This window comes from Nocardiopsis sp. CNS-639 (assembly GCF_000381685.1).
In the GTDB taxonomy this organism is placed as follows: Bacteria; Actinomycetota; Actinomycetes; order Streptosporangiales; family Streptosporangiaceae; genus Nocardiopsis; species Nocardiopsis dassonvillei.
The window spans coordinates 57,672-115,342 of sequence record NZ_KB906871.1 but is presented as its reverse complement, the minus strand read 5'-3'; the positions used below and the strand labels follow the sequence as shown (position 1 = coordinate 115,342).

The 57,671-nt window shown below is 73.4% G+C and carries 49 protein-coding genes and 1 tRNA gene (1 of these 50 only partly in view); 21 read left to right on the top strand and 29 right to left on the bottom strand.

The window, feature by feature from the left end:
* Positions 1-98: 98 nt before the first annotated feature.
* Complete coding sequence (locus tag G011_RS0123190; protein WP_019610557.1) at positions 99-617, bottom strand: 3'-5' exoribonuclease; 519 nt, start codon at positions 615-617, stop codon at positions 99-101.
* A 229-nt stretch (positions 618-846) separates the two neighbouring features.
* Entirely contained in the window at positions 847-2,325 is a 1,479-nt protein-coding gene (locus G011_RS0123185; RefSeq protein WP_196808536.1) for a polysaccharide lyase family 1 protein, read from the bottom strand.
* A gap of 838 nt (positions 2,326-3,163) precedes the next feature.
* On the opposite strand from G011_RS0123185, the gene G011_RS0123180 reads away from it, so the two are divergent.
* Positions 3,164-4,588, top strand: a complete 1,425-nt coding sequence (locus tag G011_RS0123180) for a non-reducing end alpha-L-arabinofuranosidase family hydrolase (protein WP_019610555.1) — start codon at positions 3,164-3,166, stop codon at positions 4,586-4,588.
* A 318-nt stretch (positions 4,589-4,906) separates the two neighbouring features.
* Here the strand turns inward: G011_RS0123180 and G011_RS0123175 are convergent.
* From G011_RS0123175 to G011_RS0123160, 4 genes are all read right to left on the bottom strand, one after another.
* Positions 4,907-4,980 (bottom strand) — tRNA-Val (locus G011_RS0123175).
* Positions 4,981-5,030: 50 nt separating this feature from the next.
* Entirely contained in the window at positions 5,031-5,483 is a 453-nt protein-coding gene (locus G011_RS0123170) for a peroxiredoxin (RefSeq protein WP_019610554.1), read from the bottom strand.
* 93 nt (positions 5,484-5,576) lie between these two features.
* Positions 5,577-6,002, bottom strand: coding sequence for a DUF3052 domain-containing protein (locus G011_RS0123165; RefSeq protein ID WP_013153961.1), 426 nt, complete (start codon positions 6,000-6,002; stop codon positions 5,577-5,579).
* A 169-nt stretch (positions 6,003-6,171) separates the two neighbouring features.
* Positions 6,172-6,579 (bottom strand): secondary thiamine-phosphate synthase enzyme YjbQ, encoded by a 408-nt coding sequence (locus G011_RS0123160; RefSeq protein WP_019610553.1) that lies wholly within the window; start codon positions 6,577-6,579, stop codon positions 6,172-6,174.
* Between the two features lie 128 nt (positions 6,580-6,707).
* Between G011_RS0123160 and G011_RS0123155 the strand changes: the two genes are divergently transcribed.
* Positions 6,708-8,360, top strand: coding sequence for an alkaline phosphatase D family protein (locus G011_RS0123155; RefSeq protein ID WP_026338573.1), 1,653 nt, complete (start codon positions 6,708-6,710; stop codon positions 8,358-8,360).
* Between the two features lie 116 nt (positions 8,361-8,476).
* Here the strand turns inward: G011_RS0123155 and G011_RS0123150 are convergent, their stop codons facing one another.
* The gene (locus G011_RS0123150) at positions 8,477-9,520 is read right to left on the bottom strand and encodes a hypothetical protein (protein ID WP_019610551.1); all 1,044 of its coding nucleotides are present in this window, start codon (positions 9,518-9,520) and stop codon (positions 8,477-8,479) included.
* Between the two features lie 330 nt (positions 9,521-9,850).
* Positions 9,851-11,113 carry a CdaR family transcriptional regulator gene (locus G011_RS0123145; protein ID WP_019610550.1) on the bottom strand — a complete coding sequence of 421 codons (1,263 nt, stop codon included), beginning with the start codon at positions 11,111-11,113 and terminating at the stop codon, positions 9,851-9,853.
* 242 nt (positions 11,114-11,355) lie between these two features.
* Here G011_RS0123145 and G011_RS0123140 point away from each other — a divergent pair, with 242 nt between their 5' ends.
* The 5 genes from G011_RS0123140 to G011_RS0123120 all read left to right on the top strand — a co-directional run bounded on the left by G011_RS0123140 (position 11,356) and on the right by G011_RS0123120 (position 16,430).
* Positions 11,356-12,333 carry an ACP S-malonyltransferase gene (locus G011_RS0123140; RefSeq protein ID WP_026338572.1) on the top strand — a complete coding sequence of 326 codons (978 nt, stop codon included), beginning with the start codon at positions 11,356-11,358 and terminating at the stop codon, positions 12,331-12,333.
* Between the two features lie 2 nt (positions 12,334-12,335).
* Complete coding sequence (locus tag G011_RS0123135; protein WP_013153967.1) at positions 12,336-13,292, top strand: beta-ketoacyl-ACP synthase III; 957 nt, start codon at positions 12,336-12,338, stop codon at positions 13,290-13,292.
* Positions 13,293-13,399: 107 nt separating this feature from the next.
* A complete protein-coding gene (locus G011_RS0123130; protein WP_013153968.1) occupies positions 13,400-13,642 on the top strand; it encodes an acyl carrier protein in 243 nt (80 codons plus the stop codon).
* A 128-nt stretch (positions 13,643-13,770) separates the two neighbouring features.
* Positions 13,771-15,009, top strand: a complete 1,239-nt coding sequence (fabF, locus tag G011_RS0123125; RefSeq protein ID WP_013153969.1) for a beta-ketoacyl-ACP synthase II — start codon at positions 13,771-13,773, stop codon at positions 15,007-15,009.
* Positions 15,010-15,248: 239 nt separating this feature from the next.
* A complete protein-coding gene (locus tag G011_RS0123120) occupies positions 15,249-16,430 on the top strand; it encodes an EAL domain-containing protein (RefSeq protein WP_369757420.1) in 1,182 nt (393 codons plus the stop codon).
* A gap of 64 nt (positions 16,431-16,494) precedes the next feature.
* Here the strand turns inward: G011_RS0123120 and G011_RS0123115 are convergent, their stop codons facing one another.
* A complete protein-coding gene (locus G011_RS0123115) occupies positions 16,495-17,385 on the bottom strand; it encodes an SGNH/GDSL hydrolase family protein (protein WP_019610547.1) in 891 nt (296 codons plus the stop codon).
* A gap of 747 nt (positions 17,386-18,132) precedes the next feature.
* Between G011_RS0123115 and G011_RS0123110 the strand changes: the two genes are divergently transcribed.
* Together G011_RS0123110 and G011_RS0123105 are read left to right on the top strand one after the other, a co-directional pair.
* Positions 18,133-20,457: a hypothetical protein gene (locus tag G011_RS0123110; protein WP_019610546.1), complete on the top strand. Its 2,325-nt coding sequence runs from the start codon at positions 18,133-18,135 to the stop codon at positions 20,455-20,457.
* A 258-nt stretch (positions 20,458-20,715) separates the two neighbouring features.
* Positions 20,716-21,090, top strand: coding sequence for a hypothetical protein (locus G011_RS0123105; RefSeq protein WP_019610545.1), 375 nt, complete (start codon positions 20,716-20,718; stop codon positions 21,088-21,090).
* A 210-nt stretch (positions 21,091-21,300) separates the two neighbouring features.
* On the opposite strand, the gene G011_RS0123100 is transcribed toward G011_RS0123105, so the two are convergent.
* From G011_RS0123100 to G011_RS0123065, 8 genes are read right to left on the bottom strand one after another with little or no spacing between them, the layout of a single operon-like run.
* On the bottom strand, positions 21,301-21,669 hold the full coding sequence (locus G011_RS0123100) for a metal-sulfur cluster assembly factor (protein ID WP_013153974.1): 369 nt from the start codon (positions 21,667-21,669) through the stop codon (positions 21,301-21,303).
* Positions 21,669-22,145: a Fe-S cluster assembly sulfur transfer protein SufU gene (gene sufU / locus G011_RS0123095; protein WP_019610544.1), complete on the bottom strand. Its 477-nt coding sequence runs from the start codon at positions 22,143-22,145 to the stop codon at positions 21,669-21,671. Before sufU ends, G011_RS0123100 begins: the two co-directional genes overlap by 1 nt.
* A gap of 19 nt (positions 22,146-22,164) precedes the next feature.
* The gene (locus tag G011_RS0123090; protein WP_019610543.1) at positions 22,165-23,466 is read right to left on the bottom strand and encodes a cysteine desulfurase; all 1,302 of its coding nucleotides are present in this window, start codon (positions 23,464-23,466) and stop codon (positions 22,165-22,167) included.
* Between the two features lie 3 nt (positions 23,467-23,469).
* Complete coding sequence (gene sufC / locus G011_RS0123085) at positions 23,470-24,231, bottom strand: Fe-S cluster assembly ATPase SufC (protein ID WP_013153977.1); 762 nt, start codon at positions 24,229-24,231, stop codon at positions 23,470-23,472.
* 8 nt (positions 24,232-24,239) lie between these two features.
* The gene (locus G011_RS0123080; protein ID WP_013153978.1) at positions 24,240-24,575 is read right to left on the bottom strand and encodes a non-heme iron oxygenase ferredoxin subunit; all 336 of its coding nucleotides are present in this window, start codon (positions 24,573-24,575) and stop codon (positions 24,240-24,242) included.
* Positions 24,568-25,728, bottom strand: coding sequence for a Fe-S cluster assembly protein SufD (gene sufD, locus G011_RS0123075; RefSeq protein ID WP_019610542.1), 1,161 nt, complete (start codon positions 25,726-25,728; stop codon positions 24,568-24,570). The genes G011_RS0123080 and sufD overlap by 8 nt, the downstream gene beginning before the upstream one ends.
* Position 25,729: 1 nt before the next feature.
* Positions 25,730-27,142 (bottom strand): Fe-S cluster assembly protein SufB, encoded by a 1,413-nt coding sequence (gene sufB / locus G011_RS0123070; RefSeq protein WP_013153980.1) that lies wholly within the window; start codon positions 27,140-27,142, stop codon positions 25,730-25,732.
* Positions 27,143-27,161: 19 nt separating this feature from the next.
* Positions 27,162-27,938: a metalloregulator ArsR/SmtB family transcription factor gene (locus G011_RS0123065; RefSeq protein ID WP_019610541.1), complete on the bottom strand. Its 777-nt coding sequence runs from the start codon at positions 27,936-27,938 to the stop codon at positions 27,162-27,164.
* A gap of 307 nt (positions 27,939-28,245) precedes the next feature.
* On the opposite strand from G011_RS0123065, the gene G011_RS0123060 reads away from it, so the two are divergent.
* Entirely contained in the window at positions 28,246-29,187 is a 942-nt protein-coding gene (locus G011_RS0123060; RefSeq protein ID WP_019610540.1) for an ABC transporter ATP-binding protein, read from the top strand.
* Positions 29,187-30,026, top strand: coding sequence for an ABC transporter permease (locus tag G011_RS0123055; RefSeq protein ID WP_019610539.1), 840 nt, complete (start codon positions 29,187-29,189; stop codon positions 30,024-30,026). Before G011_RS0123060 ends, G011_RS0123055 begins: the two co-directional genes overlap by 1 nt.
* A 12-nt stretch (positions 30,027-30,038) precedes the next feature.
* Here G011_RS0123055 and G011_RS0123050 read toward each other — a convergent pair whose 3' ends face one another.
* Positions 30,039-30,731 (bottom strand): RICIN domain-containing protein, encoded by a 693-nt coding sequence (locus tag G011_RS0123050; RefSeq protein WP_019610538.1) that lies wholly within the window; start codon positions 30,729-30,731, stop codon positions 30,039-30,041.
* A 124-nt stretch (positions 30,732-30,855) separates the two neighbouring features.
* On the opposite strand from G011_RS0123050, the gene G011_RS0123045 reads away from it, so the two are divergent.
* The 4 genes from G011_RS0123045 to G011_RS0123030 all read left to right on the top strand — a co-directional run bounded on the left by G011_RS0123045 (position 30,856) and on the right by G011_RS0123030 (position 33,913).
* Entirely contained in the window at positions 30,856-31,272 is a 417-nt protein-coding gene (locus tag G011_RS0123045) for a hypothetical protein (RefSeq protein ID WP_019610537.1), read from the top strand.
* A gap of 6 nt (positions 31,273-31,278) precedes the next feature.
* Positions 31,279-32,226 (top strand): DMT family transporter, encoded by a 948-nt coding sequence (locus G011_RS0123040; RefSeq protein ID WP_026338571.1) that lies wholly within the window; start codon positions 31,279-31,281, stop codon positions 32,224-32,226.
* Positions 32,227-32,395: 169 nt separating this feature from the next.
* The gene (locus G011_RS0123035) at positions 32,396-32,590 is read left to right on the top strand and encodes a hypothetical protein (RefSeq protein WP_019610535.1); all 195 of its coding nucleotides are present in this window, start codon (positions 32,396-32,398) and stop codon (positions 32,588-32,590) included.
* A 210-nt stretch (positions 32,591-32,800) separates the two neighbouring features.
* Entirely contained in the window at positions 32,801-33,913 is a 1,113-nt protein-coding gene (locus G011_RS0123030) for a heme A synthase (protein ID WP_019610534.1), read from the top strand.
* Here G011_RS0123030 and G011_RS0123025 read toward each other — a convergent pair.
* Entirely contained in the window at positions 33,849-35,135 is a 1,287-nt protein-coding gene (locus G011_RS0123025; RefSeq protein ID WP_019610533.1) for a PrsW family intramembrane metalloprotease, read from the bottom strand. The genes G011_RS0123030 and G011_RS0123025 overlap by 65 nt on opposite strands.
* Positions 35,136-35,281: 146 nt before the next feature.
* Positions 35,282-36,247, bottom strand: a complete 966-nt coding sequence (locus G011_RS0123020; protein ID WP_013153990.1) for a heme o synthase — start codon at positions 36,245-36,247, stop codon at positions 35,282-35,284.
* Positions 36,248-36,927: 680 nt separating this feature from the next.
* On the opposite strand from G011_RS0123020, the gene tkt reads away from it, so the two are divergent.
* The 5 genes from tkt to pgl all read left to right on the top strand — a co-directional run bounded on the left by tkt (position 36,928) and on the right by pgl (position 43,614).
* On the top strand, positions 36,928-39,021 hold the full coding sequence (tkt, locus tag G011_RS0123015; RefSeq protein WP_019610532.1) for a transketolase: 2,094 nt from the start codon (positions 36,928-36,930) through the stop codon (positions 39,019-39,021).
* Positions 39,022-39,119: 98 nt separating this feature from the next.
* Positions 39,120-40,226: a transaldolase gene (gene tal / locus G011_RS0123010; protein WP_013153992.1), complete on the top strand. Its 1,107-nt coding sequence runs from the start codon at positions 39,120-39,122 to the stop codon at positions 40,224-40,226.
* A gap of 136 nt (positions 40,227-40,362) precedes the next feature.
* A complete protein-coding gene (zwf, locus tag G011_RS0123005; protein WP_013153993.1) occupies positions 40,363-41,916 on the top strand; it encodes a glucose-6-phosphate dehydrogenase in 1,554 nt (517 codons plus the stop codon).
* Between the two features lie 28 nt (positions 41,917-41,944).
* Positions 41,945-42,871: a glucose-6-phosphate dehydrogenase assembly protein OpcA gene (locus tag G011_RS0123000; RefSeq protein ID WP_019610531.1), complete on the top strand. Its 927-nt coding sequence runs from the start codon at positions 41,945-41,947 to the stop codon at positions 42,869-42,871.
* Complete coding sequence (pgl, locus tag G011_RS0122995; RefSeq protein ID WP_013153995.1) at positions 42,868-43,614, top strand: 6-phosphogluconolactonase; 747 nt, start codon at positions 42,868-42,870, stop codon at positions 43,612-43,614. The genes G011_RS0123000 and pgl overlap by 4 nt, the downstream gene beginning before the upstream one ends.
* 221 nt (positions 43,615-43,835) lie before the next feature.
* Here the strand turns inward: pgl and G011_RS0122990 are convergent, their stop codons facing one another.
* From G011_RS0122990 to G011_RS0122980, 3 genes are all read right to left on the bottom strand, one after another.
* On the bottom strand, positions 43,836-45,470 hold the full coding sequence (locus tag G011_RS0122990; RefSeq protein ID WP_019610530.1) for an alpha/beta hydrolase: 1,635 nt from the start codon (positions 45,468-45,470) through the stop codon (positions 43,836-43,838).
* Between the two features lie 176 nt (positions 45,471-45,646).
* The gene (locus tag G011_RS0122985; protein ID WP_026338569.1) at positions 45,647-47,893 is read right to left on the bottom strand and encodes a CRISPR-associated protein; all 2,247 of its coding nucleotides are present in this window, start codon (positions 47,891-47,893) and stop codon (positions 45,647-45,649) included.
* 181 nt (positions 47,894-48,074) lie between these two features.
* A complete protein-coding gene (locus tag G011_RS0122980) occupies positions 48,075-48,449 on the bottom strand; it encodes a hypothetical protein (protein WP_019610529.1) in 375 nt (124 codons plus the stop codon).
* 357 nt (positions 48,450-48,806) lie between these two features.
* On the opposite strand from G011_RS0122980, the gene G011_RS0122975 reads away from it, so the two are divergent.
* Entirely contained in the window at positions 48,807-49,955 is a 1,149-nt protein-coding gene (locus G011_RS0122975) for a hypothetical protein (RefSeq protein WP_019610528.1), read from the top strand.
* Between the two features lie 62 nt (positions 49,956-50,017).
* On the opposite strand, the gene G011_RS0122970 is transcribed toward G011_RS0122975, so the two are convergent.
* The 6 genes from G011_RS0122970 to G011_RS30175 all read right to left on the bottom strand — a co-directional run.
* On the bottom strand, positions 50,018-52,246 hold the full coding sequence (locus tag G011_RS0122970; RefSeq protein WP_019610527.1) for a TIGR03986 family CRISPR-associated RAMP protein: 2,229 nt from the start codon (positions 52,244-52,246) through the stop codon (positions 50,018-50,020).
* Positions 52,240-52,995, bottom strand: coding sequence for a hypothetical protein (locus tag G011_RS0122965; protein ID WP_019610526.1), 756 nt, complete (start codon positions 52,993-52,995; stop codon positions 52,240-52,242). The genes G011_RS0122970 and G011_RS0122965 overlap by 7 nt, the downstream gene beginning before the upstream one ends.
* Complete coding sequence (locus G011_RS0122960) at positions 52,992-54,617, bottom strand: RAMP superfamily CRISPR-associated protein (RefSeq protein ID WP_019610525.1); 1,626 nt, start codon at positions 54,615-54,617, stop codon at positions 52,992-52,994. The genes G011_RS0122965 and G011_RS0122960 overlap by 4 nt, the downstream gene beginning before the upstream one ends.
* Entirely contained in the window at positions 54,614-56,392 is a 1,779-nt protein-coding gene (locus G011_RS0122955) for a hypothetical protein (protein WP_019610524.1), read from the bottom strand. The genes G011_RS0122960 and G011_RS0122955 overlap by 4 nt, the downstream gene beginning before the upstream one ends.
* A gap of 136 nt (positions 56,393-56,528) precedes the next feature.
* On the bottom strand, positions 56,529-57,212 hold the full coding sequence (locus G011_RS0122950; protein WP_019610523.1) for a hypothetical protein: 684 nt from the start codon (positions 57,210-57,212) through the stop codon (positions 56,529-56,531).
* Positions 57,209-57,671, bottom strand: the 3' portion of a protein-coding gene (locus G011_RS30175) for a hypothetical protein (protein ID WP_155979825.1). 1,484 nt of this gene lie beyond the right edge of the window; only the last 463 of its 1,947 coding nucleotides appear in the window; its start codon lies off the right edge, out of view; the stop codon is at positions 57,209-57,211. Before G011_RS30175 ends, G011_RS0122950 begins: the two co-directional genes overlap by 4 nt.

Genomic DNA, 57,671 nt, shown 5'->3' with positions numbered 1-57,671 from the left:
GGGCACGGGCGCGGACCGCCCCGGGGCTCGGACGGCCATCGGGGGTCGGCCTGCCGCTGGCCCGGCCCCGGGAGGGCCCTCGGCGGGAGAGGCACGGGTCAGGAGTGCTCCCGCAGCCACCGCGCGCGCCGCATCAGGTGCCGGGCGTCGGCGAGGGCGTGGTGCAGCCCCGACGTCTGGGACGGAAGCCTCGGGTCCCCGAGCCGGACCGCCTCCTGTTTGAGGTCGTGGGTGAGGAAGGGCACCTCGCGCGGCATCTCCCGGGGCGTTCCCCACAGCTGGCACAGCAGTACGTGGTCGTAGGAGCCGTACCACGCCCACAGCTGCGGTTCGGGGGTGTCGCGCAGGAACTCGTGCACCATGCGCGCGATCTCCCCGCGCGTGCGCACGTGCGGATGGCCGGTGTCCAGTACGGCGTCCTCCGGTCCGCCGCGCAGGGGCAGCTGCGGCCAGACGTGCTCGGACAGCCACGGGTCCGAGCGCACGAGGTCCTGGTCGAACTCGGAGCTGACCGCGTACAACTCGCGGCCGTCCTCGGCCACCATGCCGATGCTGACCAGGACCAGGGGGTGCTCCGGCCCCCGGTCGACGAACTCGGTGTCGTAGTACACGCGCATGTGCGCTCCCCTCCGGGCGACCGGACGGGCCGGTGCGCCCGTGCCGCGTGGAGTCCGGCCCATCGGCCACGGTCGCACACGCGCGGGCTCCGCGTCAGCCGGTTCGCCGCCTCCGCCCGGCGGCACACGCCCTGGCATGCGACGGCCGGTCCGCCCGAACGAATCGGGCGGACCGGCCGGTGTCCGGTCGGCTCAGGGGCTCCCGGCCGGATCGGTCACGGGTGGGCCGCTATCCGGCGTAGGTCTCGAACTCGGCGACGCGCGGCGTGCCGTTCGAGCCGGTGATCTCGAAGTTGATCTTGCGCAGCGTCGTCGGTTCGAAGTCGATGACGCCCGCTCCGCTCCCGGTGGCCAGGACGTCACCGGTGTTGTGGTCGACGACCCGCCAGGAGCCGATGTTGCCCTCGGCTCCGGCCGCCTCGCGGATGTTGATCGTGGACACCGTGGTGTTGGAGTCCCACTTGACCGAGATGCGGCCGGTCGAGCCGCTCGGCGACCAGTAGGTGCCCATGTCGCCGTCGACGACGTTGCCGTAGCTGGTCCCGCTGGCCTTGCCGGAGCCGTCGGCTCCGGCCCCGGCGCTGAGGTTGGTGCCCTCGGGCGGGTCGGTCGGGTCCGGGTCCGGGGGGTCGGTCGGGTCGGGGTCCGGGGGGTCGGTCGGGTCCGGGTCCGGCGGGTTCTCCGCCTCGCAGTTGCCGTCCGAGACCTGGTTGCCCTTGTTCGCGCCCGCGATCTGGCCCAGCATCCCCGGCACGCACCCGGCGTCGTCGAGTTCGTAGGAGTAGGGGATGCTCACCGACGTGGTGGACTGGGGGTTGGGTCCGGCGGGGTAGTTGTCGCCGCCCGGGCTGGACCAGGTGACGTTGTCGAAGATGTTGCCGCCGACCTCCCAGGTGCCCCTCTCGTCGGTGTAGAAGGTGCCCAGGACGTCCTTGGAGTCCTCGAAGTAGTTGTTCTCCACCTTCGCTCTGGCGCCGGCACGGGAGTTGATGCCGGACTCGTGGATCTGGGTGTAGTGGTTGCTGTACATGTGGCCTATGCCACCGCGCAGCAGGGGCGCGCGCGAGTCCAGGTTCTCGAACCGGTTGTGGTGGTAGGTGACGTAGCCGTTCGAGCGGTCGCTCTCGCTGGACCCCACCAGGCCGCCGCGGCCGGAGTTGCGCAGGATGCTGTAGGAGAGGGTGACGTACTGGGTGTTGTTCTTCATGTCGAAGAGGCCGTCGTAGCCCTCCGACTCCCCACCCGACGCCTCCAGGGTGACGTGGTCCACCCAGACGTTGCGGACGCCGTTCTCCATGCCGATGGCGTCGCCGCCGTTGGACGTGGGCGAACCGGACTTCTTGACGTTCCGGACGGTGACGTTCTGGATGATGATGTTGCTGGACTCACGGATGTGGATGCCCAGCTGGTCGAACACGGCTCCGCTGCCGGTGCCGACGATCGTGACGTTGCTGATGTTCTTGAGCTCGATCACGTCGTCGGCGGTGTCACAGCTGTCGCCCGACACCTTGGAGGTGTTGCCGTGGTTGATGGTCCCCTGGACCTCGATGATGATCGGGGTGCTGGCGCTGGCCCGGTTGCACAGGGCCTCGTGGATCTGGGTTCCGGTCGTGGCCCGTACCGTCTGTCCGCCCGCGCCGCCGGTGGTCCCGCCGTTCTGGGTCGCGTAACCCGTGGCGCTACCGGTCTGCGCGGCCGCCGAGGACATCGGTAGGGCCAGACCGGCCGCCACCACCGCCGAGGCGGCCAACGTCGACAGGAGTCGACGGGTGGTTGTTCTTCTCACCGCTTGCCTTTCCAGTAGGGATGAGCACTGGGGTGTCCCAACTCACATTAGAGAAAGCGCTTTCCATGTCAAGGGGGTTAATGCAAACGCTTGCAAGAGGGACAAGTGTTGCTACAGCATTACAGGCTCGTGAACTGCGGACTTACTGGCAGCGGCGAAAAAAATGGGATCGAGTCCCTCGAAGTATGCAACCGGTTGGTGCGTCTCACCGGCGACGCCACCGGGGCGGGAAGGCCATGTCCAGCCGACGCCGGACCACCGCCCGGTGCTCGGAGACGACGAGCCGAAGAAACAGACACCTTCAGGCAATTCAGACACAGGCGAGCAGGTTGAGTCCCGGGCGAATGGAGCCCCCGCGGACCCGTACGCGGTCCCACCGCACCAGCGGCCCGGCCGGGCCTCACCAGGGGCTTCGGCATGCCCCGATCGGTGAACTCCCGGATTCCGGAAATTTTATGAAAACCACGGCTTGACTTCCGGAGCACTCTCGCTCAGATTCAACGGCAAGGCCAACGACGCCCTCCGGCTTTCCGGGCAGGTCTGCACACCGGATCCTGGTTCAAGCGTGCGCCAGGACACTCGAAAAAATGTTAGCGCTAACATCCCAGATGAAGGCCCAGGACTCGTGGTGTACCCCCTCGTGCGGATAGTGCGACTCCAGGTCCTTGGAGGAAGAACGATGTCTACGTTGAGCAGGTCTTCGATCTCACCGCCCCCACGACCGCGAGGGTGGTTACTGCGGGTCTTCGTCATCGGCGTGATGGCCATGGTGGTCGGTGGTGCCGGTGCCGTGACGGTGCCGACGCCCGCCGCGGCGGCGACGGTGGACACCAACGCGTGGTACGTACTGGTGAACCGCGACAGCGGCAAGGCGTTGGACGTGTACAACCTGGCCACCGGTGACGGCGCGCGGATCACCCAGTGGACACGGAACGACCAGTACCAGCAGCAGTGGCGGTTCGTCGACTCCGGTAACGGCTACTACCGGTTGCGGTCACGGCATTCGGGCAGGGTGCTGGACGTCCACAACTGGTCGACCGCCAACGGCGGCGGTATCGTCCAGTGGACCGACCACGACCAGGCCAACCAGCAGTTCCGGCTGGAGGACTCACCCGGCGGCCACATCCGTCTGGTCAACCGGCACAGCGGCAAGGCCGTGGAGGTCCAGGGCGCCTCGACCGCGGACGGTGCCAACGTCGTGCAGTACGACGACTGGGGCGGCGGCAACCAGCAGTGGCGTCTCGTCCGCGTCGACGGTTCGGGGCCCGGTGAAACGTGCGCCCTTCCGTCGAGTTACACCTGGACGTCGACCGGGCCGCTGGCGCAGCCGCGGCCGGGGTGGGCCTCGCTCAAGGACTTCACCCACGTCCCCTACAACGGCCAGCACCTCGTCTACGCGACGACCCACGACACCGGGACGTCATGGGGCTCGATGAACTTCGGCCTCTTCTCGGACTGGTCCCAGATGGGCTCGGCCAGCCAGAACCCGATGCCCTTCTCAGCCGTCGCGCCGACGCTCTTCTACTTCGCCCCCAGGGACGTCTGGGTGCTCGCCTACCAGTGGGCCGGTCCCGCGTTCTCCTACCGGACATCGACCAACCCCGCCGACGTGAACAGCTGGTCGGCTCCGCAGACGCTCTTCTCCGGGAGTATCGGTGACTCCTCCACGGGGCCCATCGACCAGGCGCTCATCGGCGACAGCACGGACATGTACCTGTTCTTCGCCGGGGACAACGGCCGCATCTACCGGGCGGACATGCCCATCGGCGACTTCCCGGGCAGCTTCGGCTCGACCTCGACGGTCGTCATGTCCGACAGCACCAACAACCTGTTCGAAGCGGTTCAGGTCTACAGGGTCGAGGGCCAGAACCGGTACCTCATGATCGTCGAGGCCATCGGCGCGCAGGGGCACCGCTACTTCCGCTCGTTCACGGCCACCAGTCTGGACGGCACGTGGACACCGCAGGCCGCGACCGAGGGCAACCCCTTCGCGGGCCGGGCCAACAGCGGCGCCACCTGGACCAACGACATCAGTCACGGCGAGCTGATCCGTACCAACGCCGACCAGACCATGACCGTCGACGCCTGCGACATGCGGTTCCTCTACCAGGGGCGCTCCCCCGGCTCCGGCGGTGACTACGGCCTCCTGCCCTACCGGCCCGCAGTGCTGACGCTGCAGCGCTGACCCCCCGAGCAGGGTCGTCCCGAAGTCGAGTGGACGCCGGGCAAAGGGGGTCTCTCCCCGGAAAGCACCGCGGGCCGCGGCGAGCCGGTCGAAGACCGGCGAGCAGCGGCCCGCGCCACGTGGGCCCTGGGCGAACCAACTACAACCCACGAGGCACAACCTCGCATTGTCGGAGATCGCTCCGCCCGCCCCGCCGATCCGCGCGGCCCCGGCCGCAGGGGGTACCTCGGGGGGTTCGGGGGGTCTCCCCCCGGTAAAAGCGACGGACGACCCTGCGAGGCGGCCTCGAACCCCCCGAGCAGGGTCGTCCTGAGTCCGTGGGCGCGAAGGGACTCGAACCCCTGACCTATTGCTTGTAAGGCAATTGCTCTAACCAACTGAGCTACGCGCCCGTGCGTCGGACGAGATCATACCGCTTCGCCGGAATCACCGCGCCCGGGTTTCAGACCAGCTCGCGCAGCTGCCGCAGGTACTCGTCCACGTCACGCGGCTCGGAGAACCCGGTGAGGGTGGACCAGCGCACGACTCCCCCGGCGTCGATCAGGAAGGTCCCCCGCCGCGCGGTGCCCCGCTCGGGGTCGAACACCCCGTAGGCCCGGGCCACGCCGCCGTGCGGCCAGAAGTCCGACAGCAGGGGGAACGGGAAGCCCTCCCGGTCGGACCACGTGCGCAGGGCGAAGACGGAGTCCACCGACACCGCCATGACCTCGGCGCCGAGATCGGCGAACTCGGCGTGGCGGGCGCTCAGCTCGGCGAGCTCCCCCGAGCACACGCCCGAGAAGGCCAGCGGGTAGAAGACCAGCAGGACGGGGCGGCCCGACACCGGGGAGGTGTCCTGGCCGTACTGGTCCTGGAGGGTGAAGTCGGGCGCGGGGGCGCCCACGGGGGCGGTCATGGATCCCTTTCGTCGGCGAGCACTCCTCAGCGCCGCGCGCCCGCCTCTGGGACGCGCGGCACCGGATGCCTCACCCTTGGCGGGTGGTGTCCGTCACCGCTTGGGAACGACCAGCCGCGTACCCGACCAGTCCGCGCCGATGCTGACTGCGCTGGTCTGGGAGAGGCCCGACGTCGTCGCGGCCTCGGCGACCTCGTTGGGCGACACGTGCAGGTCACGGCCCGCCTTGGGCGTGAGCACCAGGATGGTCCCGCCGTCGGCGATGGTGGTCACCGTGTCCATCAGCGCGTCGGTGAGGTCCTCCTCCTCGTCGGACCGCCACCACAGCAGTGCCGCGTCGACGTCGCCGTCGTAGTCCTCGTCGACCAGCTCCTCACCGGTGAGTTCGGTGATGGATGCGCGCAGGTTCTCGTCGACGTCGTCGTCGAAGCCGAATTCCTGCACCACCTGACCCGGCTTGAATCCGAGTCGGTCAGCCAAGCCGCGTTCGCTCTGTGCCTGGCCCGCGGTCGCGCTCACGAAAGTTCTCCTCCACAGATGGTTTTTCTCAATCTTGCCTGCACGAAGCAGTTGTCACAACGACGCCGGGCTGTTTGCGCGCCCGACACGTGGGTCCGCTGACCATCGCTGATGGCCTAGTTCACACGCTAGCGGCATGTTCCGTCAACGCGCTGCCAAACCTTGCCCGTCAGGACGAGAGGTAGGACAGGCGCACCCTGCGGTCGGGGTTGTCCACGTTGAGGTCCACCACGGCGATGGACTGCCACGTGCCGAGTTCGAGTCGGCCGCCGACGACGGGGACGGTGGTCTGGGGTGCGACGAAGGCGGGCATCACGTGCGACCTGCCGTGACCCCGCGAACCGTGCTTGTGCCGCCACCGGTCGTCGGCGGGCAGCAGATCGGCCAGGGAGGCGAGGAGGTCGTCGTCGGACCCCGCCCCGAGTTCGATGATCGCCACACCCGCCGTGGCGTGCGGGACGAAGACGTTGAGCAGTCCGTCCCCTCCGGCCTCGGCGACGAAGTCGCCGCACTGGCGGGTGATGTCGGTGACGCTCTCCGATCCACCGGTGTGCAGCTCCAGGATCTGTGTCCTCATAGCGCCACCTTCGCGCAGGCGCGGCGCTCGTGCAACCATCCGGCTCCCGGCTGTGGATGGCGCTCGGCCCCGCGAGGGGCCATACTCGTCCCCCACATGTGCGAACCTGGTCAAAAGGAGGCGAAACGGTGACTGCTTCTTTACTTCTGGGGCCCCTGCTCAGGCACCCGGGGGAGACCACCGCCACAGTGTGGGTGGAGACGGACGCCCCCTGCGCGGTGCGCGTCGTGGTCGACGGCGCCGCCGAGGCGACCGCCCGGACCTTCACCGTGCACGGCCACCACTACGCCGTCTGCACGGTCGCGGGGCTGGCCCCGGGCTCCCGCCTGCCCTACGAGGTGTTCCTGGACGAGGACCGGGTCTGGCCGGAGCCGGACAGCTCCTTCCCGCCCAGCACCGTGCGCACCGTAGACCCGGAGGCGCCCACGCGGCTGCTGTACGGGTCCTGCCACACGCCCACCCACGACTCCCCCGAGGGCGTGGTCCGCTACGGTCCCGACATGCTGCGCGCCACGGCCCGGCGGCTGGCCCGCGAACCGGTCGGGGGCAACCTGGCGCTGCTGCTCATCGGCGACCAGGTCTACGCCGACGAGGTGCAGGAGTCGATGCTCGCGTTCCTGCGCGAGCGGCGCGCCCGCGGGGGCGCCCGCGACGACCCCGACGACGAGGTCGTGTACTACGACGAGTACGCCGAGCTGTACCGGCAGGCCTGGAGCGACCCGCAGGTGCGGTGGCTGCTGTCCACCGTGCCGACCCTGATGGTCTTCGACGACCACGACGTCCGCGACGACTGGAACACCTCGGCCGCCTGGCGGCGCGCCATGGACCGTCAGCCCTGGTGGCGCAGGCGCATCACCAGCGGCCTGGGCTCCTACTGGGTGTACCAGCACCTGGGCAACCTCTCCGAGCAGGAGAGGGAGGGCGACCGGCTGTGGAAGCGGGTGCGCGACGCCGACGGCGACGCCGAGGAGCTGGTCGACGCCTTCGCCTGGCAGGCCCACAGCGAGCCTTCGAGCTACCAGTGGGGGCACCACCACGACTTCGGCGGTGTCCGGCTCGTGATGGCCGACACCCGCTGCTCCCGCGCCCTGGGCGAGGGCGACCCCTCCGACGGTTCCAGGTCGATCCTGGGACCCCAGGGCCACGACTGGCTGGACGGGCACCTGACCGGCGGGCCGGACCACGTCGTGGTCGCCTCGACCGTGCCGGTGCTGCTGCCCCCGGCCGTGCACCGGTTGGAGGCCTGGAACGAGGCGGTGTGCGCGGGCGCCTGGGGGCGGTGGCTGACGGGGCCCGCCGAGCGGCTGCGCCAGGACATCGACCTGGAGCACTGGGCCGCCTTCCAGTACTCCTTCCGCCGCCTGTCCGACACCGTGGGCGAACTCTCGCGGGGCGAACGGGGCCCGGCCCCGGCCACCGTGCTGTTCCTGGGCGGGGACGTGCACTTCTCCTACCTGGCGCGCGCCCGCCACCGCGGGGGCGGCGCGAGCCGGGTGACCCAGCTGGTCTCCTCCCCGCTGTGCAACCAGGCCCCGACGAGCATGCGCCGCATGGTCCGGCTGTCGGTGAGCCGCCCGCTGCGCGCGATCGGGTGGCTGCTGACGCGGCTGGCGGGGGTACCCGAGCCCGATCTGCGCTGGGGCCTGGGGTCGGCCCCCTACTTCGGCAACACCCTGGGCCAGGTGGACTTCGACGGGCGCGCGGCCAGGGCCTCCTGGTACCACTGCGCCCAGGGCGGGGGCGACGCGCTGCCCGACGTGCGCATGACCGCGGACCTCTGACGAACCGCGCACCGGCGCGCGGCCCCCACCAGCGGAGCGGACGCGAGACGCCGCCGGGGGCGCCGCGGGCCGGGACCGGCCGGCGGCGCCCCCGGACGGGGCATGACCTTGTCAGGTCAGGGCTTGTTGGGCGTCGGGCGCCGGCTGGACTGGGCGCCGCGCCGCGGCCTGCGCACCGAGAGCCCGAGGGCGCCGCTGCCCTGCTCCAGGATGTGGCGGGCCCGGTTCACCGTGCCGCGGGGCGTGCGGGCGGGGGCGGCCTCCGCCCTGGCGCCGTCCTCCCCGTCGTCCCCGGCCTCGGCGTCCCCGTCCAGGTGGGGCATCGCCCGCGTCGGCCGGACCTCCCTGCCGGACTCCCCGTCCCCCGACGCGGCGCCCAGGTGCGGCAGGACCTCGGTCGGCTTCTCCCCGTCGGCGTCGGAGGACGCCTTCGGGCGCCCGGAGTCCAGGTGCGGGAGCACGTCGGTGGCCTCCTGGTCCACCGGCCGGATGGGCCGGGTGCGCTCCGTGGCGGCTGGGTCGGCGGCGGTGCCGCCCGCCTGCTCGCTCTCCTCGCGCACGGCCTCCTTCCAGGCCTTCTCCTCCTCCGACTTGCGCCGGTCCTGCCGGGCGTTCTCGGCCCGCCAGGCGCGCCAGTTGCGCGCCGCGGGGGTGAGGACCGGCCAGGTCACCCTCGCCGGGCGCGACAGCGCGTGCCACAGGTAGGCGGTGGTGCCCCACGCCTCCATGGCCCGGCGCGCCCTGGTGATGGTGAAGAAGGTGGGCAGGGCCAGCAGCAGCTGCGGCCAGGCCAGCGCCAGCGCGGCGAACAGCGGGTACAGGCCCCCGCCGATCACCGACGCGGCAGCGCCGATCACCACCGGGACCAGGGCCAGCGTGATGCGCAGCCCGGTGAACTGGCGGAAGCGGTGCAGCGAGCGGCGCGCGGAGACCTGCGGCACCAGCCCCTCGGGGAGGGGCGTGGGCTGCACGACCAGCGCGAGCAGCATCGTTCCGACGCCCACGCTGGCGGCCAGCAGTATCGTCCACCCCGCGGCGGCCAGTTGGCCGCCGACCAGCAGGTAGACCACGCCCAGCACGGGCAGCGGCGCGGGGAGCCAGAACAGCGCCCGTCTGCGCAGCTCACCCTCCTGAGTGGGCGCGAGAACGTAATCGATCATCGGACGGAAGAGCCGGGACCCTATCCTCGGTCGCTCGACCACAGCGTTGACCCCCCAAGAACGTCGTGACGGGGCGGTGCGGGGACCTCCGCCCGAGGATGACGCAGCCTCAACGGTCCCGTCAGCAACCCGCCCACCACAAAGCTATCCCTTTTCATGTGGTCCCCGGGCGTACACAACCAGTTACCGACATACCCGGCTCTGGTGAAACTTCCATAAGGGGACTGACATGGCAGGCAACGATCAGGTTACGCGGCGGGTTCCCCTCCGCGGGACCGTGACCGGAACCGGCCGCCCCCGGAGGCACCCGAACCGGCCGCCCCCGGAGGATCAGGCGCCGTCGGTCCGCGCGAGCCGCCCGAGGGCGACCGCCACCCGCAGGACGAAGGAGCCGCGCCCGTCGGAGGGCGTGCGCCCGGTGAGCTCGGCGATCCGGCTGAGCCGGTAGCGGACCGTGTTGGGGTGCACGAACAGCATCCGCGCGGTGGCCTCCAGCGACGAGGCGTGCTCCAGGTACACCGACAGGGTGTCCAGCAGCGGCGACCCCGCGCCCAGCAGGGGCACGTACACCTCCTCGACCAGCTGCCTGCGTGCCTCGGCCTCGCCTTGGAGCGCGCGCTCGGGCAGCAGGTCGTCGGCGAGCACCGGGCGCGGCGCGTCCGGCCAGGCCACCGCGGCCCGCAGCCCGTTGACCGCGGCGCGCAGCGAGGCCCCCGCGGACCGCAGGTCGGGGACGGCGGGCCCCACCACCACCGGGCCCGAGCCGAAGAGCCCGGCCAGCGGTTCGGCGGCGGCCGCGGGCAGGTCCTGCGCCGGGTAGCGGTCCCCCACGCCGATCACCACGACCACGCGGCGTCCCTGCATCCCGGCCAGCACGTCGTGGCCGAGGCGGCGCGCGGCCGAGCGCAGGTCGTCCAGGACCTTGCCGCCGTCGTCGTCGCCGACCTCCCCGGCCACCGCGACGACCGGGGTGTGCGACCAGCTCAGCGCCGAACCCCACGTCTGGAGGCCGTCCTCCTGGTCGCCGTGCAGCAGGGCGTCCACGATCAGGGCCTCCAGGCGCGCGTCCCACGCGCCCCGCGCCTCGGCGGCGCGCGCGTAGACCTTCGCGGAGCTGAAGGCCACCTCGCGCGTGTAGCGCAGCACGGCCTCGCGCAGCTGCTGGGCTCCGCCGGGGGCGGCCAGCTCCTCCACCTGTCCCTCGACCACGTCGATGACCACGCGGATCATGTCGACGGTCTGCTGGAGGGAGACCGAGCGCGTGAGTTCGCGCGGCGCGGTGCCGAAGACCTCGACGGTGATGGCCGGGCGGCCGCGCACCGGGTTGCGGAACCAGTCGACGAAGGCGGCCACCCCGGACTGGGCGACCAGGCCGATCCACGAGCGGTCCTCGGCCGACATCCGGCGGAACCAGCCCAGGCGCTGTTCCATGCGGGCCACGGCGGCCGTGCCGAGCGCGCCCATGGAGCGTTCCAGGCGGCGCACGGTCTCGGCGCGCACGCGTTCCTGCTCCGTGGGCACGGAGGCGGGTGCGCCCTCCGGGTCCGCCGTGGCGCCCTGGTCGTCCGGGGTCTGGTGGGGTTCGGTGTTCACCTCTCCAGGTTCGCATCCCGCGGCACCCGGCCGGCGGGCCGCCCCGTGTCCCCGGCGGGCGCGAACCGCTGGCGTGACCGGGCGCGCGCGCAGCGTACCGTCGGAGGGTGACCTCTCCCACCGGTTCCGGGTCCGAGGGAGCACGTTCAGCACCGTTTTGTGGAGTCCCAACAAACGGTGTCGAGTAAGTTCGTGCTCCTCCCCCTCTGACCGGTGATCTCCTACAGGGCAAGGTTGATGTCGTGCTTGTAATCGTTGCTCCCGGCCAAGGCGCCCAAGTTCCCGGATTCCTCTCCCCGTGGCTCGAACTGCCCGGTGTCTCCGCGCAGGTCGAGGCGTGGTCCGAGGTCGCCGGGCTGGACCTGGTGCGCTACGGCACCACCGCGGACGCGGACGAGATCCGTGACACAGCGGTCGCCCAGCCCCTGCTGGTCGGGGCCGGCCTCGTCGCGGCCTCCGCCGTGCTCGGCCCCCTGGCCGCCCCCTCCCCCGCGCTGCCCGCCGAGGGCGCCCTGCTGGACGCCGTCGCGGGCCACAGCGTCGGTGAGTTCACGGCCGCCGCCATCGCCGGTGTCCTGTCCCCCAAGGACGCGATGGCCCTGGTGGCCGAACGCGGCCGGGGCATGGCCGACGCCGCGGCGCGGACCGAGACCGGTATGACCGCCGTGCTCGGCGGCGACCGCGAGCAGGTGCTGGCGGCGATCGCCGCCGCCGGTCTGACCGCGGCCAACGACAACGGTTCCGGCCAGATCGTGGCCGCCGGCACCACCGCGCAGCTCGCGGCCTTCGCCGAGAACCCGCCCGAGCGGGCGCGACTGCGCGCCCTGTCGGTCGCGGGCGCCTTCCACACAGAGCACATGGCCCCGGCCGTGGAGCGGGTGCGGGCGGCCGCGGCCCCCCTGTCCCCCTCCGACCCCACGGTGCGCCTGCTCTCCAACGCCGACGGCGCCGTGGTCGAGAGCGGACCCGAGTACCTGGAGCGCCTCATCACCCAGGTCTCCTCCCCGGTCCGCTGGGACGCGTGCACGCAGACCCTGGCCGACCTGGGCGTGACCGCGATGATCGAGCTCACCCCGGCCGGCACGCTCACCGGCCTGGCCAAGCGCGCCCTGCGCGGGGTCGAACTCCTCGCGGTCAAGACCCCCGACGACCTCGACCGCGCCGGCGCCCTCGTCAAGGAGCACGCCGGGAACCCCGCGGCCACCGACCAGGAAGGCTAACCATGTTCAGCTCCCCGAGAGCTCCCGGAGGCGCGTCGATCACCGCCTTCGGCGAGTACCAGCCCTCCCGGGTCGTGACCAACGCCGACCTCGAAGAGCGCGTCGACACCAGCGACGAGTGGATCCAGAGCCGCGTGGGCATCCGGGAGCGGCGCATCGCGGGCTCCGAGGACACCGTGACCAGCATGGCCGTGGCGGCGGGCGGCAAGGCCCTGGCCGCCGGCGGCCTGTCCCCCGAGGACATCGACCTGGTGATCGTGGCCACCTGCACCGTGCAGGACCAGATCCCCAACACTGCCGCCACCGTCGCCGCCAAGCTGGGCATCACCGCCCCGGGCGCCTTCGACCTCAACGCCGCCTGCGCGGGCTTCTGCTACGCCCTGGGCGTGGCCGCGGACATGGTCCGCGGCGGCAGCTCCCGCAACGTGCTGGTGATCGGCTCGGAGAAGCTCAGCGACTGGGTGGACTGGGACGACCGCGGCACCTGTGTGATCTTCGCCGACGGCGCCGGGGCCGCGATCGTCTCCGCCTCCGAGGAGCAGGGCATCGGTCCCGTCGTGTGGGGCTCCTCCGGCGAGCGGGCCGCCAAGATCCACCTGCGCGAGGGCAAGTACCTTTGGCAGGAGGGCCAGGCGGTCTTCCGCTGGACCACCACCGAGCTGTACAAGGTCGCCCTGGAGGCCATGGAGAGGGCGGGTGTGGAGCCCTCGGAGCTGACCGCCTTCGTCCCGCACCAGGCCAACCTGCGCATCGTGGAGGCCATCGCCAAGAAGCTGGGCGCGCCCCAGGCACTCGTGGCCCGCGATATCGTCACCGCTGGCAACACCTCCTCCGCGTCCATCCCTCTCGCGCTCTCGCGGATGATCGGACGCGGGGAGCTGCCGTCGGGGAGCACCGTACTCACCCTGGGTTTCGGGGCGGGGCTGGTCTACGCCGCCCAGGTGATCCGCATCCCCTGAGCACCCGCCCGAACCCGCGGTCACACCACGCCGGTCGGGCCCGCGAGCCCACGGCTCACGTGGTGTCCCTGAGCCGACACGAATCACCGAGCAAGGAGAAAGACGACATGGCCCAGCAGACCGAGCAGGAGATCCTCAAGGGCCTCGGCGAGATCATCGAGGAGATCGTCGGGACCGAGGCCTCCGAGGTCACCCCGGACAAGAGCTTCGTCGACGACCTGGACATCGACTCGCTGTCCATGGTGGAGATCGCCGTCGCCGCCCAGGACAAGTTCGGCGTGGAGATCCCGGACGACCAGCTCAAGGACCTCAAGACGGTCCAGGACGTCATCAACTTCATCCAGAAGTAGGCCGTTCGGGGCGGCGGGACCCACCCCGTCCCGCCGCCCGACCCGCCGTCACGACCGGCTTCCCCCCACATCCGCCAACGCCCCCGGCCCCGCAGCCGGGAACGACCCACGAGAAGGGCGATCGGATCATGTCCAAGACCGATGTCGTCGTCACCGGCCTCGGCGCCACCACCCCCCTCGGGGGTGACGTCGCGACCACATGGTCCGCGCTCCTCGACGGCCGCTCCGGCATCAGCATGCTGCCGGAGGAGTGGCACGAGAAGCTCCCGGTGCACTTCGCCGGGCAGATCGCGCAGGAACCCTCCGAGAAGCTCCCCAGGCCGCGCCTGCGCCGCCTGGACCGCACCCAGCAGTTCGCGCTGATCGCCGCGCAGGAGGCGTGGCAGGACGCCGGCTCCCCCGAGGTGGACCCGATCCGCCTGGGCGTGGTGGTCTCCAGCGGGATCGGTGGCATCCTCACCATCCTGGAGCAGTACGACACCTTCCGTGAGAAGGGCTGGAAGCGGGTCTCCCCCTTCACCGTGCCCATGCTCATGCCCAACAGCCCCGCCGCCGCGATCAGCCTGGAGTACACCGCCCGGGCCGGTTCGCACGTGCCGGTGAGCGCCTGCGCCTCCAGCGCCGAGGCCATCGCCAACGGTGTGGACATGATCCGCTCCGGGCGCGCCGACGTGGTGATCGCGGGCGGCACCGAGGCCGCGATCCACCCGCTCAACATCGCCTCGTTCGCGTCCATGCGCGCGCTGTCCACGCGCAACGACGACCCGCAGCACGCCTCCCGCCCCTGGGACAAGGACCGCGACGGCTTCGTCATGGGCGAGGGCGCGGGCATCCTCATCCTGGAGTCGGCCGAGCACGCCGCCCGCCGGGGCGCCCGCGTGTACGCGCACGCCTCGGGCGTGGGCTACACCAACGACGCCTACGACATCGTCCAGCCCGAGCCGGAGGGCACCGGCCAGGCCCGTGCCATCACCCAGGCCCTGGCCGACGCCGACCTCACCCCCGAGGACATCGTGCACGTCAACGCGCACGCCACCTCCACCCCGGCCGGGGACGTGGGCGAGACCCGCGCGATCCGCACCGCTCTGGGCGACTCCGTCGCCGACCGCGTCGCGGTGACCTCCACCAAGTCCATGACCGGCCACCTGCTGGGCGGCGCGGGCGCCGTGGAGTCGATCGCGACCATCCTGGCGCTGCACGACGGGCGCATCCCGCCGACCATCAACATCGAGGAGCTCGACCCGGGCGTGGCCGTGGACATCGTCCGCGACAAGCCCCGGGACATGCCCGCGGGCGACGTGGCGGCCATCAACGAGTCCTTCGGGTTCGGCGGCCACAACATCGCGGTGGTCTTCCGCCGCGCCTGACCCCGCCGGACGCGGCCCCTCCGCGTAGGCGCACACGACACCGCCCGTCGGGACGAACCCGGCGGGCGGTGTCGTGTGTACGCCGGGCGGGTCCGAACACTTCCGGGAAAGCAGCCCTCACCGTCGGTACGCGATTGCCTCCGGACGTGAACGCCGTCGAACCGCCCTCCCCACACCCCGGTGAAGCTGAGGGGAACAGCCGAGGACAAGTCTTCAGGTGGGACCGATTCGGGGTCACCATGAGAACTGTGACTGCGCTGCATCCCCAACACACTCCCACGGCGCATCCGGACGGGCCGGGTGCGGTCGCCCGCCGCGCCCCGGGCGCTCCCGGCTACCAGCCCGTCGTCGACCTGGACTCGGGGACCGTCGTGGCCGTCGAGGTCACCGCCTCACCGCCGCCCTCCGCGCGGGGCTCCTACGCGGAGGTGACACCCCAGGAGGAGGCGGCCGTGGCCGAGTGGCTCCTGGCCCTGGTCCGCGAGACCGCCGTGTCCGAGAGCCTGCTGCCGATGGTCCTGCCGCTGCCCGCGCGGATCCTGGCCGGGGAGGGGTTCGCCCCCCTGGTGGAGAGCCTGTTGCGCCGTGCGGGCCGCCGACCGCGCGACATCACCTTCATGCTCAGCCCGGACATGGCGGAGCTGGCGCGCAGGACCGTGGTGTCCGGGGTCTCCCGGCTGCGCGCGGCGGGTTTCCGGTGCGGGTTCGGGACGGCGATGGTGCGCCCGGACCTGGTGGTGGAGGCCGCGCCGTTCCTGATGCGGATCGACCCGGCGATCGTCTCCGGTGTGGCCGGGGACCAGCGGCACGCCACCGTGGTGGAGGGCCTGGCGCGGATCGGCCGGGGCAGCGGCGTGTACGCGCTGGCCTCGGGCGTGGGCAGCGTCGAGGACGTGGTGCGGCTGCGCCGCTGCGGGATACGTGTGGGCACGGGACCGTTCTTCGCCGACAGCGCGTGGCGGCCCGGCGAGCGGGTGACCCCGGTGCCCGAGCCGAGCGCCGGACAGGGCGGGGAGGAGGACTCCGGCCCCCGGGTCACCGAGTTCATGGTGCCGCCCGTGGGACTGGACTCCGACGCCACCGCGGAGCAGGTGCTGGAGTCCTTCACCGGGGACCCGGCGCTGAACAGCGTCATCCTCATCGACCACCGGGACCGCCCGGTCGGGGTGGTGGACCGGACGCGGTTCCTGCTGTCGGTGACGGGCCGCTACGGGCACGCCCTGCACGCCAAGCGGCCGGCGCTGCGGCTGGCCGAGTCCCCGCGCACGGTTCCGGCGTGGATGTCGGCGCTGGCGGCGCTGCGGGTGGCGGGCCAGGACACCGAGCGGGTCTACGACGACCTGATCGCCACCAACTCCTACGGCCAGTGCCTGGGCGTGGTGCACATCAGCGACCTCATCCAGTCCCTGTCGCGCAGCTGAGCGCCGGAGCGCTCGGCGCCCGCACCGGGTCCGGTACGGGCGCCGTCGCGCGTGGGCGGACGGCTCAGTCCACGGGGTCGGGGCCCTTGGTGCCCGAGGGGCTGCTGGTGGGCGCGCTCTCGGCGGGGTCGAAGCCGTTGTAGGTGCCCTCCCAGGTCTTGCCCTCCTCGATGCTCCTGGCGATCCGGGACCGGGTGTCCTCGTCGTGCAGGTAGTCCAGCTCGGGGCGCTTGGGCAGGCGGCCGTCCCCGGAGGAGCGGCCCATGGCGCGGCGGCGCAGCCACGGCACCAGGTACTGGCGGGCCCAGCGGCGGTTCTCGCGGCGGCGCAGGATGCGGGGCAGCTGCCGGGGCGGGGTGGTCCACGGGTCGGTCCAGGACTCGGGCGGGCCCATGGGGAAGCCGAGCAGGTCGGCCACGCGCGCGGCGACGATCTGGTGGCCCGCGCCGTTGAGGTGCAGGCGGTCCTCGCTCCAGGCACGGGAGTCGGTCAGGGCGTTGAGCGCCCACAGGTCGACGATCTCGGTGCCGGTGCGCTCGGCGACGGCGCGCATGTGCATGCTGAACACGGCGATGCGGCCGCGGTAGTAGCGCAGGACCGGGATCCACCCGGTGTCGTGGCCGGACAGGATCACCACGCGGATTCCGGCGTCGCGCAGCTGGCGGATGCCCCACTCGAAGTGCTCGGCCAGCCGGTCGAGGTCCCCTCCCGGACGCAGGACGTCGTTGCCCCCGGCCAGGACGGTGACCAGGTCGGGCTTCCAGGCCAGCGTCTGGTCGAGCTGCTCGCCGAAGATGTGGCGCATCCGGCGTCCGCGCACGCCCAGGTTGGCGTAGCGGAAGTCTGGGGTCACCGTGGCCAGGTGCTCCGCCAGTCGGTCGGCGAAGCCCCGGTACTCTCCGTCGGGGCCGCTGTCGTCTTCCATCCCCTCGGTGATGCTGTCGCCGATCGCCACGTAGGACCGGATGGGATCCGGTCTGTGGAGGCGAGCGGCCGCTGGGGGATTCGTCTCAAGGTCTGTCACGTCAACCAATCATCCGGCTCGACCGTCCCACGCCTGCGCGCGCCGAGGGTGCGCGGGTACGGCGATCGTGGTGTCGGGCCGCGGTCCGGCCACCACCCGTGTCCGAACACCGTCGACCCCTGTCGGCCACCGGGCGCGGCCGTCCGGCTGGAAAGGTCGCCCGGGCGAAGGAAAGTGCCCTTCCAGCATACCCGCGGCCGACGACGGAGTGCCTGGGACGGAGTGTGTCGTCACACCCCGCCGACCTCCATGCTTCCCGGACCGGTCGTGCGCGCCCGTTGCGCGCGGGGGACGCCCATATGAAGGCGCCGTGAACACCAACGACCGGTGGGCCCGGGAAGAACCCGGGGCCGGCTATGAGGTAGCTCACACGTCGGCGCGGGCCCGGGGGCCGGAACGCCCTCGTCACGGTCATCACACAAGGCAGTCACGGTCCGGTCGCGGCGGACCTGGCACGCCCGGGGGTACCCATGTGGCGTCAGGGGACGTACGATCTCGGGGAAGTGCTCACGGCACCCCTGTCCCCCGGCTGGCCGTGCCCGCCCGTGGCGCACGGACCGGTCTCCCGTCCGGCCTCCCCGCGGGTGAGGGGCGCGTACTGTGGTGCATCGAACCGAAGGCCCGTGCGGTTCCTCCCCAATTCACGTGCAGACACCAGGAGGTCGAGGTCCCCAGCGGATGAACGCCGTCTCTCCGATCTGCCTCGTCGACCTCGCACCCGCACTGCGGTGGTCGAGGTCGCCGGACGTGGCTCCCCTGCTCCACCACGACCGTCTGATCGACGGCTGGTGGCACTCGCTGCCCGTCGCACGCGTCCTGGACATCGCGGGACCGCCCTGGCTCGCGCACGGCATCGCCCGCCTGGCCCTGGAGCATTGGTCGCACCTGCCGCTGGCCGAGTTCCTGCCGAGCCTGCGCACCCAGCTGGTGGACTGCTCCGACCTCTCCGAGCCCGTGCGCGGCGCGGTCGCGGCCACCGCCGGGGACTGGGAACGCCTCATCTCCACGAGTCCTCAGGAGATCGGCACGTGGGCGCTCGCCGACTGCGATCCCATGGACATCCTGAGCACGGTGGCCTGGCGCGCGCTCCAGCCCTGCTGCGAGCTTCCCGGGGGCCCCACCCCCTCCCCCGCCCTGATGATGGAGGCCGTGCGCACCATCGCCCACTGGCTGCCCGACTCCGCGCCCGAGCACGTGCACAGCGCGCTGGAGTACCTCACCGCGGCCACGGGCTCCGGGATGGGGACCGAGAGCCCCGGACACGCGGCCCCGCCGCAGACCCCGGCCACGCGCGCGATCCGCACCCTGCGGGCCCTGCGCGCCCAGCGCGGCGAGGAGGCCGAGCCCTCCGGCTCCGCGGTCCGGGAGCAGGCGGCCACGGCCATGGTCAGCTCGGCCGCGATGATCCCCGGCTCCGCCCTGCGCACCGAGGCCGTGGGCGGGGACGGCGCCCGCAGCGAGGGCGCGGGCGACCTGCGCTCGCAGTTCCGCAGCTCCCTGCTGGGGCCCGGGCGCACCCTGCGCCGCCCCAGCTTCGGTCCGCCCAAGGCCATGCGGCCCGACCACGCCGAGGAGCGCCCCCCCGCCCCGGCGCTGGGCCAGCACCCCCTGGTGGACCTGGTCGAGGAGATGTTCCGCTCCTGGCCCGAACTGGAGCGCACGGTGGCCGCCGAGCGCCTGTTCGCCACCGACCCCATCAGCATCCGCGTGCTCTCGGAGCAGATCGCGGTGGACGTCACCGAGATCCGCTCCGCCCAGCGCAAGGTGGAGGAACGCCTGCTGCGCTGGCTCAACGCGCCCGAGGGCGCCGCGATCACCAAGCACCTGCGCGAGCTGTCCGAGCAGCTGGGCGCGGCGACCACCATCGACCGCCTGATCAACGCCCACCCCGACCACCCGGTGGACGTGCCCACCCTCAACACGCCTCTGTGGCGGGTGATCATCACCCTGTTCACCGACCGGCGCATGCACAACGGCTGGCTGATCGCCGACGACCCCAACCGGCTGCGCTGGCAGACCCGCGAGCTGCTGGACGACGCCCCCAGCATGACCGAGGCCGGGATCAGGCTCAGCCGGATCGGCATCCGCCAGCAGGAGCTGCGCGCCTGGCTGCTGAGCACCCCGGGGGTGAGCCTGCGGGACGGGCACGTGTTCACGGACCCGTCGGTGCCCATGGAGATGCCCGCCAACCACCCGGGCCACACCGCCCCGGAGGACTCGGGGGCCACCACCGAGAACGGGCTGCCCATACGGCGGCGCATGGACGCGCAGCCGTCCGCGGCCCCGGCCGAGCCCGTCCCCTCACACCAGCACGGACCCGGTCCCGAGCAGGTCCCCGCGGCCTTCGGCGCCGCCGCCCTGGACCCGCACCGCGTCGTGCCGCTGGGCCCGGCTCCCGGACAGGCCCACGGCCTGCCGACCACGGCCCCGGCCGCGCCGCCCGTCCCGCCCTCGCGGCCCGGTGCGAGCGACCCGGCCATGGCGGCCCGCTGCTTCCGCGCCCCCGACGGGCGCTGGTGGCACCGCATCGACATCACCGCCGACCACCTCAACGGCGCGCCCGTGGCCGTGCCCACCGGGTACGCCACCCACCTGGGCCTCCAGCCCGGGCGGCTGCTGTGCCTGACCGCCCCGGGCGCGGACCTGCTGGTGCTGGTCTGGCGCGACCAGCCGGCGTTCGACTCCCTGCGCCCCCTGCTGCGCCGCCAGGCCGCCCAGCCCGGCGACCGCGTGTTCATCACCGTGGCCGGGGACCGGCTGGACGCGCGCAAGCTGCCCGCCACCGACCTGAGCGGCCACTCCCCCACGGCCCGGGCGCTGCACCTGAGCGGCTACACCGCGCCCGCCTCCACCGAGGACGCCCTGAAGATCCTCTCCCGCCGGATCACCGACAGCGACGACGAGGCGTTCGCCGACCCCCAGTCTCTGGTGGACCTGCTGTCCCTGCGCGGTGACAACGACATCGCCGCGGAGCTGCGCGCGGGCATGTTCGCCGCGCACTAGGCACGACTCGCCACGAGCGCCCGTCGCCTCCCGGCGGCGGGCGCTCTTCGTGTGCCGGGGCCGCCGAACGGTCCGGCCACCCAGGCGAACGGGACGTTACGACACCCTGAAAGCACACGAAGTCTGCATGAACACACACAAAGACAGAAACAAAAACACACAAACCCTAGAAGTGGCCCCGTGCGTGTGGTTGACTACTCACCGCCCCCTTCCGGGTGCGGTCTCACCCCCTGTCCCACGACCACACTGAGGAGTTCCATGTCCGCCGCGTTCTCACGAGGCAAGTCGCTCGCCCTCACCCTGGCCCTGGGCCTCCTGCTCTCCCTCGGCCTCGCGGTGGGCACCGCCACCCCCGCCGCGGCCGCGGGCACCTTCCGCCTGTGCAACGTGTCCTCCGACTACACGGCCTACGCCGACTTCGGCAACTTCACCACCTTCGTGGTCAACCCCGGCCAGTGCACCAGCACCGGCCTCAACGCCTCCCGCACCTCCTACTCCGTGACGATCCGGGGCACCTGGGCCAACTCCCCGAGCAAGACCACCACCCAGTACCGGATCCCCGCCGGCCGCAGCGTCGACTTCCACGCCGGCGGCACCTTCGCCGCCCCCCAGTTCAACCCCCTCGTCTACTGACGGGCCCGGGCGCCCGCGCCCGAAGGCCCTGAGGCTCCCACGGCCCCCGCGCCCGACCGCGCGGGGGCCGCTCCCGTCCCCGCGAAGCGGACCGCCACCGACCGCCGTGGCACCGGAAGGGACCCCGGAGCCCCGCGGCAGCGGCCCCGCACACACGGAACGGGCCGGTCCCCGAGGGGTGGCCGGCCCGTTCCGCGCGTGCGGCGCGTGTCAGACGTTGAAGCCCAGCATGCGCAGCTGGTCGCGCCCGTCGTCGGTGATCTTGTCCGGACCCCACGGCGGCATCCAGACCCAGTTGATCTTGACGTCGCGCTCGAACTCGTCCAGGGCGCTGGTGGCCTGGTCCTCGATCACGTCGGTCAGGGGGCACGCCGCGCTGGTCAGGGTCATGTCCAGCGTGATGGTGCTGTCGTCGGCGTTCACCCCGTACAGCAGGCCCAGGTCGACGACGTTCACGCCCAACTCGGGGTCGATCACGTCCTTGAGCGCCTCGCTGATCTCCTCGACCAGCGCCTCCGCCTCCGGGGAGAGGGGGGCGCCCTCGACGGCCTCGGTCGTTGTCGTCTCGTTCTCGCTCATCAGACGGCTTCCTTCTCCAGGGACTGCGACACGGCGTCCTTCCAGGCCATCCACCCCAGCAGGGCGCACTTGATCCGCGCGGGGTACTTGGACACGCCGACGAACGCCACGGCGTCCTCCAGCACGTCCTCGTCGGGCTCGCCCTTGCCCTTGGACTGCATCAGCTCGGTGAAGGCGTCCAGGGTGGTCATGCCCTCGGCGACGGTGCGGCCGATGAGCAGGTCGGTCAGCACCGAGGTGCTGGCCTGGCTGATCGAGCAGCCCATCCCCTCGTAGGAGACGTCGCTGACGACGGCCTCGCGGTCGAGGCCGTCGGAGCCCTCGGCGGGGGTCAGCGCCACCCGGAGCGTCACCTCGTCCCCGCAGGTGGGGTTGATGTGGTGCGCCTCCGCGTTGTGCGGATCGCGCAGGCCCTTGTGGTGCGGGTTGCGGTAGTGGTCCAGGATGATCTCCTGGTACATCGCGTCCAACTGCATGGTCAGGCTGTTCCTCGCTCTAGGGCCGGGTTCCGAAGAACTTCTGCGCGGCCCTGATGGCCTCCACGAGCGCGTCCACGTCCTCCTGCGTGTTGTACAGGTAGAAGGACGCGCGCGTGGTCGCGACGACGCCCAGCCTGCGGTGCAGCGGCCAGGCGCAGTGGTGGCCCACCCGGACCTCCACGCCCCGGTCGTCCAGGACCTGGCCCACGTCGTGCGGGTGGATGTCGTCCACGGCGAAGGACACGGCGCCGCCGCGGTCCACCGCCTCGGTGGGGCCGACGATCCGCACGCCCTCCAGGGCGCCGATCCGCTCCAGCGCGTACTCGGTGAGCGCGTGCTCGTGCTCGGCGACCCGCTCCATGCCCACGCGGGACAGGTAGTCGCAGGCCGCGGCCAGGCCGACGGCCTGCGGGGCCATCGGCACGCCGGCCTCGAAGCGCTGGGGCGGGTCGGCCCAGGTGGAGTACTCCATGTGGACCACGCCGATCATGGAACCGCCGGTGATGAACGGCGGGATGGCCTCCAGCAGCTCCCGACGCCCCCACAGGACCCCGATCCCGTTGGGACCGAGCATCTTGTGGCCGGAGAAGACCAGGAAGTCCACGCCCAGCGCGGCCACGTCGACCGGCATGTGCGGGACCGACTGGCAGGCGTCCAGCACGGTCAGCGCGCCGACCTCGCGGGCCCGGGCGACGATCTCCCCGACCGGGTTGACGGTGCCCAGCACGTTGGACTGGTGGCTGAACGCCACCACCTTGGTGCGCTCGTTGACCAGGTCGGCGATCCCCGACAGGTCCAGGCGCCCCTCGTCGGTCACCGGGAACCAGCGCAGGGTCGCCCCGGTGCGCTGGCACAGCTGCTGCCAGGGCACCAGGTTGGCGTGGTGCTCCATCTCGGTCACCACGACCTCGTCGCCGGGCCCCACCTGGAAGCGGCGCAGCTCCTCGTCGGCGGTCGCGGAGTTGCTCAGCGCGTAGGCCACCAGGTTGACGCCCTCGGTGGCGTTCTTGGTGAACACCACCTCCCCGGCGTCGGCCCCGATGAACCGGGCGATGGTCTCCCGGGCCGCCTCGTAGGCGTCGGTCGCCTCCTCCGCGAGCTGGTGCGCGCCACGGTGCACCGCCGCGTTGTGGCGTTCGTAGAACTCACGTTCGGCGTCGAGCACCTGACGGGGCTTCTGCGAGGTGGCCCCGGAGTCGAGGTACACCAGCGGCCGCCCGTCGCGGACGGTCCGGGAGAGGATCGGGAAGTCCTCCCGGATCGCCGCGACGTCGAGCGGGGCCGCCCCGGCCCGACCGAACTCGCGGACTGTGGTCATCGGTTACGCGCCCGCCTTCACGAAACGCTCGTAGCCCTCGGCCTCCAGCACGTCGGCCAGCTCCGGGCCGCCGGACTCGGCGACGCGGCCGCCCGCGAACACGTGCACGAAGTCGGGCTTCACGTAGTTGAGGATCCGGGTGTAGTGCGTGATGAGCATGACGCCCATCTCACCGCTCGCCTTGGCGCGGTTGACGCCCTCGGAGACGACCTTGAGCGCGTCGACGTCCAGGCCGGAGTCGGTCTCGTCCAGGATGGCGACCTTGGGCTTGAGCAGCTCCAGCTGGAGGATCTCGTGGCGCTTCTTCTCACCGCCGGAGAAACCCTCGTTGACGCCGCGGGCGGCGAAGGCCGGGTCGATGGACAGGTCCTTCATCGCTCCCTGGAGCTCCTTGGAGAACTGGCGGAGCTTGGGGGCCTCGCCGCGCACCGCGGTGACGGAGCTGCGCAGGAAGTTGGACATGGACACGCCCGGGACCTCGACCGGGTACTGCATGGCCAGGAACACGCCGGCGCGGGCGCGCTCGTCGACGCTCATCTCCAGGATGTTCTCGCCGTCGACGAGGACCTCGCCCTCGGTGATCTCGTAGCGCGGGTGGCCGGCGATCGCGTAGGCGAGGGTGGACTTGCCCGAGCCGTTGGGGCCCATGATGGCGTGGGTCTCACCGGAGTTGACGGTCAGGTCAACGCCCTTGAGGATCTCCTGCCGCTCGTCCTCACCGATGAGGACGTCGGCGCGCAGGCCGCGGATTTCGAACTTGGTCATTTCAGGCCTCAGGAATTCTTCTCATCCAGCGAGACGAGCACGTCTTCGCCGTCGATCTTCACGTCGTAGGTGGGGACCGCCTGGGTCGCGGGCGGGTTGATCGGCGCCCCCGAGCGCAGGTCGAAGCAGGAGCCGTGCAGCCAGCACTCGATGGTGCCGTCCTCGACCTCGCCCTCGGACAGGCGGACCTCGGCGTGCGAGCACACGTCCCGCACGGCGTACACCTCGCCCTCGCTGCGGACCAGGGCGATGGGTGTCTCGTCGTCGGTCTCGACCCCGAGGGCCCCCTCCTCGGGGATCTCGGAGAGCTCGGCGACCTTCACCCAGCGTCCGGCCTCACTCATGGGCGGCCAGCTTGCGCTCGACCTTGGCCATGATCTCCTCACGCAGCTCCTCGACCGGGATCCGGTTGATGAGCTCCAGGAAGTAGCCGCGGATGACCAGGCGCCGGGCCTCGTCCTCCGGGATGCCCCGGGAGCGCAGGTAGAACAGGTGGATGTCGTCGAGGCGGCCGCTGGCGGCGGCGTGCCCGGCGCCCTCCACCTCACCGGTGAAGATCTCCAGGTTGGGCACCGAGTCCACGCGGGTGTCGTCGGTGAGCTGGAGGTTGCGGTTGTGCTCGTAGGAGTCGGTGCCGGTGGTGCCCTCACCGATGATCACGTCGCCGATCCACACACCGTGGGCGTCCTTGCCGCTCAGCGCGCCCTTGTACTCCACCCGCGAGCGGGTGTTGGACATGTTGTGGTCGATGAGCGAGCGGTGCTCGTGGTGCTGGCCGTCGCCGGTGAAGTACAGCCCGTGGAGCTCGGCGTTGGCGCCGCGCCCCTTGTAGGCCACCTTCGGGGAGAGCCGGACCAGGTCGCCGCCCAGGGTGATCACGATCGACTTGAACGTGGCGTCCTTGGCCACCTGGGCGTTGTGCTGCGAGACGTCGACGGCGTCGCCGTCCCAGTCCTGGACGCTGATCAGCGTCAGGCGCGCGCCCTCGCCGACGTGGATGTCCACGCTGCCCGCGCGCACGCCCGTGCCGGTCTGGTTGAGGACCACGACCGCCTCGGCCAGCGGCTTGACGTCCAGGACGAACTGGTCGTAGCGCGTGCCGCCCTGGGCCTGGCGGTTGACGGTGATCGGCCGCTCCAGGGCCGCGCCCTGCGCGACCGTGATGACCGTGGCCTCCTCGAAGGAGGTGTAGGCCTGGGCGGTGACGCGGTCGGCGGGGAACCCGGCGGTGCCGAGCCGCGCGTCGCCGCGGCCGACCGTCTCGACGGTGGCGCCCTCAGGGGCGTCCACGTCGAGCTTGTCGGTGCCGTCGGCGACGGCGCTGCCGTCGTGCAGGCCCTTGAGGCGGCGGATCGGAGTGAAGCGCCACTCCTCCTCGCGGCCGCCAGGGACGGGGAAGTCGTTCACGTCGAAGGACCCGTGGGTGGCCAACTTGGAGAACGGGATCTCCCCCAGGCCGTGGCTGTGGGCCTTGGGTTCGGTGCTCGGGCTGGTCAACTTAACCAACCGCTCCTTCCATCTGAAGCTCGATCAGCCGGTTCAGTTCCAGCGCGTACTCCATGGGCAGCTCGCGCGCGATGGGCTCGACGAACCCGCGCACGATCATGGCCATGGCCTCGTCCTCGTCCATGCCCCGGCTCATCAGGTAGAAGAGCTGGTCCTCACTGACCTTGGAGACGGTCGCCTCGTGCGCGAGCTCGGCGTCGTCCTCGCGCAGGTCGTTGTAGGGGTAGGTGTCCGAACGGCTGATGGTGTCGATCAGCAGCGCGTCGCACTTGACCGAGGACTTGGCGTGGTCGGCGCCCTCCTGCACCTGCACCAGTCCCCGGTAGGAGGCGCGGCCCCCGCCGCGTGCCACCGACTTGGAGATGATGGTGGAGGAGGTGTTGGGCGCGCAGTGCACCATCTTGGACCCGGTGTCCTGGTGCTGGCCCTCGCCCGCGAAGGCGATGGACAGGGTCTCGCCCTTGGCGTGCTCGCCCATCAGGTAGACGGCCGGGTACTTCATGGTGACCTGGGAGCCGATGTTGCCGTCGATCCACTCCATGGTCGCGCCCTCTTCGGCCACGGCGCGCTTGGTGACCAGGTTGAAGACGTTGTTGGACCAGTTCTGGATGGTCGTGTAACGGCAGCGGGCGTTCTTCTTGACGATGATCTCCACGACCGCGGAGTGCAGCGAGTCCGACTTGTAGATCGGCGCGGTGCAGCCCTCGACGTAGTGGACGTAGGCGCCCTCGTCGACGATGATCAGGGTCCGCTCGAACTGGCCCATGTTCTCGGTGTTGATCCGGAAGTAGGCCTGGAGCGGGATCTCCACGTGCACGTTCTTGGGCACGTAGATGAACGACCCGCCGCTCCACACGGCGGTGTTGAGCGCGGCGAACTTGTTGTCGCCGGCCGGGATCACGGAGCCGAAGTACTCCTCGAAGATCTCCGGGTGCTCCTTGAGGGCGGTGTCGGTGTCCAGGAAGATGACACCCTGCTCCTCCAGGTCCTCGCGGATCTGGTGGTAGACGACCTCGGACTCGTACTGCGCGGCGACACCGGCGACCAGGCGCTGCTTCTCCGCCTCGGGGATGCCCAGCCTGTCGTAGGTGTTCTTGATGTCCTCGGGCAGGTCCTCCCAGGAGGTGGCCTGCTTCTCCGTGGACCGCACGAAGTACTTGATGTTGTCGAAGTCGATCTTGGACAGGTCCGCGCCCCAGTTGGGCATGGGCTTCTTGTCGAAGAGCCGTAGGGACTTGAGGCGGAGCTTGGTCATCCACTCCGGCTCGTCCTTCTTGGCGGAGATGTCGCGGACGACCTCTTCGTTGAGACCGCGGCGGGCCGAGGCCCCGGCCGCGTCGGAGTCGGCCCAGCCGTACTCGTATGTTCCGATCCCCTCGAGCTCGGGATGCGCGATAGACGTCATGCGCGGACTCCTCCTGGACTCAGACGTCCTTGTGGTGAACTGAGCCGTCCGCCGCCTGGCGGATGGCCTTGGCCGCGGGGGTGCCGTCCTCCCCGCTCGCCGCGTCGCCCCGGGGGGTGACGTGGGTGGTGCACACACCGTCGCCGTGGGCGATGGTGGCCAGCCTGCGCACCGGGGTGCCCAGCAGCCGCGCGAAGGCCTCGATCTCGGCCTCACAGAGTTGCGGGAACTCGGCGGCCACGTGCGCGACGGGGCAGTGGTGCTGGCACAACTGGTCGCCGCCGCCGGGTGCGGGCGCCTGGCCCGCGGTGGCGGCGTAGCCGTCGTTGGAGAGGGCCTCGGCCAGCAGCCGGACGCGTTGCTTCGCGGGAACCGCGTCCAGCAGGGGCTTGTAGCGCCGCTCCAGGTCGGCGACCTGACTGCGCGCGAACTCGCCCACGGCTCCGGGACCGGCCGTGTCGGCCAGGAAGCGGAGCGCGCTGGTGGCGAGGTCGTCGTAGGCGTGGACGAAGGCGTCGCGTCCGGCCTCGGTGATGGCGAAGACGCGCGCCGGGCGGCCCCGGCGGCGTCGCCCGCCGTGGGGCCGGGCGTCGCGGGCCTCGACCATGCCCTCGCTGGTCAGGTTGTCGAGGTGGCGGCGGATGGCCGCCGGGGTGAGCCCGAGCCGCTCGCCCAGGGCGGAGGCGGTGATCGGGCCCTTCTCCAGGATGAGCCGCGCGACCCGTGCGCGGGTGCCGGTCTCGGCCCCGCGCTCCGTTCCGGCCAGGGGACGGGTCACACTGGACGCCTCGGACACAGTCTTCCCCTCCCTCTCTGACGCGGCCCTCTGGTTTTGACAACATCAGTGTGGCGTAAATAAGTCCGCCGAGGCAAACCCGACCCCATGGACTTGGTCACCAAGGACAGGCTTGCCTTACAGGGGGTTCACGCAACGGCAACCTCGCGGACACGAACAGGGACGGGCCCGCGATCCTTCCCGACGACCATATTCCGAGACCGCCGTATCGGGATGCGGACGGGAGTGTTCGGCGCGCCGCCGGGCCCCGGGCGCCCCGGCCGGGGCGGTGAAGCCCTCCGCCGGGCCGCACGTAGACTCAGGGCCCATGGACACAGCCGCGGTCGAGGTCGTCGACCTGGTCAAGCGCTACGGCGCCACCACCGCAGTCACCGGCCTCACCTTCAGCGCGCGCCGGGGCGCGGTGACGGCTCTGCTCGGTCCCAACGGAGCGGGCAAAACGAGCACCATCGAGATCTGCGAGGGCTTCCGCCGCGCCGACGGCGGACGGGTGCGGGTACTGGGCCTGGACCCCGTGGCCGACTCCGGCGCCCTCAAACCCCGCGTCGGGGTGATGCCCCAGTCCGGGGGCGTGCCCACCGGCGCCCGCGCCGCCGAGTGGCTGCGGCTGATGGCCTCCTTCCACGCCCGGCCGATCGAGCCCCGCCTGCTGCTGGAGCGGCTGGGTCTGACCTCGGTGGCCACCACGCCCTTCCGCCGCCTGTCCGGCGGCCAGCAGCAGCGCCTGTCCCTGGCCTGCGCCGTGGTCGGCCGCCCCGAACTGGTCTTCCTGGACGAGCCGACCGCGGGCCTGGACCCGCAGGCGCGCATGGCCACCTGGGACCTGGTGGCGGCCCTGCGCGAGGCGGGCGTGGCGGTGATCCTGACCACGCACTACATGGAGGAGGCCGAGCGGCTGGCCGACCACGTGGTCATCATCGACCGCGGCGCCGTGGTCGCCGAGGGCACCCCGGCCGAGCTGACCGGGGAGCGCAGGGAGGTCTGCTTCTCCGCCGAGGCCCCGGTGGACACCGCCCTGCTGGAGGCCGCCCTGCCCGAGGGCAGCCGGGTGGAGGTCCAGGGCCCGGCAGACGGCCGCCGCGAGTACGCGGTCCTCCCCGGCGGCGCGGGCGCGCCCGGACCGGAGTTCCTGGCCACGGTCACCGCCTGGTGCGCCTCGGCCGGAGTCCTGGCCGAGGACCTGCGCGTGCGGCGGCGTACCCTCGAAGACGTCTTCCTCGAACTCACCGGCAGGGAACTGCGCGACTGATGCACGAGCACACCTCCACCGCCTCCGCGCGGGCGACCGCCGACGCGCCCGCTCCCGGAGGCGACGACGCCTCGCTGTTCACCCCCGCGCCCGGGGCCGCGCCGATGTGGCGGATGGTCGCCGCGCAGGCCGGGATGGAGCTGCGGGTCATGCTGCGCCACGGCGAGCAGTTCCTGCTCACCATGGTGATCCCCGTGCTGCTGCTGGTGGGCTTCAGCCTCACCTCGGTGCTGGACGTGGGTGAGGGGGCGCGGGTGGACGCGCTCACGCCCGGCGTGCTGGCGCTGGCGGTGATGTCCACGTCGTTCACGGGCCTGGCCATCGGCACCGGCTTCGAACGCCGCTACGGGGTGCTCAAGCGGCTGGGGGCGACCCCGCTGTCGCGCTTCGGCCTGCTGGCCGCCAAGACCCTGGCCGTGCTGGGCGTGCAGGCGATCCAGACGGTGGTGCTGTGCGCGGTGGCGCTGGCGCTGGGCTGGTCGCCCGCGGTGAGCCCGGCAGGCGTGCTGGCGGCCGTGGCGCTGGTGCTGCTGGCCACCGCCGCGTTCAGCTCGCTGGCCCTGCTGATGGCGGGCACGCTGCGGGCCGAGGCGACCCTGGCCGGGGCCAACCTGGTGTACGTGCTGCTGCTGGGCCTGGGCGGGGTGCTCTTCCCGGTCAGCAGCTTCCCCGGACCGCTGGAGCAGGCGGCGTCGGCTCTGCCGATCACCGCGCTCAGCTCGGGGCTGCGCACGGTCCTGGCCGACGGTTCCCTGCCGGGCCCGGGCGCGTTCGCGGTGCTGGCCGTGTGGGCGCTGGTCTGCGGCGTCCTGGCCAGCCGCCTCTTCCGCTGGGAGTGACCCCGGGCGGGGTCAGCCCAGGGGCAGCAGGCGCCACTGCTGGTGGGCGTGGCCGCCGTCGGGCGCCTGGGCGACCCTGGTGCCGTTGTCGGGGGCGCCGCCCTGCGCCTCCAGTGCCTGGCCGGTGGCCCGGTTGACCAGGCGGACCACGCCCGGCCCCACCTCGATGGGCGACCAGTGCTGGTTGGGCGAACCGGTGCGGGTGAGCAGTGCCGCGCCGGGCTGCGCGGCCGGGTCGGCGGGGATCTCCAGGAGCTTGCCGCTGCCCACGCCCTCGATCTCGTAGAAGCCCCCGTCCACGGGGACGAAGCGCCACTGCTGGTTGGTCTGGTCGTGGCGGTCCCACAGGTGGATGTGCGCGCCGTTGGCGGTGGACGTGCCCGCGACGTCCATGACGCGGCCGCCGTGGACGCTCTGGACCGCGTAGACGAGCGCGGGGTCCAGGCCCGCGGGGTGGACGACCTCCTCCTCCGACGGCTCCTCGGTGGGCTCCTCGGCCTCGGGGGCTCCGGGCGGCTGGACCAGGATGCCCGAGGCCGTGGTCATCTCCGGCTCCTCGGGCCGGTCGCCTCCGGACACGAGCAGGCCCCCGGTGTAGCCGCCGACGAGGGCCACCAACAGCAGGGCCAGGGCTCCGGCCAGGAGCGGCCAGCGGGGGACGTACCGTTCGTGGGCGCGGGGGGAACGGGCACGGCGTCGGGACATCGAGGACACTCCAGCGGGGTGCGGGCGGGGGCCGCGTCGATCCACGGCCCGGACCATTTCACACCACTTTGCCGGTTTGTTGCACGTTCGCCCGCCAGTGGTGGGGGCTCGATAGGGTCCGGGCATGGAAGCGATCGGAGTCCCCTGGTTCATCGCGGTCCGCTACCTCGGCCCGCCGTTGTTCCTGCTCGCCGCGGGCGGCGCCCTGGTGCTGTGGCGGCGGCCCGCCCGGCCCGGACTGGTGTGGGCCGCGCTGCTGGTGAACCTGCTCGCGGCGGCGCTGCCGTTCCTGTGGATCGGGGTGCAGGTCCTGACCGGCCTGGCCGACCAGACGGTGCACGGGCTGGTCATGACGCTGGCGCAGCCCGCGGTGGCCATGGCGGCCTGGGGACTGCTGCTGGCCGCGGTCGCGGCCCGGCCCCCGGGAGCCGACCGGGCCGGGGCCGACCGGTCCGCGAGGGGCCCGGACCGGGCGGACCGGAGCCGGGCGCGGACCGGGGACGGCGGGGAGCCGGAGAGGACCCCCGAAAACGTAGGATGACTTCCCATGAGCACTCCGTCCCGGCCCCAGGCAGCGTTCTCCCCGCTCCGAGCGGTGGAGGCGGTGCCCCCGGTCTGGCTGGTGATGGTCGGCATCGTCTCGGTGCAGACCGGCGCCGGGGTGGCCAAGAACCTCTTCGACGTGCTGCCCCCGGCCGCGGTCGTGTGGCTGCGGCTGCTGACCTCGGCGGTGCTCCTGGTCCTGGTGGCGCGACCGGTGCTCAGGGCGCGCTCGCGCGGCGACTGGCTGGTGGTGGTCGGCTACGGCGTCGCGCTGGCGATGATGAACTTCCTCATCTACCAGGCCTTCGCGCGCATCCCGCTGGGGATCGCGGTCACCATCGAGTACCTGGGGCCGCTGGCCATCGCCATCCTGGGGTCGCGTCGCCGGATCGACCTGGTGTGGGCGGGCCTGGCCGGGCTGGGCGTGGTCGCGCTGGGGCTGGAGTCGGGCTCGATGGACCCGCTGGGCATCCTGTTCGCCGTGCTGGCGGCGGTGGCCTGGGCGGGCTACATCCTGCTCAGCGCGTCGACGGGCCAGCGGTTCAGCGGCACGTCCGGCCTGGCGATCGCCAGCGTGGTCGGCGTGGTCGTCATGGCGCCGGTCGGGGTGTACGAGGGGGGCGCGGCCCTGCTGGACTGGCGTCTGCTGCTGTTCGGCCTGGTGGTCGGCGTGCTGTCCTCGGTGGTGCCCTACACGCTGGAGCTGACCGCGCTGCGCCGGATGCCGCCGCGCGTGTTCGGGGTGCTGATGAGCCTCCAGCCCGCAGCCGCGGCGCTGGTGGGCCTGGTGGTGCTGGGTGAGCTCCTGACCGTGTGGCAGTGGTTCGCGGTGGCCTGCGTGATCGTGGCCAGCGCGGGTTCCACCCGCACCTCGGCCCGCGACCGCGGGGACGGCCCCGAGTCCGACGACGCGTCCGCCCGGTCGCCCCGGCAGGGTCCAGAGGAGCGGTAGGCGGGCGGGGTCCGCGACCGCCGTGTCCGCGAGGCGCCCGTTGGGGCGGCCCGTCCGGGAAGATGCGGACAGGAGTTTCGCTACTGAGTGTTTCCGAATGGACACGAATGGTTATCTGTCCTGGTGGGTCGGCCAAACGGCACGATCACACGCAGTCGAAGGGAAAGCCATGCGCACCACCGCCAAGATGATGATGACCGCCCTGTTCACCGCCGGCCTGCTCGGTATGGGGTTCGGGACCGCCTCCGCGGGCGAGAACGACACCGACGTCTACCAGGCGTGCGTGCAGGAGCAGGGCTTTCTCGGTCTGATCAACCTGGACCTGGACCTGCTCAACCAGTGCATCTCCAACCACGCCGGCTAGGACCGCGCCGACCGGCCATCGGAGGCGGGCCCTCCCGAACCGACGAGCCCCGGGATCGGGCCGATCGGGAAAACGGGTCCTGCCGCCACGGAGGGGGCGTCCACGCGTGGGCGCCCCCTCCCCCTGTGCCGAACGGCGGTGTCGGCCCAGGTGGGAGACTGCGCGGGGGGTGGACACCGGTTCCCGCGACGATGTACTACAGTCTGTCGTATGTCTGATTCCCCGGCCTCCGCGGTGCTGGCCGCGAACTCGGTCCCCCCGCTCGCGGCGGAGGACATCTCCCTTCTCGGATTCCCCCTGTGGGGCTGGCAGATCGCCGTCGCGACCGCCGGAGTGCTCGCTCTGGTGCTGCTCGCGCGCACGATCTGGACACCCACGCAGCGGTCTCTGCGGGCCTGGGCGCTCGGCAACATCGTCGTCAACGCCGGAATCGCCGTCACCGGCGCCACCGTGCGCGTCACCTCCTCGGGCCTGGGCTGCTCGGAGTGGCCCAAGTGCACGCCGGAGAGCTTCGTGCCCATCGACACAGGGCACGCCGCGCTCAACGCGGCCATCGAGTTCGGCAACCGGACGCTCACCTTCGTCGTGCTGGCGGTCGCCGTCATCACCTTCGTCGCGGTCATGCGGATGAGCCCGCGCCGCCCCGACCTGGTCCGGCTGGCCGTCATCGTGCCGTTCGGCGTCCTGGGCCAGGGCGTGGTCGGCGGCATCACCGTGTGGACCGACCTGCACCCCGCCTCGGTGGCCGCGCACTTCCTGCTGTCCATGGTGATGGTCTTCATCACGGTCGCCCTGTACGTGCGCTGCCAGGAGCCCGAGGGCAAGCCCCAGGTGTCCGCGGGGCCCATGCTGCACGCCCTGAGCGTCGGACTGGTCGTGGTCGGCTTCGTCCTGCTGGTCGCCGGGACCGTCGTCACCGGCACCGGCCCGCACGGCGGCGACGCCGCGGCCCCCCGCTGGGGGTTCGACCTGGCGGCGGTCACCCGCCTGCACTCCGCGCTGGCCTGGCTCACCACGGCCGGGGCCGTGCTGGCCACGGTCATCGCCTTCCGCGGCGGCGCCCGGCGGCCGGTCCGCGTGAGCAGCGTGTTCCTGCTGGTCACCGTCGTCCTCCAGGGCGTCGTGGGCTACACCCAGTACGCCCTGGAACTGCCCGAGGCCCTGGTGGTCCTGCACGTCCTGGGCTCGGCCCTGACCTGGGTCGCGATCTCCCGTCTGTACTTCTCCACCACGCGCCTGGTGCCGCCGGGTCAGGAGCTCAGCGAGGACCCTGCTGACCGTGACGGGGAACGTAGTCCTGTTGTGCCCGCGCCTGGGCGATGACGTGGGCGAAGTCGGCCCGGCGCAGGAAGCCGGAGTCGGTGGGGTTCTCCGCCCAGCCCGGGGCGACCGGCTGGGGCGTCCGCCCCAGGAAGGCGTCCCGGGCCACGTGCATCAGCGCCAGGAACGAGTCCCGGTGCACCTTCCAGTCGGGCGCGGGCAGCCCGGCGTCCAGCCTGCGGTGCAGCAGCGCGAGCTCGGTGGCGGCGAGCTGGTACTCGCGCATCGCCTCGCGGCCCCTGCGGCCGGCGTTGCGCGCCGCCCACTCCCTGGCCCGGCGGCGCCCCTGCAGTGAGCTGAGCATGGCGATGTCGGACGGGGTGACCAGGCCGGTGGAGACGTAGGGCGGCAGGTACCGGGCGATAGCGCCGATCTGCCGGTGGCGGTCGCGGGTGGCCAGCGCCAAGACCGCCATGAGCACGCCGAAGAGCACCATGTAGGCGACGGCCAGGCCGGACCAGCCGAAGTAGGTGGACCCGTTCCACATGCCGTGCAGCAGCACCGCCGCAGCCCACCCGGCGACGGGGGCCAGCAGGCGCAGGGCCCCGGAGCGCATGGCGGCGTAGGCCACGCCGATGCCGATCATCGCGGTGTAGACCGGGTGCCCGAACGGGGCGATCAGCCCCCGGATGGCGAAGGTGGCCACCAGGGTCCCGTCGAAGAACGCGCTGAGGAAGTACAGGATGTTCTCGGTGAAGGCGAAGCCGGTGGCGACCATCCCCGCGTAGATCACCCCGTCGGTGAAGGTGTCCAGCTCGTGGCGGCGCCGCCAGAGCAGGATGAGCAGCACCACGCCCTTGGCGCTCTCCTCCACCAGCGGCGCCACCGCCGCCGTGCCCAGGAAGTCGCCCAGGTCGCGGCCGAACAGCGGGACCGTGACGTGGGCCAGGCCCCAGCTGTTGAGCAGCAGGGATACCACCACGGCCACGCCCGCGCCCCAGGCGAAGGCGAAGAACAGCACCCATCCGGGCTCGGGCTCGATCCGGTCGAGCATGAGGATGAGCGGCACGAGGATGCACACGGGGATGACCGCGGCGACGAGGCTGACGGCGAAGCCGAGCCCTCCGTCGATCCCGGCGGCCGCTCCCCCGGCCAGGGCGAGCAGCCACAGGTAGACCAGCATCCCGATCATGCAGACCACGCTGACGGTGGTGCCCAGGATGAGGGTCATCGAGTAGCGCGAGCGTCGGCCCTGGAGGATGGCCTTGCTGTCGAGACGGGGCATGGGCACCGATCGTAGCGGGAACCGGGCCGACCACGGCTTTCGCCCCCGGCCGACCGCCGGGAGGGCCGCGCGGGCCCCGACCGGTGACGGCGCGGGCGCCCGTGGGCGGCCCCCGGACGGGACGCCGCCCGCGGGCGCGGGCGGCCTCAGCCCAGGAGACCCGCGATCAGGGGGTCGACGGTGACCGCCACGAACAGCAGCGCCAGGTAGGCGTTGGACAGGTGGAAGAAGCCCATCGTCTTGAGCTGCGCGCCGGTCACGCCCGCGCGGGAGCGGTTGAGCAGGCGGTGCGCCTGGACGACCAGCAGCGCGCCCAGGGCGACGGCGACCGCGCCGTAGAACCAGGTGGTGCCCGCCACCGGCCAGAACAGCACCGACACGATCGCGGTGGCCCAGCTGTAGAGCACGCACTCCAGCAGCACCCGGCGGTCGGTGGCGACCACGGGCAGCATCGGCACCTTGGCCTGCGCGTAGTCCTCCTTGTAGCGCATGGCCAGCGTCCAGGTGTGCGGCGGCGTCCAGAAGAACACCACCAGGAACAGGACGAACGGGGCCCAGTCCAGGCTGTTGGTCACCGCGGCCCAGCCGATGAGCACCGGCATGCACCCGGCGATACCGCCCCACACCACGTTCTGCGCGGTGCGCCGCTTGAGCAGCAGCGTGTACACGAAGATGTAGAACAGGATCGCGAAGACCGACAGCACGGCCGAGAGCACGTTCACCAGCAGGGCGAACCCGACGGTGGAGCCGACGGCCAGCACCAGGCCGTAGACGAGGGCTCCGCGCGGGGTGACCAGGTCCATCGCGCCGGGGCGCTGGCGGGTGCGACGCATCTCACGGTCGATGTCGCGGTCGATGTAGCAGTTCATCGCGTTCGCGCTCGCCGCCGACATGGTGCCGAACACCAGGGTGGCGACCGCGGTCCACAGCGGCGGCACGCCCCCGGCCGCGACGAACATCACCGGGATGGTGGTGATGAGCAGCAGCTCGATGACGCGCGGCTTGGAAAGGGCGACGTAGGCGCGGACGTGGGCGCCCAGCGAGGCCCTGCGGGGGGCCTGGGGCTGGTCGCCGTGCGGGTTCGTCCGCGGGGCGCGGTTGGTGAGGGCCATCAGTACCCGGTCCTCACGGCCGGACGGTTCTCTCGCGTCCCCCCGGGGGCCACCGGCTCGGTTTCAGACACGCGGATACCTCGACAACTCTAGGGGTTTCGACACTGCTCGCCACGCGGGGGCCGGCGGACCGACAAAGCGTCTGGATCGGCGGAAACCCCGTCAACGACATACTGTAGTACTTCCTCGCGCGCGCCTGAGACCAGCCCCCTCACAAGGAAAACCGCTGGTCCTCGGGCCCGGGTGCGTACGGTGGTCCGCCGGGTGTACTGAAGGGTCGCACACGCCCCGACGCGCTTCCAGCCCGCCACGCACCGCCCGCGGCCCCCGCCCCGGCGGCGCGGCCGCCGGTGGCCGCGCCGCCGACGGCCGCCGGGGAGGCGCTCCCCACACCCCTACCGACCGGTAATGAGAGGTGTCGGGCAACGACATCCCGGGTAGCGGACGATAGGCTCGATCGTGGCCGAATCCGTCGTGGTCTCCAGCCCGCGGCGGCCGTCGCCCGGGGACGCCGCGTCCGCGCCCTGAACAGCCGCGGGTGCGCGTTCCCGCAGTGCTCGGCCCCGCCCGCACGGCGGGCCGCCCGGGTCCCGGCGGCGGTTCGAGAACGAACGCAACCGACACACCCCGCGCTCCGGCCCACGGGCGCGGGGGGTGCCCGAGAAGGAGAACGAAAGTCCGTGAACGCCCACACCCCGCAAACCCTGGAGTGGTCGGACCTCGACCTCCGCGCCGTCAACACGGTCCGGGCCCTGGCGATGGACGCGGTCGAGAAGTCGGGTAACGGACACCCCGGCACCGCGATGAGCCTGGCGCCAGCCGCCTACCTGCTCTTCCAGAAGATCATGCGCCACGACCCCTCGGACCCCGAGTGGACGGGCCGGGACCGCTTCGTGCTGTCGATCGGCCACTCCAGCCTCACCCTGTACATCCAGCTCTACCTCGCCGGGTACGGGCTCGAACTGGACGACCTCAAGAACCTGCGCCAGTGGGGCAGCCGCACGCCCGGCCACCCCGAGTTCAGCCACACGCCGGGGGTGGAGACCACCACCGGCCCGCTGGGCCAGGGCGTGGGCAACGCGGTCGGCATGGCCATGGCCGCCCGCCGCGAGCGCGGCCTGTTCAACCCCGAGGCCGGCCCGGGCGCCAGCCCCTTCGACCACCACATCTACGCGTTCTGCTCCGACGGCGACGTCCAGGAGGGCGTGAGCCACGAGGCCAGCGCCCTGGCCGGGACCCAGCAGCTGGGCAACCTCATCATGATCTGGGACGACAACCGGATCTCCATCGAGGACGACACCCGCATCGCGCACTCCGAGGACGTGGCCGAGCGCTACCGCGCCTACGGCTGGCACGTGGAGGAGGTCGACTGGAGCGCCACCGGCGAGTACGTCGAGGACGTCGAGGCCCTGTTCCAGGCGATCGTGCGCGGCAAGGCCGAGACCCAGCGCCCGACCTTCATCCGCCTGCGCACCGTCATCGGCTGGCCCGCGCCCAACAAGCAGAACACCGGCGCCATCCACGGCGCGGCCATCGGCGCCGACGAGATCTCCGCCACCAAGGCGATCCTCGGCCTGCCCGACGAGCCCTTCGCCGTCGAGGACGCGGTGATCGAGCACACCCGCCGCGCCGTGGACCGGGGCCGCGAGGCCCGCGCCGCCTGGGAGGTGGAGTTCAGGGCCTGGCACGAGAGCGCCGGGGAGCACGCCGAACTGTTCGACCGCCTGGTCGAGAAGCGGCTGCCCGAGGGCTGGGAGAAGGCCCTGCCGACCTTCGAGGCCAGCGAGAAGGGGATGGCCACCCGCAAGGCCAGCGGCGAGGTGCTCTCGGCCCTGGCGCCGCTGCTGCCCGAGCTGTGGGGCGGCTCGGCCGACCTGGCCGGGTCCAACAACACCACGCCCAAGGGCGAGCCGTCCTTCCTGCCCTTCGACCGCGCCAGCGAGATGTTCCCGGGCAGCCCCTACGGGCGCGTCCTGCACTTCGGCGTGCGCGAGCACGGCATGGGCTCCATCCTCAACGGCATGGCCCTGCACGGCCCGACCCGGCCCTACGGCGGCACCTTCCTCGTCTTCAGCGACTACATGCGCCCCGCGGTCCGGCTGGCCGCGATCATGCAGCTGCCGGTCACCTACGTGTGGACGCACGACTCCATCGGCCTGGGCGAGGACGGCCCCACCCACCAGCCGGTCGAGCACCTGTGGGCGCTGCGCGCCATCTACGGCCTGGACGTGATCCGCCCCGCCGACGCCAACGAGACCGCCGTGGTGTGGCGCGAGGTCATCGAGCGGGGCGACCGCCCGTCCGCGCTGGCGCTGACCCGCCAGAACCTGCCCGTCCTGGACCGCGAGGAGTACGCCTCGGCCGAGGGCGCGGTCAAGGGCGGCTACGTGCTGGCCGAGGCCGACGGGGACGCCCCCGAGGTGATCATCATGGCCACCGGCAGCGAGGTGCAGATCGCCCTGGACGCCCGCAAGGCGCTCCAGGAGGCGGGCACGCCCACCCGCGTGGTGTCCATGACGTGCGTGGAGTGGTTCGAGCGCCAGAGCGAGGAGTACCGCGAGCAGGTGCTGCCCTCCTCCGTGCGCGCCCGCGTGTCGGTGGAGGCCGGGATCGCCCTGGGCTGGCGCGAGTACGTCGGCGACGCCGGCGAGTCGGTGAGCCTGGAGCACTACGGCGCCTCCGCCCCGTACCAGGTCCTGTACGAGAAGTTCGGCTTCACGACCGAGGCGGTCGTCGAGGCGGCCCGCAAGAGCATCGCCAGGGCCGGCAGCTGACCCCGGCGGGCCCCGCCGGAGGATCCCGGCGGGGCCCGTCCTCCTTTGACGTGTGTGACCGGGGGCGGCGCTCCGCCCCCAGGAAGGCGGAAGAACCCATGAGCAACGCACTCCGCGACCTCTCCCAGGCGGGCGTGTCCGTCTGGATCGACGACATCAGCCGTGAGCGGCTGCGCTCCGGCAACCTGGCCGAGCTGATGTCGACCCGCCACGTGGTCGGCGTCACCTCCAACCCCACCATCTTCGACAAGGCGCTCGCCGAGGGCGACGCCTACGACCAGCAGGTCCACGAGCTGGCCGTGCGGGGCGTGACGGTGGAGGAGGCGGTGCGCATGATCACCACCTACGACATCCGCTGGGCCGCGGACACCCTGCGCCCGGTCTACGACTCCACCGACCGCGTGGACGGGCGCGTCTCCCTGGAGGTGGACCCGCGCCTGGCCAACGACACCGAGCGCACGGCCGCCGAGGCCAAGGCGCTGTGGTGGATGGTGGACCGGCCCAACCTGATGGTCAAGATCCCGGCCACGGCCGCGGGCCTGCCCGCGATCACACGGGTGCTGGGCGAGGGCATCAGCGTCAACGTCACGCTGATCTTCTCCCTGGAGCGCTACCGCCAGGTGATGGACGCCTTCCTGGAGGGGATGGAGCTGGCCCGCGCCAACGGCCACGACCTGTCCCGCATCCAGTCGGTGGCCTCGTTCTTCGTCAGCCGCGTGGACACCGAGGTGGACAAGCGCCTGAAGGAGATCGGCACCGACGAGGCGCTGTCCCTGCTGGGCCGCGCCGCCCTGGCCAACGCCCGCCTGGCCTACGAGGCCCACCAGGAGGTCTTCGCCTCCCCCGAGTGGAAGGCCCTGGAGGAGCACGGCGCCACGCCGCAGCGGCCGCTGTGGGCCTCCACCGGCGTGAAGGACCCCTCCTACGAGGACACCCTCTACGTCGCGCAGCTGGTGGCGCGCGACACCGTCAACACGATGCCGGAGGCCACGCTGGAGGCCACCGCCGACCACGGCGAGATCACCGGCAACACCGTGCTGGGCACCTACGAGCAGGCCCGCGCCGACTTCGCCGCGCTGGAGAACGCCGGGATCAACCTGACCGACGTGTTCGCCGTGCTGGAGGACGAGGGCGTGGACAAGTTCGTCAAGTCCTGGGAGAGCCTGCTGAGCGCGCTCTCGGCCAAGCTCGACAAGCTGTCCTGAACCGCGCGGCCGCCCCGGCGACGGGACGGCCGCGCCCTTTCCGCCCGTCCCCACCCGCCTGCCCCCGGCGGGGGCGGCGCCCAGCGTCCCACCGGCCACTCTCGACAGGAAAGACGGGAACGTGAAAGAACCGGTGATGCCGGGAGCGGTACCCAACCCGCTCCGCAACGCCCTGGACCGCAGACTGCCCCGTATCGCCGGACCCAGCGTGCTGGTGCTCTTCGGCGTCACGGGCGACCTGGCCCGCAAGAAGCTCCTGCCGGCCATCTACGACCTGGCCAACCGGGGGCTGCTGCCGCCGGGCTTCGGCCTGGTGGGGTTCGCCCGCCGGGACTGGGAGGACCAGGACTTCGCCGACGAGGCCTACCAGGCGGTGCGCGAGCACGCGCGCACCCCGTTCCGCGAGGACGTGTGGCGCCAGCTCAGCGAGGGCGTCCGGTTCGTCCAGGGCGAGCTGCACGACGACGACGCGTTCGACCGCCTGGCCGAGTGCGTGCGCACCCTGGACACCGAGCGCGGCACCGGCGGCAACTACGCGTTCTACCTGTCGCTGCCGCCCAAGCTGTTCCCCACCGTGGTCAAGCAGCTCAAGCGGAGCGGCCTGGCCGAACCCGAGGAGGACCAGGTCTCGGAGGGCGGGATCCGGCCGTGGCGGCGGGTGGTGATCGAGAAGCCCTTCGGCCACGACCTGGAGAGCGCCCGGGACCTCAACGCGGTGGTGGACGACGTGTTCCCGCCCTCGTCGGTGTTCCGCATCGACCACTACCTGGGCAAGGAGACGGTCCAGAACATCCTGGCCCTGCGCTTCGCCAACACCCTCTTCGAGCCCCTGTGGAACCGCAGCTACGTGGACCACGTGCAGATCACCATGGCCGAGGACATCGGCGTGGGCGGCCGGGCGGGCTACTACGACGGGATCGGCGCGGCCCGCGACGTCATCCAGAACCACCTCCTCCAGCTGCTGGCCCTGGTGGCGATGGAGGAGCCCATCTCCTACAGCGCGGACGCGCTGCGCGCGGAGAAGGAGAAGGTGCTGGCGTCGGTGTCGCTGCCCGAGGACCTGTCCACGGGCACCGCGCGCGGCCAGTACGCGGCGGGCTGGCAGGGCGGCGCGGCGGTGCGCGGCTACCTGGAGGAGGAGGGCATCCCCTCCGACTCGGTGACCGAGACCTACGCGGCGCTGAAGCTGTCGGTGGACACCCGGCGCTGGTCGGGCGTGCCCTTCTACCTGCGCACCGGCAAGCGGCTGGGCCGCAGGGTGACGGAGGTGGCGCTGGTGTTCCAGGCCGCCCCGCAGCAGCTGTTCCCGCGCACCGACGTCAGCGAGGTGGGGCAGAACGCCCTGGTGCTGCGCATCCAGCCGGACGAGGGCGTGACGCTGCGCTTCGGCTCCAAGGTGCCCGGGGCCAGCATGGAGGTCCGCGACGTGAGCATGGACTTCGCCTACGGGCAGTCCTTCACCGAGGCCAGCCCCGAGGCCTACGAGCGGCTCATCCTGGACGTGCTCATCGGCGACCCGCCGCTGTTCCCGCGCCAGGAGGAGGTCGAGCTGTCCTGGCGGATCCTGGACCCGGTCGAGGAGTACTGGTCGAAGGCGGGCCAGCCCGAGCAGTACGGCTCGGGCACCTGGGGCCCGGAGTCGGCCGAGCAGCTGCTCTCCAGGGACGGACGCCAGTGGCGGCGCCCGTGAACAGCCACGACCCCGCCGGGAGGAACCGATGACGCTCTACCTGCCGCGCACCACGACCTCGCAGATCGCCGAGGCGCTCATGGCCGAGCGGCTCAGCGTGGGCGGCGGTGCCATGAACATGGTCCTGACCCTGGTCATCGTCACCGACGAGGCCGACCACTACGACGCGGTGCGCGCCGCGACCGAGGCGGGCCGCGAACACCCCTCGCGCGTGGTGGCGCTGGTGCGGCGCGACCCCGACGCCGAACCGGCCATCGACGCCGAGATCCGCCGCCCGGGCACCTCGGGGCCCGGCGAGGCGGTGCTGCTGCGGCTGTACGGGCCGCTGGGCGAGCACGCGGACTCGGTGGTCACCCCGCTGCTGGTGCCCGAGGCGCCGGTGGTGGTGTGGTGGCCGGGCGTGGGCCCGGCCAACCCGGCCGCCGATCCGATCGGACGCCTGGCCCAGCGCCGGATCACCGACGCGCTGCGCGCACCGGACCCGGTGAGCGACCTGCTGGAGCGGGTGTCCCACTACAGCCCGGGCGACACCGACCTGACCTGGACCCGGCTGACGCCGTGGCGCTCGCTGCTGGCCAGCGCCATGGACCAGCCCTGCGGGTGGGTGACCTCGGCCAGTGTGACGGCCGAGTCGCACTACCCGAGCGCCGAGCTGCTGGCCGCGTGGCTGTCGGACCGGCTGGACGTGCCGGTGGCACGCGAGACCTCGCACGGCCCCGGCCTGACCGAGGTCCGCCTGACCACCGACCAGGGAGACATCACGATCTCCCGGGTGGACGGCCGGGTGGCCACGCTGTCGCGGTTCGGCCAGCCCGACCAGACGGTGGCCCTGTCGCGGCGCGCCGCCTCCGGGGCCCTGGCCGAGGAGCTGCGCCGTCTGGACCCCGACGAGATCTACGAGAGCGCGGCCCGGCACCTGGAGCCGCTGCTGTCCGGAAGCGGAGCACGAGGATGAGCGAACCGGAGATCGTCCGCCACTCCGACGCGGGGGCGCTGGCCGACAGCGTCGCGTTGAAGCTGGTGAACATGATCGTCCAGGCCGAGGCGGACAAGCGCGACTTCCACCTGGTGCTGACCGGGGGCGGGATCGGCATCCGCACCCTGGAGGCGGTGCGCGACCACGCCCTGGAGGCCGGGATCGGCTGGTCGCACGTGCACCTGTGGTGGGGTGACGAGCGCTTCCTGCCGGACAAGGACCCCGAGCGCAACGAGACCCAGGCGTGCGCGGCGCTGATCGACGCGGTTCCGGTGCCCGCGCACAACGTACACCCGATGCCCGCCTCCGACGGGCTGGACGGCGACCACGTCGAGCACGCCGCCACCCGCTACGGCCGGGAGCTGGCGGTGGCCGCGCGGGCCCGGGGACCGGTGCCCGTGTTCGACGTGTGCCTGCTGGGCGTGGGCCCGGACGCGCACGTGGCCTCGCTCTTCCCGGGTCTGCCGGGGGTGCGCGAGGACGAGGCGTCGGTGGCCGCGGTGCACGACTCGCCCAAGCCCCCGCCGCGGCGGATCACCCTGACGCTGCCGTCGATCCGGACGGCCCGCGAGGTGTGGGTGCTGGCCTCGGGCGAGGGCAAGGCCGAGGCCGTGCGGCTGGGCCTGGCCGGGGGCAGCGTGGACGAGGCCCCCGTGGCCGGTGCGCGCGGCGCGGAGCGGACCGTGTTCTGGGTGGACGAGGCGGCGGCCTCGAAGCTGTAGTCCGTCTCGACGCCGACGACCGCCCCGACCGGATCCGGTCGGGGCGGTCGTGCGTGCGGTGCCCCTCCTCCGCCGGGCGGCGTCCCTCCGGGATGTCCGCGCGGGAGGAGGGCGGTGCGGTTCCGGGCGGGGCGTGGGCGGCTCGGTGGGTTCTCGCCGCCCGCGCTGGCCGGTGTCGGCGTGCGGGCGCGGACGGCGGGTCTCACGCGGGTCCGGGCGCCTCAGTCGAGTGTGCCGGGGCAGGTGAGCCCGGGCTCGGGGACCCGGCCGGTGAGCAGGTAGGCGTCCACCGCCTCGTCCACGCACGGGCTGCGGCCCGTGCCGTAGACGGTGTGCCCCGCCCCCTCGTAGGTGACCAGGGTGGCGGTCTCCATACGTTCGGCCAGCTCCTCGGCCCAGGCGTAGGGGGTGGCGGGGTCGCCGACGGCGCCCACGACCACGATCGGGGGCGCGTCCGGCGCGGTCGCCGCGGGGGCCTCCCCCGTCTCGGGCCAGTACGCGCAGGGCAGGTGGTCCCACACCGGGTCGGGGCCGAACAGCGGGGCGAGGTCGGCCGCCTCGTCGGCGGCGTCGCGGTAGGCCTCCACGGTCACCGGGTCGGCGCGGTCCGCGCAGTTCACGGCGGTGAACACCGCGCCCGGGTCCTGGTGCTCCGTTCCCGGTACGGCCTCGTCGGAGCCGGCCCGCGCGTACGCGCCGAAGGTGCGGTCGTGGAGCCGCCCGAGGTGGAGCGCGGTCCCCTCTGCGTCGTCCCCGGCGAGGGCGGTGAACAGGTCGGCGAGCAGGTCCCAGCCGTCCTCGCGGTACAGCTCCATGACCACCATGGCCGTCAGTGCGCGCCCGTCCACCGGGATCCCCTCGGCCTCGGCGGGGACGCGGTCGAGGCCGCGCAGGAGCGCGGCCGCCCGGACGTCGGCCTCGCTGAGGGTTCCGGAGCCGCCGGAGCCGGGGGCGCGGTCCGCTCCGGCGAACGGGCAGGCCGCGTCGCGGGCGCAGTGGGCCACGAACGCGTTCCAGGTGCCCTGGAGGGCGGAGGCCTGCTCGACGGCGGCCCGCGCGTTGGAGGTGCCGGGCGCCGCGGCGCCGTCCAGGACCGCCGCCCGGACGCGGTCGGGGTACAGGTGGGCGTAGAGGGCGCCCAGGTGGGCGCCGTAGGAGTGGCCGACGAAGTTCAGCCGTTCCTCGCCCAGGGCGTCGCGGACGATGTCGAGGTCATGGGCGACGTGGACGGTGCCGAGGCGGGTCAGGAACTCCTCCCCCACGGTCTGCGCGCAGGCCCCGGCGTACCTGCGGGCGGCGTCCTCCAGGGGTTGGAGTTCGACGGCGTCCAGGTCGCCGGGGTCGGTACCGGCCACGCCCTGGCGCGCCTCGACCAGGGCGTACCGGTCCCCGCAGGCGAAGCCGCCGCTGTCCCCGACGCCGCGCGGGTCGAAGGAGACGAGGTCGAAGGCGGCGCGGACGTCGTCGCCGAACAGGGGCGTGTCCAGTGCCCGGACCCCGGAGGCGCCGGGACCGCCCGGGTTGACGACCAGGGAGCCCAGGCGCTCCTGCGGCGGGCCGCTGGCGGGCGCGCGGACCAGGGCGATGTCGAGGGTCCTGCCGCCGGGCTCGTCGTGGTCCAGGGGGACCGTGACCGTGCCGCACTCCAGGTTCTCCAGCCACTCCGGGTCGGATCCGCGGTCGGCGGGGCCGGTGGCGCGCGTGGTGGGTGTGGCTCGCCGCTCGGAGGGTTCGGTGTCGTGGTCGGAGGGTCCGGTGGTCCGCCCGTTCTCGTGGCAGGGCCGCCAGGCCACGTCCTGGCCGGGGAAGGGGTCGTCGGCGGGAGGAGAGCAGGCGGCGGCCAGCACCACCGCCATGAGCCCACCGAGCCCGGGGGCACCTACCCCGCACCGCACCGCCGACTCCGTTCCCGCGTCCCGGCCCGCCTGCCCTCCCATCCTGCCCGGCGAGGGTGCCCACAACCTCCGGGACGGGTCCGCCGACGTGCAAAAAGACGGTCAGGCCGAGCGCCCGGGGCGGCGTCGGCGGCGGGTCAGAGCAGACTGACGTCGGTGTCGAGCAGCGCGGGCAGGGCGTCGGGGGAGGCGATGGCCACGAGGGGGCGCAGGGGATCGCCGAACGCGATCCGCCCGGGCCCGCCCCGCGGTGACGGGTCGGCGTGGGCGATCCAGTCCACGAGTTCGACCGCGCGGCTGACGTCGCCTCCCGGCCGGGTCAGGGCGACCACCGTTCCCGCCACGTCGCAGCGGGTGCCGAGGTGGGCGGTGGCGGCGAACACGCTCTGCGCCCACGCGCCCCGGCCCACCTCGCGCGCCTCCCCGCCGGGGTCGCGGCGCCGCCGCCAGCCGGGCGCGGTCAGGCCCACCGCGCGGTCGTCGAAGGTGAGCACCAGGCTGGGCCGCTCCTGGGCGGTCAGGCACTCCTCGGGGTCGGTGAGGGAGGTGTCCATCCACACCCGGACCGGACCGCTGGCCGCGCGCACGAGGGCGGCGCGGGCGGCGTCGAGCAGGACGGTGTCCACCTGGGTGCGTGCCGCGCGGCAGGCGTTGCCGGTCAGGGAGCCGTCCCCGTCCCCCGCTCCGGTGCCGGGCAGCGGCGTGTACCCGGGCAGGACCAGGTGCCAGTCGACGCTGGCGCGGCCCCGCAGGGGCAGTTCGCCGTGGGTCAGGCAGACCACGGTCCGCCTGCGCGCCAGCTGGTAGGTGGCGCAGGCGCCCGTGCGGCGGGCGGCCAGGGCCAGTCCCAGGCTCATCGCCTTGGTGCCGGTCGTGATGTCGGCGACGACCGGGGGCGGCGGTTCGGCCCCCTGTTCGCGGACGATCCAGCCCTGGGCGACGGCGGCGACCGCGTCGGCGTCGGAGCCGTCCACGGGGTCGGGGGTGAAGCGGACCCGGTCGCGGTACCCGGTCTCCCTGAGCAGGGCGGCGTCGGCGGAGGGGGCTCCGGGGTGCTCGACGGCGTACAGGGTCCGGGCCGCGGACTCGCGCATCCGGTCGCGCACGCTCTGCCTGGAGGACAGGACCAGGGTGCGGGCGGGCCGGTGGGCGTGCACCGCGGTGAGGGTGCCCAGGCGGCTGCCGCCCAGGGAGGTGACCAGGACGGGTCCGTCCTTCGGTCCGGGGTGGCACCCGGGCGGCGGGGGCCCGGGGGCCTCCGGCGGCGCGGGGCGGGGACCGGGGCCCGGGGCTCCGTCCGGACCGGATCCGGGTCCCGGCGTCGGGCCGGGCGCGCGGACCGGACTCGGGGATCCGTTCGTGGCGGAGGAGGCCAGGACCGGGAAGAACGCGCCGCGGATGTCCTCGAACGACGTCAGCCGGGACAGCAGGTCCTCCAGGCTCCACACGTGCACGCTGCGGGCGGCCAGGGCGGGGTTGTAGGCGGTGACGCGTTCGCGCAGCCCCGGGACCGCGGGCCCGGAGTGGACGAACAGCACCTGGACCGCGGTGCCGAAGACCCGGCGGGCCTTGGCCACCGTCCACCCGGCCCGGGCGACGACGTCCTCGGGGCGGGTCTTGGCCTCCACGCACAGCACGCGGTGGCGGTGGCGCAGGACGGCGTCGAAGTCGGCGACCGAACCCCCGGGGTGGCGGGGGTCGGCGACCTGGCGTGCCCCGACGACCTCGGTGTCGGACCGGCGGCGCGTGTGGCGCAGCAGGTGGGACAGGACGCGGCCCTCGGCGACGACGCCGCGCCGCACGGCCGGGGCCAGGTCGGGAAAGCGCGCCTGGAGGGCCTGGCGTCCGCCCTGGACGAAGAGGCGCACGGGTTCGGGGTCGCGGTCCTCCAGCCAGTGGGCGCCGTGGATTCCGGCGAGGGTGCGCAGGTCGACGCCGTCGCTGACCAGGGGGCGCCCCGGATGGGAGCCGTCGGCGGTGCGCAGCCGGTCGTGGACCGCGTCCAGGTAGTGGCGCCAGCGGCGGGAGCCGGGGTGCCGGTCCGGTGGGAGGACCCGCTCGTGCAGCAGGGCCGCGGCCACGCTCATCACCTTGGTGCCGCCGGTGTAGTCCAGGTACCAGGGTTCGCCGCCGTTGGCGCGGTGCAGGGCGGCCAGGGTGTCGGTGACCGGGCCGAAGTCGTGCGGGTCGGGCCCCACGCTCACCACGCTCACCGACTCGGGGGAGGTCAGGCGCTCCACGGCGGCGGCGACGCGCCGTGCCAGCGGTCGGGTCCCGTCGCTGGCGACCAGGGCCAGGTGGTCGGCGCGCAGGGTGAGCGAGGACAGCAGCGCGGGGGTGGGGTTCTGTCCGACGAGCACGACGGCGGCACGGGGGCTGTCCACGGCGTCCTGTTTTCCGGGAGGGGGCGTCGGAGGACCACGCTATGCGGTGGGACCCCGTTTCTCCAGTACGGGCGTCCGGTCCGGATGCCGTCCCCCGGCCGGCCCGGCCGCCGGGGCCCTGCGCCCCGCCCCCGTTCCGGGCGGAACGGGGGCGGGGCGCGGCGAGCGCGGGCGTCCATCGCTAGGGGACCGCCTCCGCGTCCCGGGGGCGGAGGCCGAGCCGCACCAGGGCGCCGCTGACGACGAAGGACCGGCAGGCGGTGACCACACCGCTGCCGTCGCGCACGAGGTCGGAGGGGACCAGCAGGTCACGGCGTTCGGGGTGGGCGGAGACGACCACGGAGGAGACGATGAACCACACGCCCTCCTGCGGTTCGGGTAGGTCGGCCCGAGTGCGCTCCTCGGCCACCAGCGGGACCCCGGCGACCTCCAGGCCCACGGGGACGCGGACGGCCTCCACCCGGGCCGGTCGGGTGGATCCGGGCCAGCGCCGGATGACGCGCGACCTCTCGTCCACGACTGTCACCACATGCGGAGTCAGGTTGACCACCAGCATCCGGCGACCTCCGTTCCTCTCGCTTCCCCGTCGGCCGGGCTGACCGCCGGGTCCGGCGGCGGCGCGCCCTCACCGCAGTCTCTCGGACACAGGGCACGTCCCCGGAGAACGCGCCGGACCGGAAAATCCGTAGCCACTGAGGCCATTGTTGCTGATATCCATTTTGCACTTGTTTATAGAAATTCATCCTGCTTGGTACAGGGGTCCGACAATTGACATTTCCCCCTCGGCGGGCCTAATTTGATAGGTGACCTCCCGTTGGCGCGGGGGTGTCACCTGAGGTCTCGCGTTCTCTCACGCGCTTTCCCGGAGGGCTGGGGAAGCGTCCCGGCCCCGGACCACCGGGGAGAAGAGTTCGTGAGCACGCACCACTGCTCCGCCTGGGAGCTGTTCGGCTCCGCCGCCTTCCTGCGCGCCTTCACGCGCGTTCTTGGGTGCGGGCCGTGCTCCGCGGACGGAACCGCGCAGGGCTGCTCGGGTCACTCCGAACAGTTCGGCGACTATGTCGACCTGTGCGCCGAGCACTGCCCGTGCCCGGTGCACGGAGGCGACCCCGAGGGCGTCATCGCCGTGCGCATGAGCCGCGCCGTGCCCGACGGCACCGCCGTCGACCGCACCGCCGCGCACCGGCTGCGCGACGCCCTGGACGACGTGCGCCGGGACCGCTCCTACAAGAACCTGCGCCGGGTCTACCCGCAGGCCTCCTCCGACGGCCGGGTGCGCTGCGCGTTCTCCGAGCGCCCGCGGCGCTGGGCGCAGCGCCGCGACGTGTCCCGGGTCGCCGCGGACGTGGTCGACCAGGAGGCGCTGGCGATGCTGGTGCTCACCGCGGGCTGGGGCAACCCCGCCGCCGACCTGCCCGAGGACGTGCACCCGGGCGAGGCGGTCTCCTTCACCGAGGACGGCAGCGCCGTGCCCGTCGCCGACCTGCGCGGACGCGCCCTGACCGCGGTCGGGGAACCGCCCATGGTCTCCACCGCCACCGGCGACTACCTGCTGCGCAAGCTGGCCGAACTGGCCTCCGGGCGCGACGCGGACGCGGGCCGCACCCCCGACCAGCGGCGCCGCCTGCTGCTGCGCGGCCTGCTGCCCGGCATGAGCGGCGAGGACGTCGCCCGCAGGCTCACCGGCGTGCTGGGCCGGATGGCGGTGGACATGCCCGTCCACTTCCGGCTGGTGCAGCAGGCGCGGGGGCGGGCGCGCAGCGCGCCCTACTCCCCCGTCCCCGACGCCCCCGAACCCGAGGAGGAGTCCCCGCGGCGGCGCGAGGTGCTGGACGCGTCGGAGCGCGCCTGGCTGGAGCGCACCGCCCGGGAGCTGACGGAGCGGGCCCAGGAGGCACGGGGGGACTTCGAGGCCGACCCCCAGGGCGCGCTCGACGCCCTGCTGTGCGCGCTGCTGGAGCGGGAGCCCGCCCCGGCGCTGTGGAGGGGAGCCCAGGAGGACCCCGACCTGCGCGCGGACCTGCTGGAGGCGCTGGCCGAGGCCGTCGACGGACGCCCGTGAGGGGACGCGCTCACCCGGCGGACCCCCGGGAACGAGGACGGACGGGGCGGCCACCGGCGCGCCTACGCGCCGTGCCCCACCCGCCCTCCGGGCCTCCCGGCGTCGCGGAACCGCCGGGTGAGCGGGGGCAGCACCGGGTACTCGGCGAACTCGCGCAGGGACATCACCGCGGTCGCCTCCCAGGGCAAGCGGCCGCGCCACCGGCTGGCCAGGCACACGTCCACCGCCTGGTCCACCTCCCGCCAGCGCCCGGGTGCGGGCTCTCCCGGCAGGCGTCTGGCCGCCAGGGCGGCGCCGAAGGCGTCCAGGAACCCCCGGACCCGCTCCCGCCCGGCGCGCACGACCCCGGCGCCCGGGTCCAGGGACAGCGCGCGGGCGCGCCGGTCCACCAGGTACAGCTCCGGGCGCAGGTGGACGCTGCCCATGCCCAGCGACTTGCCCATGCCGATCTTGTGCGCGTGCTCGGGGTCGGCGGGGTCGCCCCCGTCCACGGGGTTGTCCAGCAGCAGGGCGCGCAGCAGCGCACCGAGTTCGCCGTCGGTGAGGTTGGTGAAGGTGATGCGTGAGCGAAAGGTGAGACCATCGCGGAGGGGGACGACGTCACGTTGGGTGTCGCGGGGCGGTTCGGGCCGGGACCCCGGAGCCAGCACCGTCAGCCCCAGCTCCTCCTGGGTGCGGGCGTCGTAGCGCACCGGTCCGCCCGGGGCGGCGCGGTGCCGGTGCAGGTACACCTTGTACCCGCCCAGTCGCACCAGGCCCTCGTGCGACCACGTGATGATGTCGGGCCGCTCCCCCGAAGCGGCGTCGGGCCCCTGGAGCAGGTAGTTGGCGAAGCAGCCGCGCTGGGGAGAGAGCAGCTGCACGCGCAGGGCCGCGCCGTCGGGGTAGTCCGGGTCGGGGTCGGTGCTCAGCGCGCTGCCGAAGGACACCCGGCCCTTGGACGCCCCCGCCTCGCCCGCGAAGGTGTCGGTGTCTCCGAACAGGGCCCGGCACACGTCCACCGTGCGCCCCGCCAGGGCGGCCCTGCCCGGGTCGCCGTGCTGGGGCCCCAGGACGGGCGCGGGCAGGGCCCGGCGGACCGGGTTGTCGTCGCTGACGGCGATACGGTAGCCGCCGGAGCGACCGAAGGAGACCACCTCTCCGGACGCGTCGAGGTCGAACCAGACCGGTTCGAGCCCGCGGCGGGGCAGGCCGCCGCCGCTGGCCCCGGCGACCGGTTCGCGCACGGGGTCGGCCGCGCCCGTGCCCAGGGTGTCGGGGAAGGCGGCGCGCTGGTAGCCGGTGACCTGCTCGGCCGACTCGAACAGCTCCACCATGGCGTCCGGGACGCGCAGGCGTCCGCCCAGGTCGGCGGGCCGGGGGAAGAGGTAGGCGTTGCGGCGCCCACCCGCGGCGACCCCGGTCAGGACCACCAGGGCCCGTACCACCCCTCCCCTGCCCAGGTCGCGGGCGTCGTCGGCGCGGGCGTCCAGGTAGGCGCGGGCCTCCTCCTCGGTGGGGGCGACGGCGGCCACGCGCCGTTCCCCGGGCAGGTGGACGGCGTGCACCCACCGGTACTGGAGGTGCCCGTGCTGTTCGTGGGTAGTGGGGACGTAGGTGTTGCTCCTGGGCGGATCGGGAAAGTCGTCGATGCCGAAGTCCCAGGTGCGCAGGCTCTCGCGCAGGACCGTGAAGGGCACCTTGAGCGCCTGGCCGGGCTCGCCCGACAGGGCGGTGGCGGGGACCTCGACCACGTACCAGCGCCCGTCGGACGGCGAGTGGAACAGGAACCCCTGCTTGGTGCGCAGCCCGGACCGGCGCCTGCGGTAGTGGGAGTGCTGGTGGGCCATGACCCTGCGGGCGCGCGTGGACAGGGCGCTGTCGGCGCTGTCGGGGTCGATGCGCACGGGCGCGCGGAAGAACAGCATCGGGGTGTTGACCGGGCCGGTCTCGCCGCTGGTGAGCATGCGCACGGTGTTGCGGACCAGGCCGCGCAGGGTCGAGCCGGGGACGGCGGGCAGGTGGCGGTCGCCGTGCGGGAAGCGGGTGGAGGCGTTCACGCGCCCGCGTTCGAGGGTCTGGCCGACGAAGGTGGGGGTGAGGGTGGTCAGGGTCAGGTCGATCCACCCGGAGTGGGTGCCCGCCACGGTGCGGTCGTGGCTGCGCAGCAGGTCGTCGGTGGGGTGGTCGCCGTGCAGGTCGGCGGCGGGCATGGGGGTGTCGGCGATCCGGACCAGACCGTAGGGTGCGGTGGCGTGGAACCGTCCCGCCCGCGGGCGCGGGGCGTCGCCGCACTCTCCGGGGCTCACCACGGCTGCTCCGCCCGCCGGATCTCGTCCCCGGTGCCCACGTCGAACTCCGGCCCGGTCGGCTTGACCCCCGGGCGCATCCCGGTGAGCCGGTGGAAGGCCACGCCCACCGCGCCGGTGGCGGGGTCCTGTGCCCAGTACTCGCGCACCGTCAGCCAGGTGCCCGTGCTCTCCAGGGCGGTTCCGGCGCCGGACACGGGCCGGAGGCGGCCGGAGAAGTCGGTCCACGCCACCGGGAGCACCGCCTGTGTGCCGGAGGGCTCGCGCGTCACCGACAGGGGCACCTCTCCGTCCAGGGTGCGGCTGGAGGAGGGGCCGTTCCAGCCCTGGAGGAGGAGGGAGCGCTCGCGCGGGCGCAACTCCTCGGGGATGTCGCCGGGGGCGTCCGCGCTGATCCACCCGGTCTCGGCGCCCTCCCCGAGCCGGATCTGCGCGTGCGGACCGAACACCAGGACCTCCAGGACCCGCCAGCGGTCGGCCGACCCAGGGGGCGCTGCCGACAGGTGGGCGGTGGGCGGCTGGTCCGAGCGGCGCCACCGCGGTCCCGGGCAGGCGCCGGTGACGCGGCCGTCGCCGAGTTCGGCGAGCAGCCACTGCGGCCGGTCCGGTGCGCCGGGCACGCCCGGGACGCCGGCGTCGAGCAGGCGGCAGCGGACACCGTGGACGAAGACGTCGTCGAGGACTCCGTCGACCTGCGCGGCGGTCAGTCGGCGCGCGGCCAGGCCGTGCGGGCGCGGGGGCTCGTGGTTCACCTGGGCTCCTCCGTGGTGGGCGCGGGGGCGAGCGCGGCGTGCAGGGCGGCCAGCCAGCCGCGGGCGGTGGCCGCGTCGGCGCTGTCGGGTGCGAACAGGGCGGTGAGCAGGTCCACCGTGTCCGGTGGCCCTCCGCCCGGGGGATGGGTGGTCAGGAGGGCGCGGGTGGCGGTCAGGCGCCCGTTCCCGGTTCCGGCGCCCGCGCCGAGGGTGTCGAAGGGTACCGTGGCCAGCTCCCGCACGAGGAGGGCGAGCAGACCGCGGACGGCGTCGTCGGGCTCGCGCACGTCCAGGACCGCCTCGGCGCCGCCGCCGCAGTGCAGGTCGGTGGTGAACAGGCGGCCGTCCACGGCGTCGCCGAAGAGGGAGTCCACGGTCAGCCGGGTGGCGGTCAGGGGCGCTCCGCCGGTGAGCACGGGGACGGTGCGCAGCCGGATCCGGGCGGGGCGCGGGAGGCCGCGCCGGTCGGTGTCGGCGCCCCACCAGTGGTCGTGCCAGTCGCGCCACCGGTCCGGCCCGGCCCCCAGGTGTTCGGCCGCGTCCCGGACCAGTCGGCCGCCGATCCTCTTGAACAGGGCGAACAGCGCGGTGTCGCCCAGGACCGGGGCGGGGTGGACGGCGGCCTTGTCCGGGTCGGTGACGGCGGGGCGGTGGCGGTGTGCCCGGTCCGCCTCGCCCAGGCGTTCGGGGGCGGGGGCGTCGCCGACCATGAGCAGGCCGGGCCTGGGGTCGCGCGGCGGCGGGGCGGTGGGATCGGGCTGCTCGGCGACGGCCAGGGTCAGGTGGAGTTCGGCGCGGTGGCGGCGGTCGGGCCGGTGCGCGCGGGCGAGCGCGCGGGCGGCGGTGGCCCCGCGCCCGCAGGCGCGCAGGGCCCCGGTCAGGGCGGTGGCCAGGTCGGCGGGGGCGTCGGCGAGCGTGTCGGCGCCCTCCTCCCAGCGCCGGGCCCAGGAGCGCGCGTGGTAGGCGAGCCAGCCGCGCTCGTCGGTGAGGTCGTGGCGGCGCGCCGACCAGTGGGTGGCGCGGACGGCGCCGTAGCCGCGGCCGGTGCGCCCGCCCACGCGGATGCCGGGGCCGGACCCGCCGGGCCCGGAGAGTCCGTCGCAGGCCAGGAGCAGCAGGGTGAGCAGGCGGGCCTCGTCGGCCGGTGCGGGCACGTGCAGGCGCAGGTGGGCGGTGAACACGGTGCCCGCGGGCAGGATCTCCCACCGCCACGTGCGGCCCGGCTGGACGGTGCCCGCGGCCGGGTCGACCCGGATGCCGGTGCGGACCGCGACCGCGGTGTCCTCGGGGAGTTCGGCGCGGGCGTCGTCCAGGTCCAGCGCGCTCGCGGCGGCCCCCTCCCCGCCCGGCGCGGCCTCGGACTCCGCCGAGCCCATGAGGGCGCGGACGTCGTCGGGGTCGCCCGTGCGGGCGGCGAGTTCGTGGCGCAGCAGCCCGGCCAGGGTGGTGGCGCGCAGACGGGGCGCGCCGGTGACCGGGTCGCGGTCCACGTGCAGGTCCGCGTCGCTTCCGGCGGCGTGGCGGGGCCTGGCCCGGGCCGCCCCGACGTGGGTGTCGGAGAGCAGGCACAGCCGCAGGGCGACCTCCCACAGCAGCCCGGGCGGGGCTGGCTCGCCGCTCACCCCGGGCCTCCCCCGCCGGGGCGTCCCCCGTCCTGCTCGGCGCGCGGCAGGCGGGCGGCCTCTGCCAGCCAGGAGGAGACCAGGACCAGGGCGAGGCGTGCGGCGGCATGGCGCTCCCAGTCGCGGGCGCGGGCGGACAGGCCCCCGTCCTCGGGGGGCAGGCCGTCGGGCAGGGAGAGGTCCACGGCGGCGACGGCCCGGGCGTAGGCGGGGCTGTGCACGGGGTGGGGCCGGTTGTCCCGCCACCAGGCCTCGGCCCCGCCGGACAGGTCCGCCAGCCAGGACCGGACGCTGACGGGGCGGTCGTGGCCCGGGCGGACCAGGCGGGCCCGGTCCAGGGTGCGCGCGGCGCGGTCGTGCGGGACCTTGGGGGTGCCCGTGTGGCCGGGGACGCGGCCGCGGACGGTGCGTCCGAGGGCGGCCAGGGCGTCCTCGGGGGTGGAGTGGGGGTGGGCGGCGACCTCGCGCAGGCGCCCCAGCAGGCCGGGGGTGAGCGGGGAGAGCCGGCGGGCGGAGCCGCGGACCAGGGCGCGGGCGTGGTCGCGGACGGGCTGGACGGCGGCGTTCCACAGGAGCGCGTCGTACAGGGCGCGCAGCTGGTCGTCCTCCTCCCCTGGCGGGGGCGCCGCGGCGGGGACGGCGCGGCCGTCGGGGAGGGCGACGGTGCCCGGCGGGCGGCCCGCGAGGGGGGCGGCCGGCGGGGCGAGGGGTTCGGGGCCGGGAGGGGGCGGGCAGAGCAGGGTGAACTGTCCGTGCCCGTCCACGACCCGTTCGCCCAGGGGGTGCGCCTCCAGGTCGCGGACCCGCCCGGTGTCCAGGTCTCGGTCCAGGGCCAGGCGGACCACAGCGCCGGGTCGGGCGGCCCAGCGCTGGGCCATGGGGCCGTGGTAGCCGCGGTGGTAGGCGCCGACGAGCCCGGCCTCGGCGTGGCTGGCGAGGACGCGCGCCCGGGCGCCGGGCAGGCGCCGGGCCAGGAGGTCGAGCACGGCGGGCACCAGGTGCGCCGGGCGGTACTGGCCGTCGTCTCCCACCAGCAGCGCCGGGGAGAGCAGGAGCAGGTCGAAGGGGGTCCCGGCGGTCCAGGAGCGGGGGCCCGAGGGTTCGACGCGGTCGGGCGACAGGAGGCGGTCGGGGTCGGCGGGGGCCACGCGGACGCCGCCGTGGGCGCGGGTGCCCCCGGAGCCGAGGGTGAGGGTGCCGTCGGCCTGGGCCAGGAAGGCGGCGAGGCGTTCGGCGAGCGCCCTCAGGGCGGCGTGGTCGCGGGCGCGCAGCTGCCAGCGGGCCTCGAAGACCTGGCCGGGGTCGATGCTGGTGGTGAGGAAGGGCACGCCCCGGGGCGCGTCACCGGTGCGGGGGCGGCCGAGGTACTGCTCGGTGGTGGTGCGCACGGCGGCGCGCAGGGAGCGGTCCGGGGTGAGGGGGTCGCGGACCGCGCGGTAGGGCGTGGCCGGGTCGGTGGGGCCGAAGGCGTCGACGGTGGTGTCGCCGTCCTTGCCCGGCGTGTACAGGTGGGCGGGGGCGGGGTGGGCGGCCCCGGCCTCCAGAAGGGGGTGGGCGGGGGCGAAGCGGATCTGTTCGCCGCGGGCCACCCAGTCGTGGAGTTCGCGGTCGCGGCCGGCGCGCCGCAGCGCGGCGGCGAGCATGCCGCGCTGGGCGCGGCCGCTGACGGAGTGCTCGGAGTCCACGCGCAGCGGGTCGAAGGAGGTGCGTACGGCGAGGGTGTCGGTCAGGACGTAGCGCAGCGGAAGGTAGCCGCTCACCGCGAACCCGCTCACGTGCCTCCCTCCGTGTCCCGGTGCGGTCCGGTGCCGCGCCGTGGTGTCCGCGCCGGCACCGGGTCCGCGCCCCCGGCGGTGTTCCCCGCCGGAGGGGCGGTGGGTCCGGGCGTCGCCGTGCCGGGGGAACGGAGTCTCATGGGGGTGTACCTTCCCGTTCCCGGCCGCCGTTCACGGGCGCGGCCAGGCTCAGGGTCACCTCGTGCGGGTCGCTCCCCCCGGCCCCGGCCAGGCGCACGTCCACCCGGCCCCGGCCGCGCGTGCCCCTGGACCCGATACGGGTGGTGGCCAGGCAGGCGCGGGCCAGCAACCGCCAGTGCTCTTCCCCCGGCGGGGAGGCCCAGGTCAGCGCGGCGGTGAGCGTCAGGCCCGGCAGGAGCGTCCGGTGCGTGCGCAGGCGGCCCGGCTCGGGCGCGCCGTCCGGGCCCACCGCGATGCCCGACTCCAGGGTCGTGTAGGCGTCGGTGACCGCGCGGCGCAGGGTGGAGCGCAGCGGTTCGGCCCGCCCGGCGAGCGCGCGGGCGACCGCGGCGCGCACCCCGTCGCCCAGGACGGCGTGTCCCACCCGCAGCATCCGGTCCGCGCCGTGCGAGCTCCCCCGGCCGAAGACCTCGTCGCAGGCCCAGGCCAGGCCGGGCGCCACCGCCAGGGCGCTGACCGCCCCGGCGCGCAGCCGCGCGGCGAGGCGGTGGCGGGGCAGGTAGGGCAGGCCGTGCTCGTCGGTGACCACGTCGGTGTCGGCGCCCGTGCCGTCCGCGCTGGCGCCGACGAACAGCGCGGGAGAGGCCAGGTGCACGGTGACGCGGTCCGGGCGGCTCACCGGAACGCGCCCCGCGGACGGGCCGCCCCGGTACGCGGACCGCCGCTCCCCGCCCGCCGCTGGGGGCGGTGGGGGTCGAGGGCCGCCGCCAGCCCGGGGTCCAGGTGCAGGTCCATCACCTCGACCGCGTCGAGCAGGCCGCCGGGCGTCCAGTCTCGGGGCAGGTCGACGGGCCCGCCCGTCGCGTGGGCGCGGCGGGCGAGTTCGGGCTCCGGGTCGGCGCCCGACTCCAGCAGGGGCACCAGCGCGGAGACCAGCCAGCCCCGCTGACGGATGTCCCCGTCGGCGAGCAGGCTGCCCGGCGCGGTCGCGGACAGGTACCGGTCCAGGAAGCGGGCGAACCCGGTCCCGGTCAGGGGCAGGGCGGTCCGCGGCACGGGCGCCCGACGGGCCCGGTCCAGGCGGCGCAGCACCCGTCCGACGCCGTCGAGGCGCGTCGTCCAGGCCACGGCGTGCTCG

Coding starts and splice junctions, on each gene's coding strand:
- tal (WP_013153992.1), top strand. CDS start 39,120: ATGAGCAACGCACTCCGCGACCTCTCCCAGGCGGGCGTGTCCGTCTGG.
- sufC (WP_013153977.1), bottom strand. CDS start 24,231: ATGACCAAGTTCGAAATCCGCGGCCTGCGCGCCGACGTCCTCATCGGT.
- G011_RS0123105 (WP_019610545.1), top strand. CDS start 20,716: ATGTCCGCCGCGTTCTCACGAGGCAAGTCGCTCGCCCTCACCCTGGCC.
- G011_RS0123050 (WP_019610538.1), bottom strand. CDS start 30,731: ATGTCCCGACGCCGTGCCCGTTCCCCCCGCGCCCACGAACGGTACGTC.
- G011_RS0123035 (WP_019610535.1), top strand. CDS start 32,396: ATGCGCACCACCGCCAAGATGATGATGACCGCCCTGTTCACCGCCGGC.
- G011_RS0123135 (WP_013153967.1), top strand. CDS start 12,336: ATGTTCAGCTCCCCGAGAGCTCCCGGAGGCGCGTCGATCACCGCCTTC.
- G011_RS0123120 (WP_369757420.1), top strand. CDS start 15,249: ATGAGAACTGTGACTGCGCTGCATCCCCAACACACTCCCACGGCGCAT.
- G011_RS0123025 (WP_019610533.1), bottom strand. CDS start 35,135: ATGCCCCGTCTCGACAGCAAGGCCATCCTCCAGGGCCGACGCTCGCGC.
- G011_RS0123110 (WP_019610546.1), top strand. CDS start 18,133: ATGAACGCCGTCTCTCCGATCTGCCTCGTCGACCTCGCACCCGCACTG.
- G011_RS0123090 (WP_019610543.1), bottom strand. CDS start 23,466: ATGACCACAGTCCGCGAGTTCGGTCGGGCCGGGGCGGCCCCGCTCGAC.
- G011_RS0123150 (WP_019610551.1), bottom strand. CDS start 9,520: ATGATCGATTACGTTCTCGCGCCCACTCAGGAGGGTGAGCTGCGCAGA.
- G011_RS0123055 (WP_019610539.1), top strand. CDS start 29,187: ATGCACGAGCACACCTCCACCGCCTCCGCGCGGGCGACCGCCGACGCG.
- G011_RS0123160 (WP_019610553.1), bottom strand. CDS start 6,579: ATGAGGACACAGATCCTGGAGCTGCACACCGGTGGATCGGAGAGCGTC.
- G011_RS0123020 (WP_013153990.1), bottom strand. CDS start 36,247: ATGGCCCTCACCAACCGCGCCCCGCGGACGAACCCGCACGGCGACCAG.
- G011_RS0123180 (WP_019610555.1), top strand. CDS start 3,164: ATGGCCATGGTGGTCGGTGGTGCCGGTGCCGTGACGGTGCCGACGCCC.
- zwf (WP_013153993.1), top strand. CDS start 40,363: ATGCCGGGAGCGGTACCCAACCCGCTCCGCAACGCCCTGGACCGCAGA.
- G011_RS0123060 (WP_019610540.1), top strand. CDS start 28,246: ATGGACACAGCCGCGGTCGAGGTCGTCGACCTGGTCAAGCGCTACGGC.
- G011_RS0122980 (WP_019610529.1), bottom strand. CDS start 48,449: ATGCTGGTGGTCAACCTGACTCCGCATGTGGTGACAGTCGTGGACGAG.
- pgl (WP_013153995.1), top strand. CDS start 42,868: ATGAGCGAACCGGAGATCGTCCGCCACTCCGACGCGGGGGCGCTGGCC.
- sufB (WP_013153980.1), bottom strand. CDS start 27,142: ATGACGTCTATCGCGCATCCCGAGCTCGAGGGGATCGGAACATACGAG.
- G011_RS0122990 (WP_019610530.1), bottom strand. CDS start 45,470: ATGGCGGTGGTGCTGGCCGCCGCCTGCTCTCCTCCCGCCGACGACCCC.
- G011_RS0123190 (WP_019610557.1), bottom strand. CDS start 617: ATGCGCGTGTACTACGACACCGAGTTCGTCGACCGGGGGCCGGAGCAC.
- G011_RS0123185 (WP_196808536.1), bottom strand. CDS start 2,325: ATGTCCTCGGCGGCCGCGCAGACCGGTAGCGCCACGGGTTACGCGACC.
- G011_RS0123100 (WP_013153974.1), bottom strand. CDS start 21,669: ATGAGCGAGAACGAGACGACAACGACCGAGGCCGTCGAGGGCGCCCCC.
- sufU (WP_019610544.1), bottom strand. CDS start 22,145: ATGCAGTTGGACGCGATGTACCAGGAGATCATCCTGGACCACTACCGC.
- G011_RS0123045 (WP_019610537.1), top strand. CDS start 30,856: ATGGAAGCGATCGGAGTCCCCTGGTTCATCGCGGTCCGCTACCTCGGC.
- G011_RS0123170 (WP_019610554.1), bottom strand. CDS start 5,483: ATGACCGCCCCCGTGGGCGCCCCCGCGCCCGACTTCACCCTCCAGGAC.
- fabF (WP_013153969.1), top strand. CDS start 13,771: ATGTCCAAGACCGATGTCGTCGTCACCGGCCTCGGCGCCACCACCCCC.
- G011_RS0123000 (WP_019610531.1), top strand. CDS start 41,945: ATGACGCTCTACCTGCCGCGCACCACGACCTCGCAGATCGCCGAGGCG.
- G011_RS0123080 (WP_013153978.1), bottom strand. CDS start 24,575: ATGAGTGAGGCCGGACGCTGGGTGAAGGTCGCCGAGCTCTCCGAGATC.
- G011_RS0123030 (WP_019610534.1), top strand. CDS start 32,801: ATGTCTGATTCCCCGGCCTCCGCGGTGCTGGCCGCGAACTCGGTCCCC.
- G011_RS0123040 (WP_026338571.1), top strand. CDS start 31,279: ATGAGCACTCCGTCCCGGCCCCAGGCAGCGTTCTCCCCGCTCCGAGCG.
- G011_RS0123130 (WP_013153968.1), top strand. CDS start 13,400: ATGGCCCAGCAGACCGAGCAGGAGATCCTCAAGGGCCTCGGCGAGATC.